This is a genomic window from Arthrobacter sp. APC 3897, from assembly GCF_030407495.1.
Taxonomy (GTDB): domain Bacteria; phylum Actinomycetota; class Actinomycetes; order Actinomycetales; family Micrococcaceae; genus Arthrobacter_B.
On record NZ_JASDDG010000007.1, the window covers coordinates 1 to 54,517 of the forward strand.

Consider the following 54,517-nt stretch of genomic DNA (forward strand, 5'->3'; position numbering starts at 1 on the left):
CGGAAACAACCAGTTCAACCAATTAAAATAATTGGTATCAATAAACTTGGCACACTATTGAGTTCTCAAACAACAGATGCATCCGAAATACTCGGAAAAACAATGAATGTTTTTCTTTTCTCTTCGCTGCAGTGTTTCTTTATTCTATTTCATCCGGACCGTATTTGGCAATTCGGTGTATTTCCGAAGCGTGCTTCATATTGTCCGGCTGACCCCGCGCAAAAGCCCCGGCTTTCCGCTCCCGGGCCGTGAGGCGCAGGGTGGATCACCAGGATGTTTTTGGTGGGGTTTGGCCGCCCTGCTCGGGATGTTTTCCAACTCCCGGCCGCGGCGACTTAGAAGACTTTACACAGGTTTCCACCCACCCGCAAATCGGCTCCAAACCAGCCCGAAACCGCCTCCCAGAGGACCCTATAGAGGGACCATAGATAGAGGACCACTGGAAGGGAGCACCATGCCATCGGCCGGTATGCGGGGACTGGGCAATCCGCTCGAACTCCCTGCCCTCACTACCCCTGCCTCCACTGCCGGCACCCGGGTGACACTGCGCGCCTTCATAGCCGCCGACGTCGGACTCATCCAATCTGCGTCCCGCGATCCGCTGATTCCCCTCATCACCTCTGTACCCGCCACTTCCGGACGCACCGAAGCGCTGGCCTTCATGGAACGCCAGCATCAGCGGCTGAAGAGCGGATCCGGCTGGTCCTTTGCCGTTGCCGATGCCGCTTCGAATGTTGCCGTCGGCCAGATCGGCTTGTGGCCCGGGCAATCCTCACGCCGGACCAGCAACCCGGACACGATCGGATATTGGATTGGCCCGGATCACCGGAGGCAGGGCTATGCAGGTGCAGCACTGGCCCTGCTGACGGAGTGGGCGCTCACGGAGGCGGACATGCGCCGAATCCACCTGTATATAGAGCCGTGGAATGAAGGGTCGTGGCGAACAGCGGAACGGGCCGGCTACAGAAGGGATGCACTGCTGCCCTCCTGGCAGAAGGTGGGATCCCAGTGGAAGGACATGTACCGCTACATCCGGACGCCGCTCTGACCTCTGGGGCTGTCTCCTGTGCGGCTCCCTATATACGGCGCGCCCCACTACGGCTTCCTTCTATAGGAGAGCCGTATATGCACAGACCGTCTACAGAGACCGTGAGCGGCGCAAAAGGCACACTGAATGCCCTGAAACCAGCCGCCGCATAAGCACTCAAAAAATCGGGTAGACTGGTTCGCGGCCCCTCATGTGGTGTCATCCTGTGAACTCCCCCAGGACCGGAAGGTAGCAAGGGTAAGCGGGCTCTGGCAGGTGCATGAGGGGTCTTTAATTTTTTAGGATCAACAGGTTTTCCCCGCCCCAGGTGCCGGGATGCAAACCGTCAGTGCCAACCGATAGGGTTCTATCTGTGAGTACAGCCCTTTACCGCCGCTACCGTCCCGAGAGCTTCGCGGATGTGATCGGGCAGGAGCACGTCACTGAACCGCTGATGGCGGCGCTCTCCAAAAACCGCGTGAATCACGCCTACCTTTTCTCCGGCCCCCGCGGCTGCGGCAAGACAACTTCCGCGCGCATCCTCGCGCGCTGCCTGAACTGCGCCGAAGGCCCGACGCCGGTTCCCTGCGGCAAGTGCGACAGCTGCGTTGAGCTGGCACGCAACGGCTCCGGCAGCCTCGATGTCATCGAGATTGACGCCGCCAGCCACGGCGGCGTCGACGACGCCCGGGACCTGCGCGAACGCGCCACCTTCGCCCCGGTCCGCGACCGCTACAAGATTTTCATCATTGACGAAGCCCACATGGTGACCTCGGCCGGCTTCAATGCACTGCTCAAGATCGTGGAAGAGCCCCCGGAGCACATCAAGTTCATCTTCGCCACCACGGAGCCGGACAAGGTCATCGGCACCATCCGCTCGCGCACCCACCACTACCCGTTCCGCCTGGTTCCCCCGGAGCCGCTGCTGGCGTACCTGGACCGGCTCTGCCAGCAGGAAAACGTGCCCGTGGCCCCCGGCGTCCTGTCCCTGGTCATCCGGGCCGGCGGCGGATCCGTCCGTGACTCGCTTTCAGTGCTGGACCAGCTGATGGCCGGCGCCGGAGAATCAGGGCTGGACTACGAACTGGCCGTGAACCTCCTGGGCTACACGCCCATCTCACTGCTCGACGACGTCGTGGACGCCTTTGCGGCCGGCGACGCCGCCACCGTCTTCCGCGCGGTGGACCGGGTCATCCAAACCGGACAGGATCCACGGCGGTTTGTCGAGGACCTGCTGGAACGCTTCCGCGACCTCATCATTGTCCATGCCATGCCGGACAGCGCCGCCGCGGTACTGCGCGGCATGCCGGAGGACCAGATCAGCCGGATGAGCACGCAGGCCACCCAGCTCGGCGGCGCCGAACTGTCCCGCGCCGCAGACATCACCAACACCGCGCTGACGGAAATGACCGGCGCCACGTCCCCGCGGCTGCACCTGGAACTGCTGTGCGCACGCATCCTGCTGCCCGCCTCAGACCAGACCGAACGCGGCACCGCTGCACGCGTTGACCGGATCGAACGTCGCCTGAGCTACGCCGGGGACAGCGCCGAAGCTGTAGGCCGGGCGGCAGCTGCCTCGTCGCCGGTTGAATCCATTCCGGCGGCACGCCCGACGGCGGCACCGGAGACCCCCGCAGTGGTTGCGGATGCCCCGGCTGAACATCAGCCGGACGCCGTGCCCGCTGCGGTTGCGCCCGGTGCCTCGAACGCTTCGGCTGCTTCGGCTGCTTCGGACAGTTCACCCCTGGACTGGGGCGGAACCTGGGCCACCGCGCCGGAACCGCCGAACACAGCAAATACCGGCAACGGATCCGCAGGAACCGCACCGGCCGGATTTGCCGGCAATGGTGCCGCGTCTCCGGCGCCTCCTGCCGGTCCTGCCGCTTCTCCCGCTGCAGAACCGGATCAGCGCCGGGCACCTTCCGCTCCGGAGCCGGCCCAGGCAGCACCGGCCCCGGCAGCACAGCAGCCCGCCGGCGCCGCGCCTCAGGCCGGCGGTGCCGGTGATGCTTCGGGCGGCCAGATTGAAATGATCCGCCGTGCCTGGCCCGAGATCATGGAGGCCCTCACGGGAATCCGCCGTGCCACCTGGTTGAACGTCAGCAAGAACGCCAGCCCCAAGTCCTTCGACGGACGCATCCTGCAGTTGGCGTTCAGCAACCAGGGAGCCGCCACAAACTTCAACCGCCCGGACCATCTGGAGAACCTCCGGAAGGCGGTCAGCCAGGTCCTTGGAGTGGATTGCCAGGTCAATGTGGTGCATGACAGTTCGGCGGGTGAGTCGGGCCCAAAAGCAGGTAGCCGGTTAACCCCGGCGCCGGCTTCCGCTCAGGTCCAGGCTCCGTCCCAGCAACCCGCCGTCCGTTCGGCACCGGCCCCGGCTGTGCCGTCGGCATCGGCTGTGTCATCACCTGCGGCAGCTGTGCCGTCCGCGCCTGCCGTTTCCACAGCCCCCGCGGCTGGGCCCGCCGCTCCGGCTGCCCGGGTTTCTTCCGACCGTCCGGCACCGTCTGACATCTCGGCACCGTCCGACAGTCCGGCATCGTCAGGACCAGCGGCTCACCCGCAGCGTGCCCATGGCTCCTCGGCTGTTACCTCCGGTCCCGCGGCTGCCGCTGCACTGAACCGCCGCCGCGGACAAAACCCCCAACAGGGTTCAGCGCAGCAGGGTTCAGCGCAGCAGGGTTCGGGCCATCCGGGTTCCGGACAGCAGCGTTCCAGCCAGCAGCACTCGTCCTCTTCACGGTTCCCCGCCCGGGGCGGGCGAGGTACTGCTGCGGCCGAACCCGGTCCGCTTCCGGACGACTGGCAGCAGGAGCCGCCGGAGGATCCGTATGCCGGCGGTCCGGAAAGTAACGCCTGGGAGCAGGCCGAACCGCCCGCTGACGTGTATTCGTCCGGCAATCTGTCCGACAGCGAATGGGCTGCCACAAACTGGGCCGGAACAGGGTCATCGCCGGCACAAACAAGACAGGCCCAAACAACACCGGCCCCAACAGCGTCGGTTCAGACAGCACCGGCTCCGGCCTCGTCGTCGGCCGCGCCCGCAACGGCGCAGCCGCAGGTACAGCGCCCTGCCCCATCTCCCGCCGCCGGTCCCGGACCGGGCAACGACGGGCGGCCGCTGAGCCGGTACCAAAAACTGCTCAACGAAGCCGCCGCGCGCAGCGGTTCGGCGCACCCCTCCCCCGGGCGCAGCGCAGTAAACTCGGTGGAGGACATCCCCAGCGCGGATGACATCCGGCTCGAAGATTCCGGGCTGGTGGGCAGGAAAGCCATCGAGCGGATCCTGGGCGGCCGGCTGATCGAAGAACGCAGCCTCGACGGCCGGTAACCCCCGAGTTCCGCAACCAGCCTGAACCCCGCCGGTTTGCCGGCGGGACCATCCGGTACCGGCAGCACCAACGCAGCCTCAGCGGCGGCGCACCAATCCAGCAGAGAAGGTCACGTGTACGAAGGCGCAGTTCAGGAACTGATTGATGAGCTGGGACGGCTTCCGGGGATTGGCCCCAAATCCGCCCAGCGCATTGCCTTCCACATTCTGGAAGCTGATCCGGAGGATATGCGGAAACTGGCGTCCTCCATCGTCACGGTCAAGGACAAGGTGAAGTTCTGCAGCATCTGCGGCAACGTCACCGAGCATGAAACGTGCGCCATCTGCCGGGACAGCCGCCGGGATCCGACCATGATCTGTGTGGTTGAAGAGTCCAAGGACGTCATTGCCGTGGAACGCACGCGATCCTTCCGCGGCCGGTACCACGTACTGGGCGGCGCCATTAATCCCATTGCGGGGATTGGACCGGACCAGCTGCGCATCCGTGAGCTCCTGAGCCGGCTCTCGGACGAGCAGATCTCCGAAATCATCATTGCCACGGACCCCAACCTTGAGGGCGAGGCCACCGCCACCTACCTGTCGCGGATGCTCAAGACCCTGGGCATCAACGTGACCCGGCTGGCATCCGGCCTGCCGGTGGGCGGAGACCTGGAATATGCCGACGAAATTACGCTGGGCCGCGCTTTTGAGGGCCGGCGCAGCATGTCCTAGCCGCTTCTTCCCGTTCCGGGTGTTTTCCGGCAGTTCCGGGCAACCCCGTGAATCTGCCGAAGCGTGACATTAAGTGCATATGTCCCTTATATTTCGGCGCGTTCAGGCTCCAACGCTAGACTTTTGATGATTGGCCACACAGTATCCGTGGCCCGGCTTCCCTGGACTGCCGGGGATGACATCAGATGCACCGCGCCGAGGACGTCGCCGGGCAGCAAACCGGAAGTGATTCAGAGAGCGTGTACGCATGAGCCTGATTGTTCAGAAATTCGGCGGTTCCTCCGTGTCGGACGCCGAAGGCATCAAGCGCGTTGCCCAGCGGGTGGTGGACACACATGCCGCAGGCAACGAGGTAGTGGTGGTGGTTTCCGCCATGGGTGACAGCACTGACGAGCTGCTGGACCTGGCCGGACAGATCACCAGCGGAGGCAACGCCCGCGAAATGGACATGCTGCTGAGCGCCGGGGAACGCATTTCCATGGCACTGCTGGCCATGGCCATCAACGAACGCGGCGGATCGGCCCAGTCCTTCACCGGCAGCCAGGCCGGCATGATTACCGATGCCATCCACGGCAAGGCCCGCATCATCGACGTTTCCCCGCACCGGATCAAGACGGCCATTGAGAAGGGCGACGTCGCCATTGTTGCGGGCTTCCAGGGCATGAGCCGGGACAGCCACGACATCACCACGCTGGGCCGCGGCGGATCAGACACCACCGCCGTCGCACTGGCTGCCGCGCTGGGCGCCGACGTTTGCGAGATCTACACGGACGTGGACGGCATTTACACGGCGGATCCGCGCGTGGCACCCACCGCCCAGAAGATTGACACCATCTCCAGCGAGGAAATGCTGGAAATGGCGGCTTCCGGCGCCAAGATCCTGCACCTGCGCTGCGTGGAGTACGCCCGCCGCTTCGGCGTTCCGCTGCATGTACGCTCCTCCTTCAGCCAGCACGAGGGAACCTGGGTTCTGCCCAGCCCCGATGACAAGATCAAGATTCAAGAGGGAGAACCCTTGGAACAGCCCATCATTTCCGGCGTTGCGCATGACCGCTCCGAAGCCAAGCTCACCGTAGTGGGCGTCCCGGATATCCCCGGCAAGGCGGCGGAGATTTTCGGCATCGTGGCCGGAGCCAACACGAACATCGACATGATCGTGCAGAACGTCTCGACCCAGGGCTCAGGAAAGACGGACATCTCCTTCACCCTGCCGATCGTTGACGGCCAGGCCGCCATGGCAGCCCTGAATGAGGCCAAAGCGGAGGTGGGCTTCGACAGCATCGACTACAACGAGCAGATCGGCAAGCTCTCGCTGATCGGCGCCGGCATGCGCTCCAACCCGGGCGTCTCGCACCGTTTCTTCCAGGCGCTGCATGAGGCCGGGGTGAACATCGACATGATTTCCACCTCGGAGATCCGCATTTCAGTGGTTACCGACGCCGCACTTCTGGACACGGCTGTCCGCGCCGTCCACGCGGCGTTCGGGCTCGACGGCGAGGACGAGGCTACCGTATACGGCGGCACCGGCCGCTAGCAGCGGCACAACCGATTCCGCCCGGCTGCTGCCTCCTGCCCCGGGCCGGTCCCAAAGCCGGCTCAGGCGTCCGGGGACAGGGGCGGGCGGAGCGAGTAGTTTCGGTAGGACAGCTCGGGCCACGGCGGCTCAGGGTCCTTCGGGGCGGTGATTTGGACCCCGTAATGCCTGCCGGACGCATCCGTTTCAACCCGGATTGTCCGCAGCTGTTCATCGATCTCATTTTCCAGATCATCGTGCAGGTGCCGGACCGGCTCCGTGAACCGGTTACGTTCGGCGTCGCCGTAAAACACCGAGACCAGGCGGGCAACGCGGCCGGCCAGCGAGGTGCCGTGGACCAGGGGGTCCGGCCGGGCAGGGATTTCAGCGCTCATGGAGAGTTCCTTGTGCGGTTGAGACCGGAAGTCCGTCCAGGTGCAGGGCGCCTGAATTCCGGGTCAGTCAACCGTACGCGCTCATTGGCATGCTGCGGGTGTATTCCGCAAACCTTTAGTGCCGGGATTTTTCCGCGGCTGGATTGCTAGGGCTTGCGCGAAACGATGTAGCTGCTTCCGTCCGGCCGGGTGACGGTTTCCCACAGGGCCTTCTCCTGCGCCTGCTGATCCTTGAGCAGCTGCTGGTTTTCATCGGTCATGGGGTGGTCCAGGGAACTGGTCTGGGCAGGGCCAAAGATCAACCGCACCTTGCCTGTGGTCCGCATGAATTTCGATGTGAAGCTCTCTTTGTCAGCCATGTCCTGCACCTTTCCGCAACATTTTCGCCTGCAGCCCATAGTACGCTAATCATTAGTGCACTAATGGTTTTAAGAAGGGATGAGGACATGGGCCGGGTTGATGAGGACCTTTTGCTGGAACATCAGCTGTGCTTTGCCCTGTCGGTGGCTTCCCGGAGCGTTGTTGGCGCCTACAAGCCCGTGCTGGAAAAACTGGGCCTCACCCACCCGCAGTATCTGGTCATGCTTGCCCTGTGGGAAGAGAGCCCGCGAAGCGTCCGCAGCCTCGGCGCCGCCCTGGCCATGGAGCCGGCCACGCTTTCGCCGATGCTCAAGCGGCTGGAGACGGCCGGGCTCCTCACCCGCAACCGCGCACCGGGAGATGACCGGTCCCTGGCCGTGGAGCTGACAGCAGCCGGACACTCCCTGCGGGGACAGGCCGCTGAAGTTCCGGGCACCATGATGGAACGCTTGAACCTGACCCGGGACCAGGTGCAGGAGCTCAATGAAGCCATGCGGCGGTTGATCGAGGCCGCACAGCCTGCAGCGGCAGCAAATGAGAACTCATTCGTGCCTTAAGGGGCCCGGCAACGCTCCCGCTCCCCACACCCGGGAGCGGGAGCGGGATAATGGGTGCGTGACTTCCTCCGCTTTTTCCGCCGTCCTCCGAGAGGATCAGTGGCTGCCCCTGGTTCAGCAGCACCATGAACGCGCGCAGCCTTTCGTGGAGGGATTTTTGTCCCGCAGGTCGGCGGGACAAAAACATCCTGTGGAAGATTTCCTCTTCACCTACTACTCACAGAAGCCCGGACAGCTGCTGCGCTGGCATCCGGGAGCCGGCGTCGTCCTGGCCGGAGAGGCGGCAGGCGAGCGCAGGGACTGGAAGTTCTACCGCCCCCTCAGCGAACCGGAACTTGCGGCGGCGGGCCTCGACGCCGGCACGACGGCGGTGACCGTGGACCTGCCCGCCTTTGCGGCGGCGCGGGGAGACGCCACGGCTTTCACTGCAAGGCTGCTTGCCCGCACTGCCGCACGGAAAGCAACCCTGGGCTGTTTCGGCATGCATGAGTGGGCAATGGCCTATAAGTCGGACACCAACGGTGTCCGGCATGAATACCTGCAGCTCCGCCTGGGTGCGCAGGGAACCGACGAGCTCGTGGAGCGGAGCAAGATCCGGTGCACCCACTTCGACGCATTCCGTTTCTATGCACCGCAGGCCGCGCCCCTGAACGAACTCCGCCCTACCCGCGAAAACCAGATTGACCTTGAGCAGCCCGGCTGCCTGCACGCCAACATGGACCTCTACAAGTGGGCCTACAAGCTGGTGCCGCTGCTGCCGAGCGAACTCGTCATGGACTGCTTCGAACTGTCCTGGCGCATCCGGACCATGGACATGCAGGCCTCCCCCTATGACCTTCAGGATTGGGGCTACTCCCCCATCCGCGTGGAAACCCCGGGCGGCCGGAGCGAATACGCTGCCGCCCAGCGACAGTTCAGTGAAGAGTCACAACTGCTGCGGGCCCGCATCCTTGGCCTGCTGGAACCCCTTCAGGAGCAGCTATGGATCCACAACCCACCGGCAGAATCACCTGTACCGGACCGGAATCGTACAACCTGACCTTTTCCCGGCTGTTTTCCGAACCGCCGGATGCCGTCTGGTCCAGTTTCACTGATCCCGCCCAAACAGCTTCCTGGTTTGGACGCTGGCAGGGCTCCCCGGCCCGGGGAGCCCGGCTGGATCTTCAGATGCTCTACGAGGACGGCCTGCCGTGGAGCCGGGTGCAGGTTTCCGAGTGCGCAGCCGCGGAACTGCTTCGCCTGCTGGTGGAGGACGAATACGGCAGCTGGGACCTGGAGATCCGCTTACAGGACCGCTCCGGCGGAACCCGGCTGGATTTCATTCACCACCTCGACAATCCGCTGATTGCGGAGAGCGTGGGACCGGGCTGGGAATACTATCTGGACCGGCTGGCGGCGGTCCGCGGGGGCGGCACCCTCCCGGAATTCGGTGACTACTATCCCGGGCAGGGCCCGTACTTCCTGGCTCAGGCGCGGGCGGCGGCCGACGAGAACCAAACCGGCTGAGAATTGACTAGGCTGGGGCCACCCTATCCGGAGGTCTCGCTCATGTTCCGTCCACTCAAAGGACTGTCGATCCTGGCGCTTGCCGCCCTGGCCCTGTCAGCGTGCGGCGACTCCGCCGGCGCACCTTCGGCAGACTCTGCCTCCCCGTCCGTATCCGTTTCCGCTTCCCCGACAGCTACCGGAACCACAGCACCGGACGCTTCCTCCAGCGCCACCTCGCTCACCGTGGAGTACCGGGAAGACGGCGAGACCGCCAGCGCCGGCTGGACCCTGAACTGTGACGGCGCATCCCTCACCGGGAGTTCGGACGCACCGGATCCGGCCGCAGCCTGCGCCGTGCTGGCGGAGAAAGGAACCGCCCTCTTCGCAGCTCCCGATGCCAACCTGATGTGCACCCAGATGATCAAGGGGCAGCAGCGCGCACGGGTCACCGGCACCGTGAACGGCGAAGCCGTGGACCAAACCTTCTCGCTGCGGGACGGCTGCCAGATTGGCCGCTGGGAAAGCCTCGCCGCACTGCTGGGCCCGGCGGAGGGAAAGCTCCGGTAGTCCGCCGGCGCCAGGACAAGCGGGCCTGACACAGCTCTTCTCCGGAACCGCTGCCTGGGGAGACTTGTTGCCTGTCCCCTCACTGCGTAAAATCATTAAGCATGCTTAGTATGCGATCCGGCCGGAAATCTTCCGCCCGGGCTATATCTGGAGGCACGAATGTCAACGCAGGCAAGATCCGAAGGCGAAGCAGACCCTGCGCCGGAACCCTACGTTCCGTGGTGCACACACTGCGGAACGGATGACTATCTCATTATTGAATCCGTGGAACCGGCCGTTGGCGATGATGCAACGGAGTTCCTGGAAATTAGCTACACCTGTTCGGAATGCCACCGTTTCTACGGCCATCCGGTGCGGCATTCCTCCGTACGGGCACGGGAGCTGCAGCCGGACAGCACCACGGCACAGTACCTGCACTGCGGGGAGCCGATGCAGCCCAGGGACAGCACCGTGTCGTCCATTTTTGAACCGGTCTTCACCGATCCGGACGGCCCGCCGGCTCCTGAAGTCCAACTGGACACCACACTGCTGCGGTGCCGCTGCGGGTTCCAGATCAGCGTTCCGGCCTGACCCGGCAACCGGCGGATCTACACGCGGCGTAACAGGACGCGTGCGGATCCGCCGGCCAGTGCGTAATGTGGCTGCGACACCCTGAGGAGATCCATGCGCATCCACAAGACTTTCGCAGCACTGACTCTGGCCGCCGGCACCCTGATGGTGGCTGCGTGCGGATCAGGCGCGGCCGACGACGCTGCCACCGCTCCCACCGGACTTGAGGCCATTCAGGAAGCCGGCACCATTGTGGTGGGCACCGAGGGCACCTACCGTCCGTTCAGCTTCCACGCTGACGGATCCGGTGACCTGACCGGGTATGACGTCGAAATCACTGAGGCCGTGGCGGATAAACTCGGCCTGGACGTGCAGTTCGAAGAGACGCAGTGGGACGCCATTTTCGCCGGGCTGGAAGCCAACCGTTTTGCCATGATCGCCAATCAGGTGTCCATTGATCCCGGGCGCGAGGAGTCCTACGAGTTCTCGGAGCCGTACACCGTAAGCCCGGGCGTCATTGTGGTGCCTGCCGGCGAAAAGTCGATCAGCTCCTTCGCGGACCTGAAGGACAAGACCACCGCGCAGTCCCTGACCAGCAACTGGTACACGCTGGCCAAGGACAATGGAGCAAACGTCGAGGCGGTGGAGGGATGGGCCCAGGCAGTGGCCCTGCTGGAACAGGGACGCGTTGACGCGACGGTCAATGACAAGCTCACCTACCTGGATTACATGCAGCAGGTCCCTGATGCCCCGCTGGAGGTGGCCGCGGAAACCGATGATCCGGCCCTTTCCGCCTTCGCCTTCGCGAAGGGCAACACCGAACTGCGCGACGCCGTCAACGAGGCCCTGGCCGAACTGCGCGCGGACGGCACGCTCGCCGAGATTTCGGAGAAGTACTTCGGCGAAAACGTCTCCGGGTAGCTCAGCCCATGGATGAGTCGACGCGGGATCTGGTCCTCCGCTCATTCCTGCCCCTGGTTGAGGGAGCGGTCAAGGGCACCATTCCGCTCGCGCTGTTCTCCTTCGCCCTGGGGCTTGTCATTGCCCTGGGCATAGCGCTCCTGCGCCTGTCCAAGGTTCGGATCCTCTCCGGGATTGCCCGCGTCTACGTGTCGATTATCCGTGGAACCCCACTGCTGGTGCAGCTCTTCGTCATCTTTTACGGGCTGCCCTCCATCGGCATTGTTGTTCCATCGTGGCCCAGCGCGGCCATTGCCTTCTCCCTCAACGTGGGCGGCTACGCGGCGGAAATCATCAGAGCCGCCATCCTCTCCGTCCCGCGCGGACAGTGGGAAGCTGCCTACACCATCCGGATGTCCCGGGCGCAGACCATGATCCGCGTCATCCTCCCCCAGGCGGCACGGGTATCGGTTCCGCCGCTTTCGAACACCTTCATCAGCCTGGTCAAGGACACATCCCTGGCCTCACTCATCCTTGTCACCGAACTGTTCCGGCAGGCACAGGAGATAGCAGCCTTCAGCCGCGAGTTCATGACCATCTACATTGAGGCCGCCTTCATTTACTGGCTGATCTGCCTTGTCCTGTCGACAGGACAATCTGCACTTGAAAGGAGGCTGGACCGCCATGTCGCCAAATGAGAACCCGGCCCGCGCAGACGTCCTGGCTGTCCGCGGGTTGCACAAGCGCTTCGGCCCGGTGGAAGTGCTCAAGGGAATTGACCTGGACATCCGCCGCGGCCAAGTGGTTGCACTGATTGGGCCCAGCGGATCAGGCAAAACCACCGTCCTGCGCTGCCTCAACGGGCTGGAGGTGCCTGACTCGGGGACGGTCCAGTTTGCCGAAGGGGCCGCAGTGGACTTCGGCAGCAAACCTCCGCGCCGCACGGTGTCCGGACTGCGGGAGCACAGCGCCATGGTTTTCCAGCACTACAACCTGTTTCCGCACCGCACGGTGCTGGAGAACGTAACGGAGGGCCCCGTTCGGGTGCAGCGGCGCCCCCGGGACGAAGCCGCAGCTGATGCGCTGGCCCTGCTGGAACGCGTGGGGCTTGCAGACAAGAGCGGCTCTTATCCCTATCAGCTCTCCGGCGGGCAGCAGCAGCGGGTGGGCATAGCCCGGGCACTCGCCCTCAAGCCGCGGCTGCTGCTTTTTGACGAGCCCACCTCCGCGCTGGATCCGGAACTCGTGGGTGAAGTCCTGGAGGCCATTCGTGAACTCGCAGCGGAGGGTTGGACCATGCTGCTAGTGACCCACGAGCTCCGCTTCGCCAGGGATGTGGCGGACCGCGTCATCTTCATGGACGGCGGCGTTGTGGTGGAGGAGGGCCCGCCGTCGGAGGTTCTTGCGGCCCCCAAACAGGAGCGCACCCGACAGTTTGTGCAGCGGTTGCTGGACCACTAGCGGGCATGCCGCCCGGCAGCCTTTCCGGACCCCGAATGACACGAAAGGACGGGCGCGGAAAACGCCGCTAGACTGGACAGTGCAAGCTCGCGGAGCGCTGAATCAGCGTGAGACGGCAGGGTCCGCGGCCACCCATTTTTTCTCTCACAGGAGTTGCCCGGATGCCCCGGATCGTTGTTGACGTTATGCCCAAACCCGAAATCCTCGATCCCCAGGGCAAGGCTATCGCCGGCGCCCTGCCGCGGCTTGGCCTGACCGGATTTACCGGTGTCCGGCAGGGCAAGCGCTTCGAGCTGACCGTAGACGGCGACGTGACTGAAGAAGTCCTCGAGCAGGCCCGCACGGCAGCCGCAACGCTGCTGTCCAACCCCGTCATCGAAGATGTCACCCGCGTTGAAGTAATCCCGGAGGCCTGATTTTGAGCACTCCCCTGATCGGCGACTTCTCGGTCGCCCCCGACAACGATGCCCTGCGAGCAATCCGGATCGGCATCATCACGTTCCCCGGCACCCTGGATGACCGCGACGCCGCCCGTGCCGTCACGCTCGCCGGCGGCACCGCCGTCGGCCTCTGGCACAACGAAGCGAATCTGCAAAGCGTTGACGCCGTCATTGTTCCCGGCGGTTTCTCCTACGGTGACTACCTCCGTGCCGGCGCCATTGCCCGCTTTGCGCCGCTCATGGACAAGGTGGTGGATGCTTCCAAGGGCGGTATGCCCGTGCTGGGCATCTGCAACGGCTTCCAGATCCTCACCGAGGCGCACCTGCTGCCCGGCTCCATGATCAAGAACAACCACCTGAAGTTCTCCTGCGCGGACCAGCTGCTGCGCGTGGAAAACAACACCACTGCCTGGACCGGTTCCTACGCCAAGGACTCCGGCATGGTCATCCCGCTGAAAAACCAGGACGGCCAGTACGTCGCTGATGAAAAGACGCTGGATGAACTCGAGGGGGAAGGCCGCGTGGTGTTCCGCTACGACGGCGCCAACCCCAACGGCTCGCGCCGCAACATTGCCGGCATCTCCAACGCCGCCGGCAACGTCGTCGGCCTCATGCCGCACCCTGAACACGCAGTGGAACCGGGTTTCGGCCCGGATTCCTCCGCCTACGGCGAGGTTGGGCTGGGTTACGGCACCGACGGCCTGGGCATCTTCACCTCAGTTCTCACCTCGCTTGTTGCCGGAGGCAAATCATGACAGTTTCCGCAGACTCCACGGCCGGCGCGAAGAAGTTCCGCATCGACACCGTTGAACACGCCGCCGCCACTCCGGAGACGGACCTGCCCTGGGCCGAACTCGGCCTGAAGGAAGACGAATTCAACCGCGTCGTCGAGATCCTCGGCCGCCGCCCCACCGCCGCGGAACTGGCCATGTACTCGGTCATGTGGTCCGAGCACTGCTCCTACAAGTCCTCCAAGGTGCACCTCTCCCAGTTCGGTGAAAAGGTCACCGAGAAGATGAAGGAACACCTGCTGGTGGGCATCGGCGAGAACGCCGGCGTCGTGGACATCGGTGAAGGCTGGGCCGTGACCTTCAAGGTCGAGTCCCACAACCACCCCTCCTTCGTGGAGCCCTATCAGGGTGCGGCAACCGGCGTCGGCGGCATTGTCCGCGACATCATCTCCATGGGCGCCCGCCCCGTTGCCGTGATGGATCCGCTGCGCTTCGGCGCCATCGACCACCCCGACACCGCCCGCCTGGTGCACGGCATCGTCTCCGGCATCGGCGGCTACGGCAACTCGCTGGGCCTGCCGAACATTGGCGGCGAGCTGGTCTTCGACTCCGTGTACCAGGGCAATCCGCTGGTTAACGCCCTGGCTGTGGGCGTCATGCGGCACGAGGACATCCGGCTGGCCAACGCCTCCGGCGCCGGCAACAAGGTGGTGCTCTTCGGCGCCCGGACCGGCGGCGACGGCATTGGCGGCGCCTCGGTGCTGGCCTCCGAGTCCTTCGACGCGGACAAGCCCTCCAAGCGGCCCGCCGTGCAGGTGGGCGACCCGTTCGCCGAAAAGGTGCTCATCGAGTGCTGCCTGGAACTGTTCAAGTCCTCCGTGGTGGAGGGCATCCAGGATCTGGGCGCGGCGGGCATCTCCTGCGCGACGTCGGAGCTGGCGTCCAACGGCGACGGCGGCATGCACGTGGAACTGACCAAGGTGCTGCTGCGCGATCCCACCCTGACGCCGGGCGAAATCCTCATGTCCGAGTCCCAGGAACGCATGATGGCCGTGGTCACGCCGGAGAACGTTGAGGCGTTCGAAGCGATCATGGACAAGTGGAACGTGGAGTACTCCTGGCTCGGCGAGGTCACCGGCACCGGCCGGCTGATCATCGACTGGGACGGCGAGACGATCGTTGACGTCGATCCGAAAACCGTGGCGCACGAGGGCCCGGTCTACCACCGCCCGTTCCACCGCCCCGAGTGGCAGGACCAGCTGCAGTCGGATTCCTTCGCGGCGGAGCGCCCGTTTGGTGCCGAAGCCATCAAGAAATCCATCCTGGAACTGATGGCCTCCCCCAACATGTGCGACAAGTCCTGGGTCACCAACCAGTTTGACCGCTATGTGCAGGGCAACACCGCCCTGGCAATGCCCGACGACGCCGGCGTCATCCGCGTGGATGAGGCCAGCGGGCTGGGCGTGGCCATCTCCACCGACGCCAACGGCCGGTACACCTACCTCAACCCGTACGAGGGTGCCCGCCTGGCACTGGCGGAGTCCTACCGCAACGTGGCCACGTCCGGCGCCACCCCGCTGGCGGTCACCGACTGCCTGAACTTCGGCTCTCCCGAGGATCCGGAGGTCATGTGGCAGTTCGCCGAGGCCGTCCGCGGCCTGGCGGACGGCTGCCAGGAACTGGGCATTCCGGTTACCGGCGGCAACGTCTCCCTCTACAACCAGACCGGCGGCGTTGCCATCCACCCCACCCCCGTGGTGGGCGTGCTGGGCGTGTTCGACGACGTCGCCCGCCGCACGCCGTCGGGGTGGCGCGAGGACGGCCAGGCTATCTACCTGATGGGCGTCACGAGGGACGAGCTGGACGGCTCGGAATTCGCCAACCTGCACGGCCACCTGGGCGGACAGCCTCCCGCTCTGGACCTGAAGACGGAGAAGCTGCTCGGCGAACTGCTGGTCAACGCCTCCCGCGACGGCATGATCGATGCCGCGCACGATCTCTCCGAGGGCGGCCTCGCCGCGGCCCTGTCCGAGATGGCGCTGCGCTTCGGCGTGGGTGCCCGGATTGGCCTGGACGAGGTCTGCGAGCGCGACGGCGTGGACCTGTTCACCCTGCTGTTCTCCGAGTCCCAGTCCCGCGCCCTGGTGTCCGTGGCCCGCAGCGAAGAGGTCCGGTTCAAGGACATGTGCGGTGCCCGCGGCTACGCACATATGCGCATTGGCGTAGTGGACACCGAGATTGAGGCACTGGACTTCCAGGGCCACTTCTCCCTGCCGCTGTCCGAGCTGAAGGACGCCTACGAGGGAACCCTGCCGAAGCACTTCGGCTAGCCTCCTTCGAGTCTTGCAGCCGCTGAGGGCGGCAGGTGCCCGTCCCGTTCCGGGCGGGTGCCTGCCGCCCTCAGCCGCAATGTGTGCAAGACCTCTTTCTCCGAGTGGGAGCATGGGCCGCCCGACGTGCACAATTATGCTGTGACTCTTACCCCGGAACGTTCGGCACCGTCCACCAGTGTCCTCACAGAACGCCTGCGCCTGGACATTCTGGCTCCCGCGGAGACGGACGCCCTCATTGGCCTTTCCCGCCTGCCCGGCTGGGCAGAGGACTTTCCCCAGCCCACCGACCTGGACGCTGCCCGGCAGTATTTTGAACAGGGCCTCCACAGCGTCCCCCCAGCCCTGGCAACGCGGCTGATCCGTGAGCGGGCAACCGGCGAGGTGGTGGGAACCATCGGTTTCCTGATACTGCCTGAGGCTGGTGACACGGAAGTGAGCTACAGCGTGGTCCCTTCCCGCCGGAACCGGGGCTATGCGACTGAATCGCTGGCAGCACTTGCCCGGATGGCTCTGGACGAGCCGGCAGTCTCCAGGGTCCTTGCCCACACGGAGGAAGAGAACACCGCCTCCCAGGAACTCCTGCTGACCGCCGGTTTTATGCCGGTGGAAATCCAGGGCCCGGGACTGGCATTTGTCCTTCAGGCTCCTCAGGTGCCCGACGCCAGCTTGTAGGCCGCCGCAAGGTACCGCCGGGTAATGAACTGCTGTACGGCCCGGTTGGCAAAATCCCCGGCGGCAATCAGCCGGTTGGCGGGACGGCTGTAGGCCGCCAGACGAAAAATCAGCCTGCCGTCCCCGTCCAGTTCCGCATAGAACCCCTCTTCACCCTGCTCCGGGTGTCCGCGAAGCGTTCCGTAGCCAAACCCGGCCCGCTGCCCCGGCACCGGGACGCCGCCGTCGTCCAGTGCGGGTTCCTCGGCCCACAGCACGCGGCACGGAGCGTAGTAGCGCAGCGGTCCCACGCCGACTCCCGACGCCATCTCCACTCCCGGAGCAGCTCGCGGCGTGCCCGCGGCCACGCGAAGTCCGCTTCGGCGGTGCAGATCCCAGTTCAGAATCCCGTTGGCCAGCCGCAGGTATCCGGCCGCCGGGTCCGGAACTTCGAGACGTTCCCGGCGCAGCACCAGCCGGTAACCCTCCGGCCAGCGGTGAGTCAGCGGCTGCGGATAAGGCCGGCGGGTGTATCCGCTTTCCGAATAGCTCAGCTGCCGCGTCATCCGCCTGCCAAACCTTTCCACATCAATGCTTCACGGTCCCGCCGCGGCAGAGACGCCACCACCAGGTCATAGGAGTCCTCAACGAGGTCCCTGAACAGGTCTGCCGCCAGTACCCCGTCCAGCAGGACGGAATTCCAGTGTTTCTTGTTCATGTGCCATGCCCCGTTGATCTGGGGATGGGCGGCCCGCAGCTGCACCGCCAGTTCGGGTTCGCACTTGAGGCTGACGGTCAGCGGCGGCTCGCCCAGCCAGCACAGGGCGAACATTTTCGCCTTTCCCCCGGCGGCCTGGACCTTGAACACGGCTGCATCCGGTCCGAACGGAAAGTCCTCATACGTCCCCGGGAACTGCAGGCACACCCGCTTTACCTCTGCCGCGTCCATTCTCCGAGCCTAGTCCGCCGCCCCGCGGACACGCCACAAGTGACAGGATGGAGGGCGGAGAACTCATCAACCCGGCACACACCCGCTGTGTGCCCGCCCGACGGAGGACAGCTTTGGCTCGAACAGGACATGGGGACCGGCTCGCTTCGGCAGCGGAGAAAGCGGCTGACTCAAAGGGCTTTGAACGGGCCGCCCGCGTTGGATACGTCGCCAGCGGGGTACTGCACCTGCTCATTGGCGTGATTGCCCTGCAGATTGCCTCCGGCAGCGGCGGCGGCAGCGCGGATTCCTCCGGTGCGGTTGCTGCCCTGGCTGCCCAGCCAGGCGGGCTGGTCCTGCTGTGGATCTGTTTCCTGGGCTGCCTGGCGCTGGCACTGTTCCAGGCGTCCCGGGTCTGGCTGGACGGCCGCGGGCTGCAGGGGAAGGATGCCTGGAAGGCACGCGGTTCGGCGGCCGCCCAGGCTGTCACGTACGGTGCCATCGGCGTGTCCTTCGGCACGTTTGCCCTGGGCGGCGCCAAGGACAGCGGCGAGAGTACGGCCGGCTGGAGCGCCACGCTGATGGCACAGCCTGCCGGCGCCGTCCTGCTCGGGCTTGTGGGACTTGGCATCGTCGTCGTTGGCGGTTACTTCATCTTCAAGGGCGCAACCGGCCGGTTCCGCAAGGACCTCAAGCCGGTTCCGGCGGGCGCCTGGGACCGTGCCGTCACCGTTACCGGAACGCTGGGCTTTGTCGCCAAGGGGGTGTCGCTGGCCATCCTGGGCATCCTGGTGATGACTGCCGCCTTCACAGCCGACCCGGAGAAATCCACCGGGCTCGACGGCGCACTCCACGCCCTGCGCGGGCAGCCCTTCGGCTGGCTGGCGCTGGGGGCCGTGGGGGCCGGGCTGATCTGTTACGGGCTGTACACCGGGATCCTGCGCGCCCGGTTCGCCAAGCTGTAGGCTCCGGGCAACCGGCGGGACCGGTCAGAGGACGAAGCGGGGTGCCTCAATGACCGGGCAGGTATCCATGACAACGTCCAGCCCGGCGTCGGCAGCCCGCTGTGCAGCCGCCTCGTCGATCACGCCCAGCTGCAGCCAGACGGCCTTGGCACCCACCTCAATGGCCTGGTCCACGATGTCCCCGACGCGGGACGAATTCACGAAGCAGTCGACGACGTCGATCCGCCCGGGAACGTCGCTGAGCCGCCGGTAGCCCTTGTTTCCGTGGACGTCGTCTCCCTTGAGACTCACCGGAATGATCTCCATGCCCAGGTGGTCCTGGACGTAGCGGGAAACGCCGACGGCGGTGCGGCGCGGATTGCTGGACAGGCCCACCACCGCCCAGCGGGCACCCTTGTTGGTCAGGAGCGCTTCGACAACTGCGGGGTCATTGACGTGTGGCATCTGCCGTCCTTCAGTGGGGGTCTGGATCGGGCACCAGCTTACGCCCCTGCGTTCCTCAGCTGAGGAAGGATTCAATGGCCTCGGCCAGGGCGGCCTCCGGAACACTGGCCGTGTTGCCTTCCAGCAGCTGGAACTCCCCCTCTTCCAGGGCATCGGCGGCACGGCGGGCCAGATCCTGCGTGTCCTCGCCGCTGGAGCTGCCCGCCAGCACCAGCACGGGCACCTGCACGCCGCCGAGTCCCTCCAGTTCCGTCTGCAGCACCAGCATCTCGTCTTCGCCCTCGTCCAGGGCCAGAGCTGGTTCCAGCGCAACCACCCGCGTGATGACAGCGGATTCCTCGGCAGCGCGCAGCGCCAGGAAGGCGCCCGACGCGAAGCCGTAGAGGTCAGCCCGTCCGCCGGCCACCTGCACCACCGCCAGCAGGTCATCAACGTCGGACTCCGCCGTGTACTCTTCCCCCACGTCGCTCTCGCCCAGCCCCCGGCGGTCATATGTGTAGACGGTGTGGTTTCCGGAGAGCAGCTGCGCCAGCGCCCGGGTACTGGAACTGTTGCGGTCAGCTGTCAGCGGATCAACGATCACCAGGGGCGGGCCGTCTCCCTGCCGGGACCAGGCGATGCGGGTGCCGTCGGCGGAAAGGGCCTTGCCGCTGGCGCTGGGTGAGGGTTCCATGGCGGGCTCCTGCTCGCTGAAAGGGGTTCCTGCGCGGACCCTTCAAACGTAAGGAGGCGGGCTGTTCCCGGTCAATGGCTCCGCCCGGAACCTGCCGGCTGCAGGCGGAAGGATGCACCGCGGTGGCTTTCCGGCAGCTTGTCCCCCGCTCCGAAGAGTTTGTTCCGCAGCGTCCCGGGAGTGTACTCCGTGGGATATGCCCCGCGCTTCTGCAGCTCCGGCACCACAAATTCCACCACGTCCTCGAACGTACCCGGGGTCACGGCGTAGGCCAGGTTGAAGCCGTCCACATCGGTCTCCTCCACCCACCTGATCAGCTCTTCGGCGACGTCGGAACCCGAGCCCACCAGCCGGGGACCCAGCCCGCCGATCCCCGCGGATTCGGCGATGTCGCGCACCGTCCAGGGTTCGCCGTCGTCCTTTGCTTTCTGGAAGTTGGCGGCCGCTGACTGGATGGCGTTGGATTTCACCGAACCCAGCGGCTCATCCAGGTTGTAGGAGGACAGATCAACGCCCATCCAGCCGGACATCAGGGCAAGGGCACCCTCGTCGCTGATGTAGCTCTGATAGTCCAGATGCTTGGCATCGGCTTCCTCGGTTGTGGCAGCGGTAATGATGGTCAGCAGGGTGTAGATCCGGATGGAGTGCCGGTCCCGGCCGGCGGCCTCGGCGGCATCGCGGATTTTCGTGACGGTGGATTTGAGCTTCTCCACCGTGGACGCGCCGACAAATACCGCCTCGGCGTTCCCGGCAGCGAATTCAATGCCCCTCGGTGAAGCACCGGCCTGGAAGATCACCGGTGTCCGCTGCGGCGAAGGTTCGGAAATGTGGATGCCGGGGACCTTGAAGTACTTACCTTCGTGGTTGATGTCATGGACCTTGGCCGGATCCGTGAACACGCCGGTTTCCCGGTCCCGGACCACGGCGTCATCCTCCCAGGAACCTTCGAGGAGCTTGTAGACCACCTCAAGGTACTCATCGGCGTGGTTGTAGCGCTCGTCGTGTTCCAGCTGGTCCTCGGCGCCCATGTTCCGCGCGGCGGAAGGCAGGTAACCGGTCACCACATTCCAGCCGACCCTGCCGTTGGTGAGGTGGTCAAGCGTCGAAAGCCTGCGGGCGAACGGGTACGGATGCTCATACGCGGTGCCGGCCGTGACACCGAAGCCGAGGTGTTCGGTGACCAGGGCCATGGCGGAGACCAGCAGCAGCGGGTCATTGACCGGAACCTGGGTGCCCTGGCGCAGGGTCGCTTCGTTGGAGGCCCCGTAGACGTCGTAGGTGCCCAGGACATCGGCGATAAAAATGCCGTCGAACAGGCCTCGTTCGCAGGTTTTCGCCAGATGGGTCCAGTAGGAGAGCTTGGTGTAGTCGGCGGAGCGGTCTGCGGGGTGGCGCCAGAGCCCGGGCGACTGGTGGCCCACGCAGTTCATGTCAAAGGCGTTGAACCGGATCTGCCGGCGCGTGTTCCGGGCTGTTGAAGAAGATGAATCGGACACGGGAACCCTTCGGGAACGGGACGCACCCGCCAGGGAGCGCCGTACTTGCCGTTCGCGGACGCGACACGGCCGGATCCTCATCTGGGGCACCCCGCTACGGAAAGAGGGTTGCCGCCCAACCAGCCAGAGCTTCGCGTTGGGACTCATGATCCTTCGGAACCAGTATTTGCACACCCGGACGGGCAGGGGAAATACATGACCCTGTGTGAACCGCGGCCGTTAACTTTCGGTCATGAACCGGCCCGGCTGTCTGCCGCACTTATCCACAACCGTCGCTTTCTCTTACCCAAACCCGCAGACAGCGCTACGGTCACACCATGAAGAATCATCTCGGCTGGATAATGCCGCTGGCAGGAATAGCGGCGGTTTGGCACTTTGGCCCCCTTGTCCTGAATGCCGTGGCCGTTTCCTCCCTGGGTGTCATTCCCAAGGGGCTGTTAGTGCTGGTGCTCTTCGCCGGATGCATATTCCTGGGTATTTATCTGCTGATAAAGGTCATCAGCAATTGGTACCGAACATTCCGTGCCCACCGCCGCTCCGGAGGTCATCTCAACAAAGCTGAGAGGGCCCAGGCAGATTTACAGCGGACGCATGAGGATGCATGGTCGGCGGCACGGGCGCTGACGGCCGGGCTCCGCCGGGGGCAGTCCCCGCCGGCTCAGGAGGTGTGGGGAGTTGTACCGGAACCGGGGGAATCGGTTCACCTTTTCATCAACGCCGACTATGCGCGTTTTTACGGTCTTAACGGAACGTACGTCCACACGTCCGGCTTTTTCTGGGGCCGGCCTTCCTTTGTCCTCGCAGGTGCTGGGCTGACCGCCCTCGCCAACCGTTCCCGGCGGCGCGCAGCCCAGGCCGCATCGCTTCAACAATGGCGGGAAAAGCAACGCACGCAAATGTTCCTGACCAACCGCAAAATTATCGCCCAGGTGAACGGGCAATGGCTCAGCTTTCCCTATTCGCAGATTTCCGCCTGCTACCCGGAACCTGAAAACTGCAGTCTGGTCCTGGAATTCTATTCTTGTGAGCCCCTCCTGATCGGCGGCCCCGAAGCACCCCTGGCCGTCGCGTATCTGGTCTGGGCCCTGTACGGCGAGCACGGGCTGGCCGCACACCCAGCCCTGCAGAGCCTGCGCTCCTGACCGGCACGTCGAAATATTACGGCGGGGACTTGCCGGTTTCCGCAATCACGCGTTTAGTAGCAGGTGACCATCCCGAGCGGCTGAGAGACCTGGATCAGTGAAGCCGCAGCAACCCTGGTTGCCGTACCTCCTCCTTGAGGAACGGCAATAGCGAGGACAACACCGCAGGAGGCCTTTGTGGCCCAAGGTGTTATCCGTAGGGTGCTACTGCCAGGACCGATGGAGAGTTAACATGACCGCTCTGGCTTCACAGTCCCCTGCCGCCGCGCCGCCCGCTGCACCGAACCCTGCCGCGCCGGCCGGCTCCGCCCTTCCCGTCACGTTTTCCGCGCTGGGCCGCAGCTTCGGCTCCGGCGGAGAAACACACCAGGTGCTGCGGGACATCACCTTTGACGTACATGCCGGGGAAGTCCTGGCGATCCTGGGCTCCAGCGGCTGCGGAAAGTCCACCCTCCTGCGCGCCGCAGCCGGCTTGGACGCCCCGACCGCCGGGGAGGTCCTGATCAACGGGACACCCGTCCGCGGCATTGATGACCGCTGCGCCGTAGCGTTCCAGGAACCGCGGCTGCTGCCCTGGCAAACACTGCAGGCCAACATCGCCATGGGGTTGCCCAAGGGCATCAGCGCCAGGAACGGCAAAGCCAAGGTGGCCGAGCTGCTGGAGCTGGTGGAGCTGACAGCCTTTGCCAAACACCGTCCCCGGGCGGTTTCCGGCGGCATGGCGCAGCGGGCTTCCCTGGCGCGGGCGCTGGCCCGCACACCCGGTGTGCTCCTGCTGGATGAGCCCTTCGGCGCGCTGGATGCGCTGACCCGGCTGAAGATGCAGGACCTGCTGCTTTCGGTTCACCGGGCAACCCCCACCACGGTGCTGCTGGTCACCCACGACGTGGACGAAGCCCTGCAGCTGGCAGACCGCATTATCATCCTGGGGAAAGAGCCCGGAAAGCACGGAGCCACCATCACGGACGCCGTTACCGTCCCCGGCACCCGGCCGCGCGACCGCTCTTCGGCTGAGCTGGCCCGAATGCGCGGCGAGCTCCTGGCCCGCCTCGGCGTCGACCGCCACTAAGACTCCCCCTCGGCGGCACTTTTCCCGGACCGCTTCGCCGGCTGTTCTGTGCCCTTTTGCGCACGAACCGCGGCTTTTACAGACACCCTCATCAGAAAGATTTCCCATGAACAGCCGTTCCCTCAACTCCCGTCCCGCCTCCCGCGCCGCGCTGAAGGCCCTGGCCGCAGCCGCTGCCGCAGCTTCCCTGCTGCTGACCGGCTGCGTGGCCGGTGAGGATTCCGATGCCGCCGCCAACGGCGGAACGGCCGACGGCGGAACCCTCACCCTGGACTTCGCCACCTACAACCCCCTCAGCCTGATCATCAAAGACCAGGGGTGGCTGGAATCCACCCTCGCCGAGGAGGGCGTCACGGTGGAGTGGGTGCAGTCGGCCGGTTCCAACAAGGCCAATGAAAACCTGCGCTCCGGGGCGATCGATGTCGGCTCCACGGCCGGGTCCGCAGCCCTGCTCCACCGCGCCAACGGATCCCCGATCAGGGCCATTGATGTTTTCTCGCAGCCGGAGTGGTCCGCCCTGGTGGTGGGCGCCGAGTCCGGCATCAGCTCGGTGGCGGACCTCAAGGGCAAGTCCGTGGCGGCCACCAAGGGCACCGACCCTTACTTCTTCCTGGTCCAGGCCCTGGACGAGGCAGGGCTGAGCCTGGATGACGTCACGGTGGAACAGCTGCAGCACGCGGACGGCCGCAGCGCCCTGGAAAACGGATCTGTGGATGCCTGGGCAGGGCTGGACCCCATCATGGCCGGTGCCGAACAAAACGGTGCCCGGCTCATCCACCGCAACCTGGATTTCAACACCTACGGCATCCTCGCCGCCAACGAATCCTTCCTGGAAGAGGATCCGGAACTGGCACAGGCGGTAGTCAACGCGTATGAAAAGGCCCGCGCCTGGGCGGCGGAGAACCCGGAGGAAACCGCGCAGATCCTGGCCGACGTGGCCGGCCTTGACCTGGCGGTGGCGCAGACCGTGGTGCTGGAACGCAGCAACCTTGACGTTGATCCGGCTCCCGGCGAGGCCCAGCGCAGCGTGCTCGAAAAGATTGGCCCCACGCTGGTGGAGACCGGGGACGTTGCCGGCCAGGCCGCCGTGGATGCGGCACTGGAGGGGTTGTTCGATGACTCCTTCGTGAAGTCAGCTGATCCCGAGTCCGTTTCGGAGACAAAGTGAGCACCGTCCTGAAGACGTCTGCGTCCGCGGGCACCGGCACCGGAAACACGGCGGCGGCCGGCACCATCCTGGCCAGCCGCTGGACCCGTGCCGGCCTGGGCCTGGTGGTGCCCGTCCTGGTACTGGCCGCCTGGCAGATCACCACGGCAGCCGGCATCTTTTCCCCGGTCCAGCTCCCGTCGCCGTCGGCCGTCTACACCGCCGCGGCTGACCTGCTCAGCCGCGGCCAGCTGGGGAACCACGTGGCCATCTCCACCCAGCGGGTCCTCATCGGCTTCGCGGTCGGCGGGGTGCTGGGCCTGGCGCTGGGTGCCCTGCTGGGGCTGTCCCGGCTGGCCGACATCCTGCTCGGTCCGATGATCGGCGCACTGCGGGCCGTACCGTCGCTGGCCTGGGTTCCCCTGCTCATCCTGTGGCTGAAGATCGGTGAGGACTCCAAAATCACGCTGATCGCAATCGGCGCCTTCTTCCCGGTGTTCACCACCGTGTCACTGGCCCTGCGCCACGTGGACCGGAACCTGGTGGAAGCCGCCCGCGCCTTCGGACTCAACGGTCTGAAGCTCCTGACCACGGTGCAGCTGCCCGCCGTCGTACCGGCGGTGTTCTCCGGGCTGCGCCTGGCACTGGCTCAGTCCTGGCTGTTCCTCGTGGCTGCGGAGCTCATCGCCTCCTCCATGGGGCTCGGCTTCCTGCTGACCGATTCGCAAAACAACGGGCGCACCGACAGGCTGCTGCTGGCCATCATCCTGCTGGCAGTTATCGGCAAGGCAACCGATGCCCTGCTGGGACTGGCAGAAAAGAAGGCGGTGGCCAAATGGGCCTGAGGACAGCAGCGCAGGAAACGTTCGAAGCAGCCCTGCAGGACGGGCACGGCACGGCCTCGGACCCGCAGACCGGCGCCGAACGAATCGCCTTCTGGGAAGACGCCGCCCGGCGGCTGCAGTGGGAGCAGCCCTGGCACACGGCGCACACGTTTATTCCGCCGCAGCGGCTGAGCGGCCCGGAAGTTCCGGAAGCCGACGCCGACTATTCAGTGCCGCAGATCGAATGGTTCGCCGGCGGCAGGCTCAACGTCGCAGTGAACTGCGTGGACCGGCATGTGGCCGCCGGACGCGGCAACAAAATCGCCCTGCACTGTGAGGGTGAGCCCGGAGACCGGCGCAGCATCACCTACGGACAGCTGCAGCAGGAAGTCTCCAAGGCTGCCAACGCCCTTCTGGCACTCGGCATCGGAAAGGGAGACCGGGTGGTGATTTACCTGCCCGTCATCGCCGAAACCATTATTATCACGCTGGCCTGCGCCCGGATCGGCGCCGTCCATTCGCTGGTTTTTGGCGGTTTCTCCGCCGAGGCGCTGAAGTTCCGGGTGGAGGACACCGGCGCCAAGCTGCTGGTCACCACGGACGGCCAGTTCCGCCGCGGCACCGCCGTGCCGGTGAAGGAGAATGCCGACGCAGCCGTGTCCGGCACCAACGCCGTCGAGCATGTTCTGGTGGTCCGCCGCACGGGCTGCGACATTGCCTGGACCGAAGGCCGCGACCTCTGGTGGCATGAGACCGTGGACACCGCCTCCGACGTTCACGAGCCGGAGGCCTTCGACGCCGAAACACCGCTGTTCATCATGTATACCTCGGGGACCACCGGACGCCCCAAGGGCCTGGTGCACACCATGGGCGGCTACCTGACCCAGGCGTCCTGGAGCTATGAGTACCTTTTCGCGAATCCCGATCCGGAGGCCCGCGGGCACGATGTCCATTGGTGCACCGCAGACTTGGCCTGGGTCACCGCGCATACCTATGAGATCTATGGTCCGCTCTCTAACGGTGTCACCCAGGTGATCTTCGAGGGCACCCCAAACACCCCGCATCCGGGACGGCACTTCGAGATCATTGAACGTTACAAGGTGACCAGCTACTACACCGCGCCCACCCTGGTCCGGTCGCTGATGGGCTGGTTCCCGGACGGTGTGCCGGACACCTGGGATCTGTCCTCCATCCGCCTGCTGGGCACCGTGGGCGAAGCCGTAAACCCGGAGGCGTGGCGCTGGATGCGGGAGAATATCGGCCGCGGTGAAGTTCCGGTGATTGACACCTGGTGGCAGTCGGAAACCGGCGCCACCATCCTGTCGCCGCGTCCCGCAGACACCGCTTTCAAGCCCGGCTGTGCCTCCCGGGCCCTGCCCGGGGTGTCCACCCGGATTGTGGATGAAGCCGGCAACGCGGTTCCCCCGCACACCCAGGGCTTTATCGTGGTGGACAGCATCGGCCCGGCCATGGCCCGCACGGTCTGGGGTGATCCGCAGCGCTACCTGGCGTCCTACTGGCGGCAGTACGCACGGCAGGGCTGGTTCCTGGCCGGGGACGGCGCCAAATACGACGACGACGGCGACACCTGGATCCTGGGCCGCACCGATGACGTCCTCAACGTCTCCGGGCACCGGCTGTCCACGATTGAAATTGAGTCCGCGCTGGTGTCCCATCCCTGGGTGACCGAAGCCGGCGTCTGTCCCGTCGCGGACCCCAAGACCGGGCACGCGATTGCCGCGTTTGTTGTGCTCTCGACAGCCGCGCCGGCCGCCGGTACCGATCTCAGCCGGCAGGTCACGGCTGAACTCAGGGCACACGTTGCCCGGCAGATCGGGCCGATCGCCAAGCCGGCCGCCGTCGTCGTGGTCCCTGACGTTCCCAAGACGCGTTCCGGGAAAATCATGCGCCGCCTGCTGACGCAGCTGTTCGAGCGCACACCGCTGGGCGATACCACCAGCCTGCAGAATGAACCCTGCATCGCTGACATTGCGGAGGTATGCGAATCCCGCCGCCGCGGGGTTCCTCAGTGAACGCGGGCCAGGGTCACCCGGTCCAGCACCACTACGCCGCCCATCAGGCGGTAGATGCGCACAAATTCCGTCGGCGAGACTTCCAGCATGGTGGTGTCAGCTTTCGGCGGCAGCAGATCGGCGTGCATGCCGTCCAGGAGTTCCACGAACAACCGGCTCGCCTCCACCTGCGGCATCGGGTCGGTGGCGGTCACTTTGTGGGTGGCGGCGGCAACTTTGTAGCCGGTCTCGATGATTACCACGTATTGGTCCATTGGGATCATTTCCTTCGTCGTGCCGTCCGGCTCCCCCGCCGCTGTCCGTCGCAGATCTGCGGTCCTGACCGGCCACGCAGTCCTGTTCCCCATTGTTGGTCCGCCGTACCCCACTTGCAACGATTCTCAGGCCGCTTTGCCGCGGCACACCAGAAAGGAGCACTCATTCCATGAGTGATCGCCAGTTTGGCTTCCGTACCCGTGCCCTGCACGCCGGCGGCACCCCCGATGCCACGCACGGCGCCCGTGCCGTGCCCATCTACCAGAGCACCTCATTTGTCTTCAAGGACACCGACGACGCCGCGAACCTGTTTTCGCTGCAGAAGTACGGCAACATCTACTCACGGATTGGCAACCCCACGGTGGCGGCGTTCGAGGAGCGCATCGCCTCCCTTGAGGGCGGCATCGGTGCGGTGGCAACGGCGTCGGGCATGTCAGCGGAATTTGTCACTTTCGCCGCACTGTGCGGGGCCGGTGACCATATTGTTGCCGCCGCCCAGCTGTACGGCGGCACCGTCACCCAGCTGGACGTGACCCTGCGCCGCTTCGGGATCGACACCACGTTCGTGGCCGGCACCGACCCGGCCGACTATGCCGCGGTCATCCGGGAAAACACCAAGGCGGTGTATGCCGAGGTGGTGGCCAACCCCAGCGGCGAGGTCACCGATATTGCCGGGCTGGCGAAGGTGGCGCACGACGCCGGTGTGCCGCTGATCCTGGATGCCACCCTGAGCACTCCCTACCTGGTGCGGCCGTTTGAACACGGTGCGGACATTGTGATCCACTCCGCCACCAAGTTCCTGGGCGGGCACGGCACCACGCTGGGCGGCGTCGTCGTTGAATCCGGAAAGTTCAACTGGGGCAACGGTAAGTTCCCCGCCATGACCGAGCCCGTGGCCAGCTACGGCAACATTTCCTGGTGGGACAATTTCGGCGAGTACGGGTTCCTGACCAAGCTGCGCTCGGAGCAGCTGCGGGATATCGGCCCCTCCCTCAGCGCACAGTCGGCCTTCCAGCTGCTGCAGGGTGTGGAGACCCTGCCGCAGCGCCTCGACGAACACCTGCGCAACGCCCTGGCTGTGGCGCAGTGGCTGGAGGCAGATCCCCGGGTGTCCTGGGTCAGTTATGCCGGCCTGCCCTCCCACCCGCACTACGAACGGGCCCGGAAATACCTGCCCAAGGGTCCGGGATCAGTCTTCAGCTTTGGCGTGCGCGGCGGCCGGGAGGCTGGCCGGGCGTTCATTGAGGCACTGCAGCTGGCGTCGCATTTGGCGAACGTGGGTGATTCGCGCACCCTGGTGATCCATCCGGGTTCCACCACTCACGGCCAGCTCTCGCCTGAGCAGCTTGCCGCCGCGGGAGTTGCCGAGGACCTGGTGCGGATTTCCGTGGGGTTGGAGGACCTGGAAGACATCCTCTGGGATCTGGACCAGGCCCTTTCAGCTGCGGTTGTACCCGATGCTGTCCACGAACTTGAGGAGTCCGCCAATGTCCGCTGAAGCTGCCGCACCGCGCATCTGGGAGGGGCCGAGCGCTCCGGAACGGCTGGCGCTGCTGCGCCGGGCCAAGTCGATTGCGATTGTGGGTGCCTCGGACAAACCGTCACGGGCGTCCTATTTCGTGGCGACTTATCTGCTTTCCTCGTCACCGTACACGGTCTATTTCGTGAACCCTGTGGCCAAGGAGATTCTGGGGCGGCCGGTCTACGCGTCCCTGGCTGACCTGCCGGAAGTGCCGGACATCGTGGATGTGTTCCGCCGCCACGATGATTTGCCCACCGTGCTGCAGGAGAGCATTGCCGTAGGCGCGAAGACGCTGTGGCTGCAGCTGGGGTCCTGGCATGAGCAGGTGGCCCGCGACGCGGAAGCTGCCGGCCTGGACGTGGTGATGGACCGCTGCGTGAAAATTGAACACGCCCGCTTCCACGGCGGACTGAACCTGGCCGGCTTCAACACCGGGGTCATTTCCTCCAAGCGGCAGCTGACCGTTTAGGAGTTGCCCGGGGCCAGGCTGCCTTCGGAGAACTTCTGGCCCGGGTTATGGGGCTGCTTGCCGGGATTCCCACGGTATCCGTGCCCGGCGCCGCCGCCGGAATCACGGCCGGGCACTCCCGGGCGGCTAATTTCACCGGCTCCACGGTCCCGTCCGTGGGTTCCCGGCTGGTCGGGTTTCCCGGAGCCCCCCGGTTGGTCGGGTTTCCCGCGGTGTCCGGGATCGCCCGGTCCCCCGTGGTCATGCCCGCAGCCGGTTTCCGCCGAGGCGGGTGTCCGGGCGGCTGGGGCGGCGGCCGCGGCGGGATCCGGGACGCTGCCGGCAGAAGCTGAAGGACCCGGCAGGTTGGCGGGCGGCGCCGGCACTGCAGGCGGGATTGCGGGGTTGCCGTCCGCGGCGCCGACCGCCGCAGTGCCGGATCCAGCTCCGGATTCCGGGGCTGAATCCGGGCCGGATCCGGGCACGGCGGGTGTGCCCTCGGGGGAAGCCGCCTCCGGGACAACAGGCTCCGCAGCGGAGGGAGAAACCGGAGCTGCAGGGCCGGGCTGGCCGTCCTCGTCCGTTTCCTGTCCGCTGTCTTCCTGCACCGGAGATGCATCGCGAACCTCGGCGGGCGTCACGGATTCACTTGTCAGGCGCAGATCGGTGATGGTGCTGGCAGCCACACCCGATGCTCCCGCAGCCATGGCAGCAGCCAGCGTAAAGCTCAGGATGAGGCCGCGGTGGCGGCGCGGCTGCTTGGAGCGGTCCGGGGCCGGTTCCGACAGCAGCTCGGCCAGTTCGCCGGTTGGCACCGGCGCCGCGGTGCCGGTGAATGAGCGCAGCTTTCGCAGCCCGTCCAGCAGCTCAGGAGTCTCGTCGACGCCTGATTCCTCAAGGAGCCGCCGGATCACGGCGTCGTCACGTTCAGGCAATTCGTTCATGATCGGGAACCTCCCCTCGTTCCATCCGGCCCTTCAGGGCCCGCAGGGCCCTGGCCTGCAGCTGCTTGACGGCACCGGTGCTGCTGCCCATGATGTTGGCTGTTTCTTCGATGGAGAGGTCCCCCACGACGCGCAGCAGCAGCACTTCCTGTTGACGGCGGGGCAGGCCCTCGAGCAGTGCTGTCACACCGGGGCCGGTTCCCAGAAAGGTTTCCTCAGCGGATGAGCTGAACCGGGAATCAGCCTGCGGATCAAACTGTGCCAGCACGGGTTGGCGTTTCCGCTGCCGGACATCGTCGACCATGCGGGCATGGGCAACGGAAAAGGCAAAGGTCCGCAATCCGCTGATGCCGCCGGTGAGTTTCTCCAGCTTGCTGAAGACGGCCAGAAAAACTTCCTGGCACAGTGCTTCCGGATCCTCGCAGCCCTTGCCGGTGAGATAGGCAAGAATTGACGGCGCAAGAGACTCATAGATTTCCCGCAGCGCCTGAGGCTCTCCACCACGCGCAGCGGAAAGAATCTCCTCTGTCAGGGTTATGGCCAAGGCTCGGTCTTTCCCTCGCGGAAGGATGGGCTTTTCACATCCTATCCTGCGGGCGCAGCGAAACGGCCGCACCGGGGCTCGTTGGGGGGATAAGCCTCGGTGCGGCCGTTCCAAGAGAGTAATCGCCAGGGACCGCCAAAAGGTAACGCGGCACCCGATATCTTTTTAATTCTTTCAGTTCAGCGGAACGTCCGGCCGGAATTCGAGCCCGGATTCGGCTTTACCCTGCTGAAGTTATCCGATCATTGGCCGCAAACCGCCGGTTCTTCAATACCGGCAGGAACTCGCGCACATCATCTATCCGTTTCCGGGTAACTTCCGCGGTGACCACGGCCTCGGGCTCGTCCTCGAGGAATGCCTGCGGCACTCCCATGGGGTCGAGGATGGCCGAGTGCCCCACCGTGTGGCGGCTGGAGGTTCCCGCCGCAGCCACCCACACCGTGTTTTCGATGGCACGGGCCTTGAGCAGGGTTTCCCAGTGTTCAATCTTGTGTTCACCCTTGAACCACGCGGCGGGAACAGCCAGCAAATCAGCACCCTGGTCCGTCAGCGCGCGGGCGAGTTCGGGGAAGCGGATGTCATAACAGGTCATGAGGCCCACCCGGATGCCGCCCAGGTCAACAACCTTCACGCCGCCGTCGCCCGGTTTGATTCGGGTGGACTCGGAGTAACTGAAAGCGTCATAAAGATGCAGTTTGCGGTACGTGTCCACGATCCGTCCCGTGGAATCGATCAGCACCAGGGTGTTGTAGGGGCGTTCCTCCCCGCTGGACTCATAACCGCCGGCGACGACGGCGATGCCCAGTTCCGCTGCCAGCAGTGAGAGCTGCTGGACAAAGGTGGTCCAGCCGGCGTCCACCGCAGCGGCCAGGGAGCCTTCCACCTTGCCCACGCTGAACATGGACTCCTCAGGAAAGACGATCAGCTCGGAGCCGTCGGCCTTGGCCTTGGCCGCCAGCGAGCGCATCACCTCAAGGTTCTCTCCGACGTCGCCCGCCGGGCTGAACTGACCTACGCTCACCAACATTTGCGGCACCGCCCTCATCTGATCCGAAGTTTTCTCCCCCAGCCTAGACCAGGACCGCAGGGCCCGGCACGGAAACGACGGGCGCAAATGCCGGCGCTGCGGACTCAGCGGTGCGCCGGCAGATGCGCGGGCGGGCCTAGACTGGGGCCGCATGAATGAACTCACGCTCCCGACGGACCTCACCACCGCCCGCGGAACCCTGAACCCGGAAGCCGTAGGCTACTCCCGCTCACCGCTGCACCGCACTGCGCTCCCCGGCAACACTGCAGCCCGGCTGCGGACCAAGCGCTGGGAGTACTGGGGCGTGCTCACGCCTGACCTGGCACTCGGCATGACGATAGTGAATCTCGGCTACGCCGCCAGCCTGCAGATCTATGTCCTGGACCGGGCCACCGGTAAGGAAATCAGCATTGAGCCGCTGAAGATCCTGCCCTCCCCCGCCGACGTCCAGCTGCCGGACACCCTCCCGCCGCTGACGGCACTGGCCTCGGCAGGCGACGTCTCGCTGCGCTTCCACGATGACGGCGGCGGCACCCGCCTGCGCGCCCGCTCCCCCCGCGTCGAGGTCGATTTGTATGCCCCGGCCGAAGGGGACGTCCTTGGCGTTGTGGTGCCGTGGTCCGAGCGCAGGTTCCAGTACACGCTGAAGGACGTGGCCCGCGCGGTGTCCGGCACTGTGACCGTGGACGGCAAAGTCTTCACCGTGGGGGCTGACGCATTTGCCGTTCTGGACCGCGGGCGTGGCCGCTGGCCGTACCGCACCACCTGGACCTGGGGTGCCGGATCAGGGACCGTGAACGGTACCCGGCTTGGCCTGCAGATCGGCGGGCAGTGGACTGCCGGAACTCCGGCCACGGAAAACGCCCTGATCGTTGACGGCCGGCTGCACCATTACGACGGCGAGCTGGAGTTCACGTACGACCTCTCGGACCCCCACTCCGCCTGGACCGTGCACGGTCCGTGGATCGACGCCGTGCTCACGCCCTTCCACCGCAGGGAGTCCGCCACCAAACTGGGCGTCATTTCCTCAACGATCTGGCAGGCCTTCGGCACCTGGGCGGGAACGGCACGGACTCCGGACGGAACCGCATACTCACTCGACGGGCTGGGCGGCTGGATCGAGGAAGCCCGGCACCGCTGGTAGGCCGGTTCCTGAGGAGCGGGCCTAAGGTCCGGCCGGCAGGCTCACCCGGGGAACAGGCGGAAATGACACCTCAGGCATGGGCGGCAGCGTCACCGCAGGGAAGGGTGTGGGGTTGCCGAACGTGGGGGTCGGGATCCGGGGCGGCTCCTGCACCGGTGACGGCTCCGGCGGCTCCGGAAGACCGCCTGAACGCAGCAGATACGTCCCGTTGGTGCCCAGGACCGCGATGAGGATCAGCGCTGCGGCAACGAACACTGCGGAGCGCAGCGTCACGCCCGTGATGAGCCGCCGCCCCATCATCCCCGCGAGGGCCGCCGCCAGCATCAGGGCCAGGGACAGCAGCGAGGCTCCGGCAAACACCAGGCGGTCCGCATGGACCAGCGTGAGGAGGCTGAGCAGGCACCCCGCCACAATGAGAGTGGCGTTGCTGCGGCGGGTGTCAGGCCGCTGGTACCGGACGCCGGCCGGTTGGCCGTCCCGCTCTTCACCGGCCAGCAGCAGTTGATAGCCCGCAGCTGCCGGCAGCAGCCCGGCCACGGTGAACACCAGGAACCACTGCAGCGGCTCCCCCGTTCCGGCGACGGCCGCGCCCAGCGTTCCGGCACTGACCGCGAGCATGCCCGCCAGGGTCAGCCGGCGGCTGAGCCGGGTGAGCGGTCCGGTACGCTGCAGGTCCTCGAGGTAGTCCCCCGGCAGTTCCTGCCGCAGCACCCGGTAGCGCCGCCGCGAACGCCAGGCGAAAACAAACGCCAGAAACAGGGCAACGGGAACGGCACCGCCCACGGCAGCTGCGGGCACAAACGGAGCCAGGAAACAGAAGAAGACCACCTGCAGCCAGGGCAGGATGGCCAGCCGCCGCAGGCGGGCGTAAGCCTGGGCGCGCAGGAGCAGATGCGCCTGGCTGTCCATGGGATCCTGTGCCAGCAGGGAGCGCAGCACCTCCGCTTCGCCGCCCACCACGTCCTGCCCGCCGGTAAGCCGGGTTCCCAGCATCAGCAGAGCACGGTTGCCGGGGTCCACGGCGAGCCCGCCGGAGAGGTACCTGGCGGCGTCCTCCCGCGCACCCATCCGACCGCTGGCCGAGGCGGCCAGCCAGTAGTAGTCCGCGTTGTCCGGGTTCAGTTCCATGGCCGTGCGGGCTGCGTCCCGGGCGGCTGCCCACTCCGGTTTCCCCCCTGACGGTGTGTTCAGATGCATGACGCCCAGCCAGTAATGGCTCTCCGGATCATCAGGAGCCAGCTCCACGGTGCGCAGCGCGAGGTCAACGGCTTCCTCATGCCTGCCCTGGTACAGCACCGCGAGACTCAGGTTGGTCAGTACGCCGGTGTCCTCCGGACCCATGGCCAGCGCCTGCCGTCCGGCGGATTCGGCTTCCGGGTACCGTTCCAGGATCAGGAAGACGCGGCAGAACAGGTGCCAGATAAACGGTGCGTCCCGGTGCCCGGGCAGCTGCGACTGCAGCAGCTGCAGTGCCTCCCCGGGCCGCCGGGCGGAAAGGAGCGCCTCAAACCGCAGGTTCACCATGGCCGGCTCCAGCACGCCGGTGGCGCTCACAGGATGCTGCGGGAGCGCAGGTATTCAGCCAGGTCGTTGTACCGGCCGTGGTCGTTGCTGAATTTCACCACGTTCCGGGAGGACTCCAGCCAGGGCAGGGTGGACGGCCCAATTTCCTCCAGCGCCGCATCAATGTGCGTCATGCTGATGGGGCAGATCCGGTTGGCACTGATGGATTCCGTCATGGCTTTCTCAGCGGCTGTCACGCAGATGTGGGCCAGGTCCGCCCCCGAGAACAGCTCTGTCCGGGTGGCAATGGCGGTAAGGTCTATTCCGGCCAGCGGACGGTCCCGGAGGTGGTATTCGAGGATGGTCCTGCGCGCCTCAAAGTCCGGCGGGGTCACCAGCAGGGTGCGGTCCAGCCGTCCGGGGCGAAGCAGGGCCTCATCGAGGTCCCAGGGGTGGTTGGTGGCGGCCAGCAGGTACAGGCCGTCATTGTTGCCCGCCATCGAATCCATCTCGATCAGCAGCTGATTGACCATCTGCCGGATCATGGCGTGGTGGCCCAGCCCGCTGCGCTTCATGCCGATGGCGTCCACTTCGTCCAGGAACAGCACTGTCGGCGAGTGTGCGCGGGCCGAGTCGAAAACAGCCTTCATGTTCTTCTCGGTCACCCCGTGGTAGGGGTCGAGGATGTCCGTCATGGTGACGGACATGAAAACGGCCCCCAGTTCGCCAGCCACGGCACGCGCGAGGAACGTCTTGCCGCAGCCGGGCGGCCCGTAGAGCAACAGACCGCCGCGCAGGGATTTACCGAAAGCCTTGGCCAGCTCTGCATTCTTCATGGGCTGCATGAAGGATTCGTCCAACCGTTTCTTGACAGCGTCCAGTCCACCCACGTCCGCCAGGGTGATCGGCGGGGTTTCCGGTTCCAGGGGAGCGACGCCGTCGCGGCTTTCCCCTGCGGCCAGCTGCGGTTCCGCGACGAAGGGCGGGGGAATATCCGAGCCCACCTCGCTTTCCGCGCGGGTCCAGTCGAAGGCTGCGTCCGCGGGGTCAATGTCGGCATGCGGGGAGGGGTCCGGCTGTGCTGCGGCTTTTTCTGCTTCCGCGGCCCGGGCGGCGGGTTCTTCAGCGGGTGCCGGAGCCGGTCCGGCGGCTTGGCCGGTCATTGCCGCCACGGTGCGGCTGAGGAGAGCAAGCGCCGGCCGGCTGCCCGGGTCCCGCTGCAGGACAGCGTTGACTTCGCCAACGGCGTCGGAATGCCGGCCGGATCCCAGCAGCATCTCGGCCAGGTGCAGCCGCAGCCCTGAATCCTCCGGATTGGCGTCCACGGCCCGTCGAAGGCTGGCCAGTAAATCCTCGTTCATTTCCGCGGTCCCCCCAAGATGTCTACGGCACATCGCACTCTGCTTTGGTCCCATCCTGCCATGCGTCGACGGGATCCCGGCTCATGGCATGCACCGCATCCGGGTACGCGAAAGCCCCGCGGCCGCGGCGGCTGCGGGGCTTTGCACAAGGTTCGGGACTATTCGGAAATCAGGTCCCGCACCACAATGGTCTGATCCCGGTCCGGGCCTACGCCGATGGCGGAGAACCGCGTGCCGGACATCTTTTCCAGGGCCAGCACATAATCCCGGGCGTTCTTGGGCAGGTCGTCCAGGGTCCGGGCGCCGGTGATGTCCTCGGTCCAGCCGTCGAAGTACTCGAAGATCGGCTTGGCGTGGTGGAAATCGGTCTGCGTCATCGGCATCTCGTCGAACCGCACGCCGTCGACGTCGTAGGCCACGCACACCGGAATCTTCTCAATGCCCGTGAGCACGTCCAGCTTGGTCACGAAGTAGTCCGTGAAGCCGTTGACGCGGGAAGCGTGGCGCGCCAGCACGGCGTCGTACCAGCCGCAGCGGCGCGGACGGCCGGTGTTCACGCCAAACTCGCCGCCGGTCTTCTGCAGGTACAGGCCCATGTCGTCGAACAGCTCGGTGGGGAACGGACCGGCACCCACACGGGTGGTGTACGCCTTGATGATGCCCACGGAACGGGTGATGCGGGTGGGGCCGATGCCCGAGCCCACTGACGCGCCGCCGGCCGTCGGGTTGGAGGAGGTCACAAACGGGTAGGTGCCGTGGTCCACGTCCAGGAACGTGGCCTGGCCGCCTTCCATCAGGACAACTTTGCCCTCGTCCAGTGCCCGGTTCAGCTCAAACGTGGAGTCGATGACCATGGGGCGCAGCCGGTCCGCGTAGGACAGGAAGTATTCGACAACCTCTTCGACGTCGACGTCGCGGCGGTTGTAGACCTTGACCAGCAGCTGGTTCTTCTGGCGCAGGGAGCCTTCAACCTTCTGGCGCAGGATGGATTCGTCGAAGATGTCCTGCACGCGGATGCCGAGGCGGGCCACCTTGTCCATGTAGGCCGGGCCGATGCCGCGGCCGGTGGTGCCGATGGCGCGCTTGCCCAGGAAGCGTTCGGTGACCTTGTCCATGACCTGGTGGAACGGGGCCACCAGGTGGGCGTTGGCGGAGATCCGCAGCTTGGAGGTGTCCGCCCCGCGTGCTTCCAGTCCGTCAATTTCGGTGAAGAGCGCCTCGAGGTTCACCACGCAGCCGTTGCCGATCACCGGAATGGCGTTGGGGCTCAGGATGCCGGCCGGCAGAAGCTTGAGTTCGTATTTTTCACCGCCGACGACGACGGTGTGGCCGGCGTTGTTTCCGCCGTTGGGCTTGACGACATAGTCGACACGGCCCCCGAGCAGGTCAGTGGCCTTACCTTTACCTTCGTCGCCCCACTGGGCGCCGACGATGACAATTGCGGGCATGGGATCCTCCCCCATTAGTTACGAAAGGGAGAATGACGCCGACGGCGCGATCCGCTTCCGTGCATGAGAACGCCCCTAAACTCCCAAGCCGGACCGGAAATGGCTGTGGGCCGGGTCTGGCCGGAGTCGCGGGGCTCTTACCTGTCAAGTTTAGCCGATTGTAGGTCCTGTGCCCTTTTGGAAGCGCCGTAGAAGGTATTCCGGCCGGTGTTACCCGGGTAGCGTGGCCGGATGGAGCGTTTTGTGGGCTATATCGCCGGCGTTGGTACATCCTCCGGCACCCGGATGGTGGTGGGCCATTGGCTGGAGTCACCGTTTGGGGCCTTCACGGATGTCATGGTGGAGAACGCCGCCGGATCACGTCTGCTGCTGGCCCCCGGTTCCGAGGTCGCCGACTATGTGTCCGGCACCTATTCCTTTGATGCGGTGGACGTGGCCGACGTCGAGGCCCGGCTCACGGCGGACAGCCTCCTGCTCAGCGCGGGGCCGCTGCGGCTACGGGCTGAGCTGGGGCCGCGCACCGCCCTCGGGCAGCTGCTGGAGCGGATTCCGCCCGCCCTGGCTGTTCATCCGCGCTGGCTGGCTGCCGTCAGTCCCGTGGCCGGGCTGCTGGTACCCGGTGTCCGGACGTCGGGCTCAGCGGGCGGCGGGCGCCGCGAGTACTACGGGGTCCGGTCCATCCGTTCCCTCACAGGAGCGCAGGCCAGCTGGGACGGCCGCGATTTGGGCGGCCTGTCACCCATAGATCCGCCGGTTCGCTTCGGTTTCAGCTCAGTGCCGCCGAAGCCGCAAATAGTGGCCGTGACTACCAGCATTGTTTCCTGACGACCTTTTGGCCCGATTTAATCTGCGTGCCGCGTCGGCATAAACGCCGGCTACCCGGGTGACAAAACTACCGTGTCCATACTCTCTTTCCTGTCACCGTCACTCGGATGACAACCCCACATGGAAAGCAGAGCACAATGAAGAAACGCACTGCAGGACTCGCACTCGCAGCGGTAACCGGACTCTCGGCACTATCTGCGACGCCGGCTGTCGCTATGACCACGCCCTATGCAACCTGTGGCGAGGCCGAGGCTGACGGCGTCTACAACATTCCCGCCGGAGATCCTCGTTACGCTCCCAACCTGGATCGGGATGGAGACGGGATCGCCTGCGAAAACCCGGAGTCAACTCCGAGCGATCCTCCCTCACCGGAACCCACCCAACCACCCACACCAACAGACACCGGCATGCCAACTCCCAAGGGCGGAGTGGATGCCGGTGTGACGACTGAGAAGGGGACGGACTTGGGTTCAGTCGCCCTGGCCGGAGGACTCATGCTGGCAGCAGCCGGGGCCGGAACCTTCGTCGTTCGGCGCCGCAGCGGGAACCATGCCTAGTTCCAGGCGGCCAGGGGAGGCCGGAACAGGGCTCCAATGCTCATGAGCCGGCTAACAGCTAAGACCGGCGGCGGCAGGAGTGCTCGGGCAACTGCCGCCGCCGGCATGCTTCTCACTACCTGTCTGCTGCTCCCGGGATGTGGAACCGGCTCTGGCGCTGAAGCGCTGCCGCCGGAAGCATCAGCGTCGTCCTGGCAGCTGACGCCGGCGCCCGCTCAGACCGCCAGCAGCACCGTCACCTCCGAGCCAACAGCACCCCCCAGTCCTGAGCCGGCGGATGGGACGGCCGGCAAGTCGACGGCACTGCCCAAAACCCTGACGCTGCCGTCCATCGCTGCAGGGTCGGACCTGGTCCAGGTGGGCCTCCGGGAGGACGGCACCCTGGAAGTACCTCCCGGCAACCCAGGAGCACCCGCCGCCTGGTACAAAAGTTCACCCAAACCCGGAGACCCCGGACCGGCTGTGATTCTGGGGCACGTCAACGCCGATGACGGCGGGCCGGGAGTCTTCGCGGATCTGCGGGACCTGCAGCCGCATGAGGAAATCCAGGTTCAGCGTGAAGACGGTTCCACCGCGGTTTTTACAGTGTTGTACGGCGAGCAGTATCCCAAGGACACCTTCCCCTCCGAGAAGGTCTACGGAAACACCGACGGGCCTGAACTCCGCCTGATTACCTGCGACGGATACGATCCCGAGACCGGAACCTTCGGTGACAACTACGTTGTCTATGCGCGGCTTGCTTCCTAGGCCTTCTTCCTGCCGGAAGCACCCATCCCGCACGGCCCCAGCTCCGAATCACGGCATAACCCGGAACCTCCCAGTCCGGGCAGGAGCCACCCAAGGCCGCCAGGCGAAAGGGCTGATCATGGAACAACACCCTCTGCATCCGGAGCAGGAACGTGCCGCAGAATCCGTCTGGGACTATCCCCGGCCGCCGCGGCTAGAGCCGACGTCGGAGCATGTCCAGGTTTTCCTCGGCGGGCAGCTGATTGCCGACACCACCTCTGCCGTCCGCGTGCTGGAGACCAGCCATCCGCCGGTCTACTACCTTCCGTTCGAGGACTTCGCACCCGGTGCGCTGGTCCCTGCCCGCGGATCCACCTGGTGCGAGTACAAGGGAAAGGCTGCGTATTTTGACGTCCTCGGCGGAAACGAACGGGCAGCACGGGCGGCATGGACGTATCCCGATCCGGTGACCGGCTACGCACCCCTGGCCGACCGGGCAGCGGTGTATCCCGGACGGATGGACCGCTGCACCGTGGACGGAGAAGAGGTCCGGGCGCAGGAGGGCGATTTCTACGGAGGCTGGATCACCGGACGCATCACGGGCCCCTTCAAGGGAGCACCGGGCACCGGAGGCTGGTAACAGCCGCCAACCCGGGGACGGCCCGGACAGGCCAAAGGCCGGGCACCCGGCAGAAGCTGGGTACCCGGCCTTTGGCACGGATCAGCGCACGATCAAGACTCGCGTCCTTCAATGGCAATCTTCGCCTGCGGATCCGACTCGTTCAGGAACTTGGTGATCCGGTCCACTTCCTCGGCCTCGCCGATGGCCGCTGCCGCCCGGCCCAGGGCGTACAGCGAACGCAGGAAACCCTGGTTCGGTACGTGCTCCCACGGGATGGGACCGGCACCCCGCCAGCCCGAGCGCCGCAGGGCGTCCAGGCCGCGGTGATAGCCAACCCGGGCGTACGCGTAGGACTCAATGGTCCGTCCCTCGTCGAAGGCCTCGTCGGCCAGAATGGCCCAGACCTGGGAGGAGGTGGGGTGTTTCGCTGCCAGGTCCACGGCTTCGTCACCGGCTTCGAGGCGGTCGACGACGTCGGTCTCCTCCGGCAGGTACGTGGGCTCCGGGCCTAGCAGGTTCTTGCGGAATTCATCTGACATTAGAGGGACTTGCCTGCCGATCCTAGGTTCTGGGCTGCTTCAACCACGCGGGCGGACATGCCGGCTTCCGCCGACGCGCCCCACACGCGGGGGTCATACTGTTTCTTGTTGCCAACTTCGCCGTCGACCTTAAGGACGCCGTCGTAGTTGCGGAACATGTGGTCCACCACCGGGCGGGTGTAGGCGTACTGCGTGTCGGTGTCGATGTTCATCTTCACCACGCCGTACGAAACGGCGTCGGCGATCTCCTGAGCGGAAGAACCCGAGCCGCCGTGGAAGACCAGGTCAAAGGGACGTTCCCGGCCAATGGATTCGCCTACGGCGTCCTGGATGTCCTTGAGGATTTCGGGGCGCAGCTTCACGCCGCCGGGCTTGTACACGCCATGCACGTTGCCGAAGGTGAGAGCCGTGATGTAGCGGCCCTTGTCACCGGTGCCGAGGGCCTCGATGGTCTTCATCCCGTCCGCCACGGTGGTGTAAAGCTTATCGTTGATGGCGTTTTCCACGCCGTCTTCCTCGCCGCCCACGGTGCCGATCTCCACCTCGAGGATCATCTTGGCGGCGTGGGTACGGGCAAGCAGTTCCTGGGCGATCCGCAGGTTGTCTTCGAGGGTTTCCGCGGAGCCGTCCCACATGTGGGAGTTGAAAATGGGGTCTTCGCCGCGCTTGACCGCGGCCTCGGAGGCCGCAAGCAGCGGCAGCACAAAGTCGTCCAGCTTGTCCTTGGGGCAGTGGTCCGTGTGCAGCGCAATGTTGACGTCATAGCTCTTCGCCACTTCGCGGGCATAGGCTGCGAAGGCCAGTGAACCGGTGACCATGTTCTTGATCGTGGCACCGGACCAGTACGCCGCACCGCCGGTGGACACCTGGATGATGCCGTCCGAGCCCGCCTCGGCGAACCCGGCGAGCGCGGCGTTCAGCGTCTGGGACGAGGTGACGTTCACTGCCGGATATGCGAATCCCCCGGCCTTTGCGCGGTCGATCATCTCGGCATAAATCTCAGGGGTTGCAATAGGCATGCTGACTCCTCGTGAAAGGTCGATCTACGGCAGGGCCAGGGCCCTCGTTGGCTTCCTACATCCTAGCCACAAGTATCCTGCGGGCAGTGCCCCGTGTCACGGTATAACGGGCTGCGGCCCCGCGCGGAGCCTGCAAGGGACCGGTTGGGGCGTCCCGGTTCAGTTCACCGTCTGGCCGAAAACATGCCGCCGGATCCAGCCGTGCATGGCGATGGCCGCAGCGGAGCCGGCGTTGATGGACCGGGTGGACCCGAACTGGGCGATGGACAGGGTGGCGTCGGCAGCGGCGTGCACCTCGGCGCTGAGCCCCGGACCTTCCTGCCCGAACACCAAGACGCAGTTCTGCGGCAGTTCGTAGGTTTCCAGGGGCACCGAATCCGGAAAGTTGTCGATTCCGATGATTCGCAGGCCTTCTCCGTGCGCCCACTGAACAAAATCTTCCACCGTGGGGTGGTGGCGCACATGCTGGTAGCGGTCGGTAACCATGGCGCCGCGGCGGTTCCAGCGCCGCCGTCCGATGATGTGCACTTCCTTGGCCATGAACGCGTTGGCGGTGCGGACCACGGTGCCGATATTGAAGTCGTGCTGCCAGTTCTCGATGGCCACGTGGAACGGATGCCGCTTGGTGTCCAGGTCCGCCACGATGGCATCGTGGTTCCAGTAGCGGTACTCGTCCACCACATTGCGGGCGTCGCCGTTGGCCAGCAGTTCCGGATCCCAGTGGTCGCCCTCCGGGAGGGGGCCTTCCCACGGGCCTACGCCCACCTGGTGGGACGGTGCGGTCTCGGATGTTTCATCGGGCAGGTCCGGCAATTGTTCAGCGCTGTCTTTCACCCTTCAAGCCTAAGGTGAAAGACTGGAAGGGATGACTTCGGGCAAACGGCGGCAACCGCCGGGAATACCCGATCCAGACGGCAAGAAAAGGAACAGCGTGGGCGAAAACGAGAACATTGAGTGCTGGCTGACAGACATGGACGGTGTCCTGGTTCACGAGAACAATCCCATTCCGGGTGCAGCCGAGCTCATTGACCGCTGGGTGGCCACGTCCAAGCGGTTCCTCGTCCTGACCAACAACTCGATCTACACGCCCCGGGATCTTGCCGCGCGGCTGCACGCCTCGGGGCTGGAGATCCCCGAGGAGAACCTGTGGACGTCCGCGCTGGCCACGGCCGAGTTCCTGAAGGACCAGGTCAAGAACGCCGGCGTGCCGGGCCGCTGCTTTGTGGTGGGCGAGGCAGGGCTGACGACGGCGCTGCACGAGGCCGGCATGATCCTTACGGACACCAATCCGGACTACGTGGTGCTGGGTGAAACCCGCACCTATTCCTTCGGCACCATCACCAAGGCCATCCGCCTGATCATGGGCGGCGCACGCTTCATTGCCACCAACCCGGACGTCACCGGGCCTTCGCCGGAGGGGCCGCTGCCCGCCACCGGCGCCATCGCGGCCCTGATTACTGCGGCCACCAACATGAAGCCGTACATTGTCGGCAAGCCCAACCCGATGATGTTCCGTTCCGCCATGCGCAAGATCGACGCGCATTCCGAATCAACGGCCATGATCGGCGACCGGATGGACACGGACATCATTGCGGGCATCGAAGCGGGCCTGACCACGGTCCTGGTCCTGAGCGGCATCACGCAGCGCGAGGACGTTAACGGCTATCCATTCCGTCCCACCCAGATCGTCAACTCAGTGTCGGACCTGATCAGCACCGTCTGAGCCGCGGACCGGCAACCGGGCGGCCGGCCTCAGAACACGGATTTCAGGCCGCCGCCCTTTTCCGGCGGAGAATACTGCCGCAGCACCTCGCGCACCACCCGCTGGTAGACCCCGGGATTCCACTGCGGGCTGGCATGCGCCGGGCTGGCTCCTTCGGTCACCAGGTCATTGGAGACCAGGTTGCGCGGGAACACGGAAGCCCAGGCACTCCTGGCGCCGAAGTAGTTGACCGTTTTGTCATCCGGGTTGCCGATGAATGCCAGCGAGGTTCCGCCCAGCGCGCGTGAGTAGCGCCAGGCATCGTAGCGGAAGATATAGGATGCCTCGGACTGGATCAGCGTGGTGGAAGGCGCCAGCGGTGAGAGCTGTTCAAGGGTCTGGTCCACGACGGTGCGCCATGTCCGCTCGTCCTTATGCAGAACCCGCTCGCCCAGTTCGTAGCCGCCGCGGACCACGCTGGGAATCCGGTAGCCGGCGTCATACAGGGCCACCGCCCCCTGGAACATGGCACGGTCCAGGACGTCCTGCCGACCGGCGGGACTGGAGTCCAGGATGATGAGCTCGACGGCGACACCGCGCCCGAGCAGCCGGGCCGCCACCTCGACGGCGAGCATACCGCCGAAACTGTGCCCGTAAAAGTAGATGCGGCGCAGCTGATGGTTGCGGATGTAGCGGTAGACGGCAGCCACAATGTCATCGACGTCCAGCCCCCGGTTGGAGTAGCCCACGCCGGCCAGCTGCCCGCGGGTGGCCAGGACCGGCCGCAGGGAGTTCAAAATCCAGACCGTTTCTTCCCAGCTGGTCTTGTACCCGGGAAACAGGATCCAGGAAGCCGTGGGAAACCGCCGTTCCGCGGTGTCGTCGCGGACCCGGAGGATTTCCAGGTCCTCCCGGTAGCGCTGGATCCGCTGAGTGACCAGCAGATCCGCGGCCAGGGTCAGCCCCAGTGCACTGCCGGTCAAAAAACGCCGCCGGGAGAACCGCTTGAGGTCAGCGGCGGCCCGGAGGAACTCTGCCGGATCACTCACGGAAGCCCGGTTCCCGTGCCCGCCGCAGCGGATCCCGCCGTATTGGCCCCAGCCTTAGTCCAGGCCCAGTTCATCCTTGCCGAAGGCATACAGGTACGGCACACCAGCTTCCGCTTCAATACGTTCCTTTGAACCTGTGTCCCGGTCCACGATGACGGCAACGGCCACCACGTTTCCGCCGGCACGCCGGACGCCCTCCACGGCGGTGAGCGCCGAACCGCCGGTGGTGGACGTGTCTTCCAGGACCACCACGTTGCGTCCGGCAACGTCGGGGCCCTCAACCTGGCGGCCCATGCCGTAGGACTTCTGTGCCTTGCGCACCACGAACGCGTCGATGGGACGGCCGGCCCGGGCACCGGCATTCATCACCGCTGTGGCCACCGGGTCAGCACCCATGGTCAGCCCGCCGGCGCTCTCGAAGGAAATGCCGGCCGCATCTATGAGGTCCAGCATCACGTCACCCACGAGCTGGGAGGCCTCGTGGTGCAGCGTGACGCGGCGCAGATCAATGTAGTAATCAGCTTCGGCGCCTGAGGACAGCGTAACCTTTCCGCGGACCACCGCCAGCTCACCGATCAGTTCCAGGAGGCGGGCACGGGCAGCAGGCAAAACGGGCGCAGTCATGGCCTAATCGTATCCGGCAGGCCCTGCAGGTCTCGATTTAAGCCGTTTTGCGACGCTGCCGGGCGGGCGGCAGGTACCGCCCCGCCCGGCGCAGCCCGCGTGCCGGGACTCTTAGGCTGCGTCGTGGTCGGTTTCGAGGACCTGGACCAGCGCATCCAGGGCTTGGTCGGCGCCGGCACCCTCTGCACGCAACACGAGTTCCTCACCCTGGGCAGCCCCGAGCGCCATCAGGGACAGAATGCTGGCTGCGTCCATGGCGTCTTCCCTCGGGTCACCCGTTCTCGCGACAGTGACCTGCACACCGGTATCCTGTGCCGCCTCGGTAAAGATGGCCGCCGGTCGGGCGTGCAAACCGGAACGGCTGGCAACGATGGCAATACGTTCGGACATGATTCTCCTTGATGGTGATATTTGGTTACAAACCTAGTTCAGACAGAAGCGGAAGCGCGGAACGGACTGCGGACCGGGCAGCCGCAGCGGTGGGCGCTCTCAGTGCGACAGCGGCCAGCTCCCGGGCCTGGGCCACAGTGACGCTGCTGAGAACGGCGGACACCGGACCCAGCGCGCGGGCGCTCATCGACAGGGTGGTGATTCCCAGCCCCACCAGGACAACAGCGAGGGCAGGATCCGCTGCGGCCTCACCACAGACTCCGACACTCTTCGGTTTGCCGTCGGCGGCGCCTGCAGCGGCCGCCCCTTCGACGGTGAGCCGCACAAGCTGCAGCACCGCAGGCTGCCAAGGATCGTTGAGAGCTGCCAGGGACCCGAGCTGCCGGTCCGCTGCCATGGCGTATTGGGTGAGGTCATTCGTACCGATGGAGGCGAAGTCCACCTCCCCTAAGACCGAGGACGCCGTCAAGGCGGCTGAGGGCACTTCCACCATGACGCCCGGCGTGGCCAGTCCCAACCCGAGGCACAGGGACGCGAACTCGGCGGCTTCTTCGGCCGTCGAGATCATGGGCGCCATAACCCACACCTCGGCGGTGTGCGACGCTGCCGCAGTGGCGATTGCTTGCAGTTGGCGCTCGAGGACACCGGGGAAACCGGCATGGGCACGATAGCCCCGGACACCCAGCGCAGGGTTGGGCTCATCCAGGTTCGACAGGAACGGCAGCGGTTTGTCCGCTCCCGCATCCAGAGTCCGCACCACGACTTTCCTTCCGGGGAAAGCCTCGAACACCCCACCGTATGCTTCCACCTGGTCGGCGATTGTGGGTTCCGTGTCTCGATTCAAGAAACAGAATTCGGTGCGGAGCAGGCCAACGCCCTCAGCACATGCCACCGCCGCCAAGGCGGCATCGGCGGCACTACCTACGTTGGCCAGCAGCGGGACACTGAAGCCGTCCGCCGTCCTGCCGGAGCCGCTGAATGCCTTTAACGAGGAAGCCGACGCCGCCCATGACTCAGCAGCACGTTGCTGTTCCTCACCCGGAGAGCTGTTGACGATGCCGACCGCACCGTCAACGTAGACTGGCTGGCCGTCCGGTATTTCCTGGACCCCTGGTGCGGCCACAACGGCTGGAAGCCCGAGCGCGCGAGCCAGGATGGCAGTATGTGACTGGGGTCCGCCACTGGCGGTGACCAGGGCCAGCACTTTTCGCGGATCCAGTGTTGCAGTGTCCGCCGGCGCCAGATCTTCCGCAACGAGGATGAAGGGCTGCTCCGAGTATGGAATGCCCGGAGCAGGCTCGCCGCGCAGTTCGCACACGATCCTCGCTCGCACATCCAGAATGTCGGATACACGTTCGGCCATGTATCCGCCGAGCCCGCTGAGCATTTCCGCCACGCCCGAACCGGCTTCCCAGACGGCTCGCTCCGGGGTGCGGGCTCCGTCGGGACTGCTAAGCAACTTTATGGCCGACGTTACGAGCATCGGGTCCGTGGCCATCAATGCGGTCGCGGAAAGGATATTCTTCGCCTCTCCGCTCGCTGTCGCTGCGCGGGAGCGAAGATCGGCCTGCACTGCCTTGGCCGCGTCTTTGATTCGCTGGCTCTGGGATTCGAGTGTCCCTTGTGCCGGACTTCCGCCCGGGAAGGGGGGCTCCTGTACCGCTGCGGTCATCTGCCGCACAGGTGCCAGGACCCGTCCCGGAACTACTCCGACGCCCATATATGGTGTGCGCCTCGGGGCGTCTGCCGAACCGTTGCTGGGAAAGGTGGAGCTGGCTTCAAGCACTGCGTGTCCTTCTATCGAGTGCCTCTTTTGGAGGCTGCCTAAACGGAGATGGATGTTGCGCCCGACGCAAGGGTTGTCAGGCTGTGTTCCACAGTGGAGGCAATTGCGTCCCGTGAGAGCGTGAGGTACTTGCGCGGATCTACAACGGACGGATTACCGTCGAGGAACAGGCGGGTTGCCGTGGTGTAGGCGATATTCAGCGCGGTGCCGATATTGATCTTGACCATGCCGGACCGGGCAGCCAGCGTCAGTTCTTCGTCCGGCACTCCTGAGGAACCATGGAGAACCAGGGGGACGGGCACTATCGAGCTCAGCGCCCTAATCAGCTCATGGTCCAGAGCCGCCGATTTGGAGGTCATGGCATGGCTGGACCCGACTGCCACCGCCAGGGCCGCCACCCCCGTAGCTTTCACGAATTCCAGCGCTTCACCGGGGTCAGTCCGTACGCCGGGAGCATGCGCGCCATCCTTCCCGCCAACCTCTCCCAGTTCTGCTTCTATCCAGATGCCGTGCTTCCGCCCCCATTCCACGGCTTCGCGGGTGTTACGGACGTTCTCGGCGTAGCCGAAATGGGAGCCGTCATACATCACGGAACTTACGTCCAGCTCCGGAGCCATCTGCATCAGCGACATATCAGTGACGTGGTCCAGGTGCAGGGAGATATCTGACTTGGAATTCCGGGCAACGGCGGCACTCGCTGCCGCCAGGGCGTGCGGAAATCCGTGGAACCTGAGTGCATTTTCGCTGAGCTGCAGAATGACCGGCAGGCCGGCACTTTCCGCGCCCAGAGCGATGCCTTCAGCGTGCTCGAGCGTAATGACGTTGAAGGCGGCGACGGCGCAGCCTGCGGCACGCGCCTGCTCGACGAGGTCTCCGGTGGGGACAAGCGGCATTGCAGGCCTCCTAGGCAAACGGTGATCCGGCTCACCTAAATGTTGACACAAATCCAAGAAAGCGCAAGTATGTCCATGCAATGCCAACATGATCACGCAGCCCACCAACCTTCCCGGCTTACTGCCGGACCGGGTAGGCATGCTGTTCATTTCCGCCGATCCGGACCGATATACCGCAGTCAAGACGCCCCAACACTGCCGGGCACCGGGGGCATCGACCAAGTTGAAAGTGGAGCCAGCGTGATAGTAACGGTTACCCCCAGTCCCTCCATCGACTGGACCGTCAACGTAAATTCCTTTGAGTTTGCCGCGGTCAACATCGTGGCCTCCAAAAGCCGGGAGGCCAGCGGTAAGGGAATCAATGTTTCCGTGGCTCTCCACCGCAACGGAGTGGAGACCCTCGCCGTGTTTCCGGCGGGAAAGGAAACCGGACGGTTCCTGGTGACCGAGCTCCAGGCCCAGGACGTCCGGATAGTGAGCGTGGAGTCCGGGCAGGATGTTCGAACCAACATCACCCTGCTGGTTCCGGGTCACTCCGGAACCAAAATCAACGAAACCGGAACCGCACTCCCCGGACACATTCTTGAGCAGATTCTCTCTACCTGCCGGACCACCCTGAAACAGGGGATCGATGCGGGGCAGCCCGTCATGATGGCCATCTGCGGCAGCCTTCCGCCGGGTACACCCGAGCAATTCCATCGGAAGCTGATCCGCCTGGGCCGGGAACTGAGTGTGCCGACGGTAGTCGACGCTTCCGGTGAAGTCCTGAGCGCGGCCATCACGGAGCAGCCTGACCTGATCAAACCCAACGTGCACGAACTCGCGCATGAAGCCGGACGAAACATTGAGACCCTCGGGGATGTCATGGCCGCGGCGCAGGACCTGCGTGCCCGCGGGGTGGGATCCGTCCTGGCGAGCCTGGGAGCGGACGGCATGATGCTGATTGACGCTGACGGAGCACTCCATGGACAGGCAGACCGAGTCAAAGTGGTTAACACCGTGGGAGCAGGGGATGCCGCGCTGGCCGGGTTCCTGGCCGGGCTGGCAGTCCAAGGCGACCGTGCGGCCTGCCTGCGCAGTGCACTGCTCTATGCTTCCTCCGCCGTCGGACATGAAACAACGCTGTTCGAAGTTGATCCTTCCATTGCTCGAAGAATCACCATCGACGCAGGTTTTGACACCGCTTTCCGGCTCACGGAGCCCTCCGCAGGCCCATCCCGCTCAGCTATCCAGTCAACCAACCGCGCCGTCGCGGCCAACATTTAAGGAAAGACATGGCACCCATCCATATCGTCGCCGCCACCGGTTGCCCCACTGGTATCGCGCATACATTCATGGCCCAGGAGGCCCTTCAGCAGGCCGCTGAACGCCTCGGCGTGAGCATCAAGGTGGAAACCCACGGCCAGGTCGGCATCGAGAATGCCCTGACCGCGGAAGAGATTGCAGCAGCTGACGGCGTAATCATTGCTGCGGACAAAGACGTCAATGCAGCACGTTTCGACGGAAAGCGCGTCGTGGATGTGGGCGTTAAGGCCGGCATCAGCAGGCCCGATGCGCTGATTCAGGAAATCATAGACGGAACGGCACCTGTCCGCGGGAAACGCCCCGCGGCGCCGGTTGATGCCGCCGAGACCGAGGACCACAGCTTTTTCGGTGACACGACCGTGCAGATCGGCGCCGGATTCCAGATCCGTGACCTCTACAAACACCTGATGAACGGTGTCTCGTACATGCTGCCGTTCGTTGTCGGCGGCGGCGTCCTGGTGGCACTTTCCTTCCTATGGGGAATCTACTCGGCGGATCCCGAGCACCCGGAGCAGTACAACGAATTCGCTGCGATGCTTAATACCATCGGCGGAACCGCCATGGGCCTGATGGTGCCGGTTCTTTCCGCCTTCATTGCCGACTCGATCGGCAAGCGTCCGGCCCTGGTAGTCGGCCTGATCACCGGCCTGGTCGCCTCCAACGGGGGCACCGGTTTCCTGGGCGGCATCATCACCGGTTTCCTCTCCGGCTACGGCATGCTGTTGCTGGCAAAACTGCTGGACAGGCTGCCCCGTGCCCTGGGCGGCCTGAAGGCAATCTTCATCTTCCCCGTCCTGGGTACCTTCATCTTCGGGTCCATCACCTACCTGATCGCCTCACCCATGAAGGGAATCAACGCTTCCCTGCAGGACTTCCTGTCCGGCTTCCAAGACTCGAACCCCATCCTCCTTGGCCTGATTATCGGCGCCATGTGCGCTTTCGACATGGGCGGGCCGGTCAATAAGGCCGCCTACGTCACAGGTGTGGCACTTCTCGGAGACGGCAACTTCTTCTTCATGGCCGCCGTATCAGCAGCGTGCATCACCCCACCCCTCGTCACCGGATTTGCTGCTCTCTTTTTCCGCAAAGCGTTTGACCCCAAGACCCGGGATGCCGCCTACGTGAACTTCGCATTGGGAGCGACCCACATCACCGAAGGCGCCATTCCTTTCGCGGCCCGAAACCCGCTGCTCGTCATTCCGATCCTGATGGTTTCCTCGGCCGTCTCCGCCATTCTGACCTTCCTGTTCCAGGTTCAGGTGCCGGCTCCTCACGGCGGGTTCCTGGTCCTTCCCGTGGTCACCAATGGGCTGCAGTGGGTCGGAGCCATCTTGGCCGGATCAATCCTCGGCGGGCTCATCTACGGCTACGCCATGCAACGCCGCACCAACACCGCGCAAGTGAAGCCATCTATCGAATCTGAAAAGGAAGTCCTTGTATGAGCAACATCCTCGCTCCCGAAAACGTCACGCTCAACGCGTCTGCGGCCAGCCGGGCGGAAGTGTTCAGCCTTATAGCCGCAAAGGCCGTGGAGCTGGGAATCACCGCTGACGAAGCCACCGTGGTCGCCGGACTGGAAAGCCGTGAGCAACAGGGCACCACGGGCCTGATGGACGGCATCGCCATCCCGCACGCCAAGTCCGCCGGCATCGATAGCCCCGCGTTGGTCATCGTGCGCCTGCGCGACAGCGTGGAATGGGAAAGCCTGGATGGCCAGCCCATCAAGATGGCAATCTCACTTTTGATTCCGGAAGGTGAAGCGGGGACCACACACCTTTCGCTTTTGTCGCAGGTTGCCCGCACCCTCATGAAACCCGGGGTGCGTGCGGAGCTTCTGGCCGCTGGATCCCCGGAAGCGGTCATCGATCTGCTCAGCGAGCACGTGCTGACCGGCAGCTAAGCCTCAACGAACCGTTATCCCCGGAGTCAACACAGAAGGGGCGCTCCGCTGTCACGGCGGAGCGCCCCTTCCGTGTTTTTGGCTTAGACGCACTCCACGTGCACGCCGGCCGCCCGGAGCGCCTTAAGGTCCTTGTTCGCAATGCCCGTATCCGTGATAAGCACATCCACGTTAGACAGTTTGGCGTGCTGAACCGTACTCACCACATTGATTTTGCTGTGGTCGCATAGGAACACCCGGCGCCGTGCGCTGTTGAGCATGGCCCGCTTGATATGCGCTTCGGCGGCGTCCGGTGTTGTCAGCCCGCGTTCAATACTGATGCCGTTGGTCCCCAGAAACGCAACGTCGGCGTTCAATTCCGCGAGCGAGCGGAGCGCCCATTCATCAACTTCTGCCAGGGTGCGGCTGCGCAGCCTGCCACCGAGCGTGAAAACCGTCAGCAAGGGACGGTTCACAAGCGCCATGGCTATGGGCAGGGCATTGGTGAAAACTGTCAGTTCACGGTCGCCGGGGAACGTGTCAGCCAGCTTTTCCGTTGTAGAACCCGCTTCGATGAGCACGGACCCCTGATGGGGAAGGTACTCCAGGGCAGCCCTGGCGATTCTGGCTTTTTCGCTTGAGTACTCGGTACGGGCCGAAACCGCGGGCTCGAATGACAGCGAGTCTGCGGGAATTGCGCCGCCATGCACCCGTTTGAGCTGTCCGTGGCGCTCCAGATGGATTAGGTCCTTGCGGATACTCTCGCCGCTGACACCCAAGGCCGAGGCAAGCTCTGCTGTATCCACGCGTTGTTCCGCGCGCAGCTTGAGCAGAATCTGCTGCTGCCGCTGGACGGCATAGGCTGCACGTGCCACCGCATCTTCGTCGGAGGCCGTCGCCATATTTCCTGCTCCTTCTTACCGGATCTGCTGCTGGTCGACACGGAAATCCGTCCGTCCGGTTTCGGAAGCAGTTTCCGGATTACCTGCCCCGTCCTGTATAGCACGCCCGGCTCGCCTCAGCAGTGGCATGTAGGCTGAGGTCCATGCGTGAACTACAAAAGGAAATCATCGCGGAAATGGGCGTGCAGCCCACCATTGAACCGACTGCGGAAATCCGGCGTCGTGTGGATTTCCTCAAGGCCTACATGGCTGCCTCCCGCACGGGCGGATTTGTCCTGGGAATCAGCGGCGGCATCGACTCCACCCTTGCCGGCCGGCTGGCCCAGCTGGCCGTGGACGAGCTCAACGCCCAGGGCACCGAGGCGCAGTTCATCGCCCTGCGTCTGCCGTATCAGGTCCAGCATGACGAAGCTGACGCCCAGGCCGCGCTGGAATTCATCCAGCCCACGCTCTCCTGGGTCTACAACGTGGCGCCCGCCGTGGACGGTTATGAAGACGAATACGTCAAAATGACCGGCGAGCGGATCAGCGACTTCAATAAGGGCAACATCAAGGCCCGCGCCCGGATGACGGCGCAGTATGCAGTGGCCGGCCAGCATAACCTGCTGGTGATCGGCACGGACCACGGCGCCGAATCCGTGACCGGTTTCTTCACCAAGTACGGTGACGGCGGCGCTGACGTCCTGCCCCTGTTCGGCTTAAACAAGCGCCAGAACCGGCAGTTGCTGGCCGAACTCGGAGCGCCGGACTCCCTGGTCCACAAGGCTCCCACCGCGGACCTCCTGGATGACGCCCCCGGCCAGACGGATGAAACCGAACTGGGCATTTCCTACGACACCATTGATGACTATCTGGAAGGCAGGGATGTTCCGGCGGAGGATGCGGAGAAGATTGAACGCCGTTTCCTGATGACCCGGCACAAGCGCACTGTGCCCGTCAGCGTCCTGGACACATGGTGGAAGCCCTGAGGCATGCCCTGAACCGGCGCCGCATTCGGTAACGTAGCAAGGGTGAAGATTGCTACCTGGAACGTGAACTCCATCCGTGCCCGTGCAGACCGCGTTGAGGCGTGGCTGCAGCGCTCCGACGTCGACGTCCTGGCGATTCAGGAAACCAAAGCCAAGGACGAGAATTTCCCCTGGGAAGTTTTTGAAAACAACGGTTACGAAGTGGCGCACTTCGGCGTGAACCAGTGGAACGGGGTGGCCGTTGCCTCCCGGGTGGGGCTCGACGACGTCGAGCGCACCTTTCCGGGGCAGCCCGCCTTCGGCAAGACCGAAACCACCACCGCCACCGAGGCACGCGCCATCGGGGCAACCTGCAACGGTGTCCGGGTGTGGAGCCTGTATGTCCCCAACGGCCGGGCCGTGGGAGATCCCCACATGCCGTACAAGCTGCAGTGGCTGGACATCCTTAAGGACCAGGCCGCAGGCTGGGTGAAGGACAACCCGGATCTGCCGCTGGCGCTGATGGGTGACTGGAATATTGCCCCGCAGGATGACGACGTGTGGGACATCGACTGGTTCCGCGCACAAAACGCCACCCACGTCACGGACCCCGAGCGGGCAGCATTTCAGGCGTTCCTGGACGCCGGATTCACCGACGTCGTGCGGCCCTATACCCCGGGACCCGGCGTGTACACGTACTGGGATTACACCCAGCTGCGGTTCCCCAAGAAGGAAGGCATGCGCATCGACTTCGTCCTTGCCTCCCCGGCACTTGCCGCCCGCGTCACCGGCGCGTCCATTGACCGCGAGGAACGCAA

General features: G+C 65.1%; 59 protein-coding genes, 1 other RNA gene and 1 riboswitch (1 of these 61 cut by a window edge). Of the genes, 37 read left to right on the plus strand and 23 right to left on the minus strand.

Going from position 1 to position 54,517, the window contains the following annotated elements; genetic code table 11:
* The 6 genes from QMA10_RS04925 to QMA10_RS04950 all read left to right on the plus strand — a co-directional run.
* On the plus strand, positions 1–252 hold a 252-nt coding region (locus QMA10_RS04925; RefSeq protein WP_290166638.1), incomplete at its 5' end, for a hypothetical protein.
* 202 nt (positions 253–454) lie between these two features.
* Positions 455–1,048 carry a GNAT family protein gene (locus QMA10_RS04930; protein ID WP_290166640.1) on the plus strand — a complete coding sequence of 198 codons (594 nt, stop codon included), beginning with the start codon at positions 455–457 and terminating at the stop codon, positions 1,046–1,048.
* A gap of 179 nt (positions 1,049–1,227) precedes the next feature.
* Positions 1,228–1,323, plus strand: an RNA gene (ffs, locus tag QMA10_RS04935) — signal recognition particle sRNA small type.
* Positions 1,324–1,400: 77 nt separating this feature from the next.
* Positions 1,401–4,361 (plus strand): DNA polymerase III subunit gamma and tau, encoded by a 2,961-nt coding sequence (locus QMA10_RS04940; RefSeq protein ID WP_290166642.1) that lies wholly within the window; start codon positions 1,401–1,403, stop codon positions 4,359–4,361.
* 114 nt (positions 4,362–4,475) lie between these two features.
* Complete coding sequence (gene recR, locus QMA10_RS04945; protein ID WP_290166644.1) at positions 4,476–5,072, plus strand: recombination mediator RecR; 597 nt, start codon at positions 4,476–4,478, stop codon at positions 5,070–5,072.
* 247 nt (positions 5,073–5,319) lie between these two features.
* Positions 5,320–6,606 (plus strand): aspartate kinase, encoded by a 1,287-nt coding sequence (locus QMA10_RS04950; RefSeq protein ID WP_290166646.1) that lies wholly within the window; start codon positions 5,320–5,322, stop codon positions 6,604–6,606.
* Between the two features lie 62 nt (positions 6,607–6,668).
* Here QMA10_RS04950 and QMA10_RS04955 read toward each other — a convergent pair whose 3' ends face one another.
* Positions 6,669–6,980, minus strand: coding sequence for a hypothetical protein (locus QMA10_RS04955; RefSeq protein ID WP_290166648.1), 312 nt, complete (start codon positions 6,978–6,980; stop codon positions 6,669–6,671).
* 146 nt (positions 6,981–7,126) lie between these two features.
* Positions 7,127–7,339 carry a hypothetical protein gene (locus QMA10_RS04960; protein ID WP_290166650.1) on the minus strand — a complete coding sequence of 71 codons (213 nt, stop codon included), beginning with the start codon at positions 7,337–7,339 and terminating at the stop codon, positions 7,127–7,129.
* An 87-nt stretch (positions 7,340–7,426) separates the two neighbouring features.
* On the opposite strand from QMA10_RS04960, the gene QMA10_RS04965 reads away from it, so the two are divergent.
* The 12 genes from QMA10_RS04965 to QMA10_RS05020 all read left to right on the plus strand — a co-directional run bounded on the left by QMA10_RS04965 (position 7,427) and on the right by QMA10_RS05020 (position 17,038).
* Positions 7,427–7,897 (plus strand): MarR family transcriptional regulator, encoded by a 471-nt coding sequence (locus QMA10_RS04965; RefSeq protein WP_290166651.1) that lies wholly within the window; start codon positions 7,427–7,429, stop codon positions 7,895–7,897.
* 103 nt (positions 7,898–8,000) lie between these two features.
* Positions 8,001–8,936 carry a 3-methyladenine DNA glycosylase gene (locus QMA10_RS04970; protein ID WP_290166812.1) on the plus strand — a complete coding sequence of 312 codons (936 nt, stop codon included), beginning with the start codon at positions 8,001–8,003 and terminating at the stop codon, positions 8,934–8,936.
* A complete protein-coding gene (locus tag QMA10_RS04975) occupies positions 8,879–9,403 on the plus strand; it encodes an SRPBCC domain-containing protein (RefSeq protein WP_290166653.1) in 525 nt (174 codons plus the stop codon). The genes QMA10_RS04970 and QMA10_RS04975 overlap by 58 nt, the downstream gene beginning before the upstream one ends.
* Positions 9,404–9,445: 42 nt before the next feature.
* Entirely contained in the window at positions 9,446–9,952 is a 507-nt protein-coding gene (locus QMA10_RS04980) for a hypothetical protein (RefSeq protein WP_290166654.1), read from the plus strand.
* A gap of 159 nt (positions 9,953–10,111) precedes the next feature.
* Positions 10,112–10,522, plus strand: coding sequence for a hypothetical protein (locus tag QMA10_RS04985; RefSeq protein WP_290166656.1), 411 nt, complete (start codon positions 10,112–10,114; stop codon positions 10,520–10,522).
* 93 nt (positions 10,523–10,615) lie between these two features.
* Entirely contained in the window at positions 10,616–11,422 is an 807-nt protein-coding gene (locus QMA10_RS04990; protein WP_290166657.1) for an amino acid ABC transporter substrate-binding protein, read from the plus strand.
* An 8-nt stretch (positions 11,423–11,430) separates the two neighbouring features.
* Positions 11,431–12,099 (plus strand): amino acid ABC transporter permease, encoded by a 669-nt coding sequence (locus QMA10_RS04995; protein WP_290166659.1) that lies wholly within the window; start codon positions 11,431–11,433, stop codon positions 12,097–12,099.
* Complete coding sequence (locus tag QMA10_RS05000; protein ID WP_290166661.1) at positions 12,086–12,862, plus strand: amino acid ABC transporter ATP-binding protein; 777 nt, start codon at positions 12,086–12,088, stop codon at positions 12,860–12,862. The genes QMA10_RS04995 and QMA10_RS05000 overlap by 14 nt, the downstream gene beginning before the upstream one ends.
* 161 nt (positions 12,863–13,023) lie before the next feature.
* A complete protein-coding gene (gene purS / locus QMA10_RS05005) occupies positions 13,024–13,278 on the plus strand; it encodes a phosphoribosylformylglycinamidine synthase subunit PurS (protein ID WP_104053637.1) in 255 nt (84 codons plus the stop codon).
* 14 nt (positions 13,279–13,292) lie between these two features.
* Positions 13,293–14,057, plus strand: a complete 765-nt coding sequence (purQ, locus tag QMA10_RS05010) for a phosphoribosylformylglycinamidine synthase subunit PurQ (protein WP_290166814.1) — start codon at positions 13,293–13,295, stop codon at positions 14,055–14,057.
* Entirely contained in the window at positions 14,054–16,363 is a 2,310-nt protein-coding gene (purL, locus tag QMA10_RS05015; RefSeq protein WP_290166665.1) for a phosphoribosylformylglycinamidine synthase subunit PurL, read from the plus strand. The genes purQ and purL overlap by 4 nt, the downstream gene beginning before the upstream one ends.
* 141 nt (positions 16,364–16,504) lie before the next feature.
* Entirely contained in the window at positions 16,505–17,038 is a 534-nt protein-coding gene (locus QMA10_RS05020) for a GNAT family N-acetyltransferase (RefSeq protein WP_290166666.1), read from the plus strand.
* Here the strand turns inward: QMA10_RS05020 and QMA10_RS05025 are convergent.
* Together QMA10_RS05025 and QMA10_RS05030 are read right to left on the minus strand one after the other, a co-directional pair.
* On the minus strand, positions 17,014–17,583 hold the full coding sequence (locus QMA10_RS05025; RefSeq protein WP_290166668.1) for a DUF1990 domain-containing protein: 570 nt from the start codon (positions 17,581–17,583) through the stop codon (positions 17,014–17,016). The two genes, QMA10_RS05020 and QMA10_RS05025, sit on opposite strands and share 25 nt — an antisense overlap.
* On the minus strand, positions 17,580–17,966 hold the full coding sequence (locus QMA10_RS05030) for an MmcQ/YjbR family DNA-binding protein (protein WP_290166670.1): 387 nt from the start codon (positions 17,964–17,966) through the stop codon (positions 17,580–17,582). The genes QMA10_RS05025 and QMA10_RS05030 overlap by 4 nt, the downstream gene beginning before the upstream one ends.
* 113 nt (positions 17,967–18,079) lie before the next feature.
* Between QMA10_RS05030 and QMA10_RS05035 the strand changes: the two genes are divergently transcribed.
* On the plus strand, positions 18,080–18,910 hold the full coding sequence (locus tag QMA10_RS05035) for a DUF1206 domain-containing protein (protein WP_290166672.1): 831 nt from the start codon (positions 18,080–18,082) through the stop codon (positions 18,908–18,910).
* Between the two features lie 24 nt (positions 18,911–18,934).
* On the opposite strand, the gene QMA10_RS05040 is transcribed toward QMA10_RS05035, so the two are convergent.
* The 3 genes from QMA10_RS05040 to QMA10_RS05050 all read right to left on the minus strand — a co-directional run bounded on the left by QMA10_RS05040 (position 18,935) and on the right by QMA10_RS05050 (position 21,523).
* Positions 18,935–19,354 (minus strand): CoA-binding protein, encoded by a 420-nt coding sequence (locus QMA10_RS05040; protein WP_290166674.1) that lies wholly within the window; start codon positions 19,352–19,354, stop codon positions 18,935–18,937.
* A gap of 55 nt (positions 19,355–19,409) precedes the next feature.
* The gene (locus QMA10_RS05045) at positions 19,410–20,027 is read right to left on the minus strand and encodes an alpha/beta fold hydrolase (protein ID WP_290166676.1); all 618 of its coding nucleotides are present in this window, start codon (positions 20,025–20,027) and stop codon (positions 19,410–19,412) included.
* A 71-nt stretch (positions 20,028–20,098) separates the two neighbouring features.
* Complete coding sequence (locus QMA10_RS05050) at positions 20,099–21,523, minus strand: LLM class flavin-dependent oxidoreductase (protein ID WP_290166678.1); 1,425 nt, start codon at positions 21,521–21,523, stop codon at positions 20,099–20,101.
* Between the two features lie 36 nt (positions 21,524–21,559).
* A riboswitch (SAM riboswitch) is annotated at positions 21,560–21,674 on the minus strand.
* A 166-nt stretch (positions 21,675–21,840) separates the two neighbouring features.
* Between QMA10_RS05050 and QMA10_RS05055 the strand changes: the two genes are divergently transcribed.
* From QMA10_RS05055 to acs, 5 genes are all read left to right on the plus strand, one after another.
* On the plus strand, positions 21,841–22,665 hold the full coding sequence (locus QMA10_RS05055; protein WP_290166679.1) for a hypothetical protein: 825 nt from the start codon (positions 21,841–21,843) through the stop codon (positions 22,663–22,665).
* Between the two features lie 232 nt (positions 22,666–22,897).
* Positions 22,898–23,734 carry an ABC transporter ATP-binding protein gene (locus QMA10_RS05060; protein ID WP_290166680.1) on the plus strand — a complete coding sequence of 279 codons (837 nt, stop codon included), beginning with the start codon at positions 22,898–22,900 and terminating at the stop codon, positions 23,732–23,734.
* A 106-nt stretch (positions 23,735–23,840) separates the two neighbouring features.
* A complete protein-coding gene (locus QMA10_RS05065; protein ID WP_290166681.1) occupies positions 23,841–24,902 on the plus strand; it encodes an aliphatic sulfonate ABC transporter substrate-binding protein in 1,062 nt (353 codons plus the stop codon).
* Between the two features lie 65 nt (positions 24,903–24,967).
* On the plus strand, positions 24,968–25,726 hold the full coding sequence (locus tag QMA10_RS05070) for an ABC transporter permease (RefSeq protein WP_290166815.1): 759 nt from the start codon (positions 24,968–24,970) through the stop codon (positions 25,724–25,726).
* Positions 25,717–27,738, plus strand: a complete 2,022-nt coding sequence (gene acs, locus QMA10_RS05075) for an acetate--CoA ligase (protein ID WP_290166682.1) — start codon at positions 25,717–25,719, stop codon at positions 27,736–27,738. Before QMA10_RS05070 ends, acs begins: the two co-directional genes overlap by 10 nt.
* On the opposite strand, the gene QMA10_RS05080 is transcribed toward acs, so the two are convergent.
* Positions 27,732–27,992 carry a hypothetical protein gene (locus QMA10_RS05080; protein ID WP_290166684.1) on the minus strand — a complete coding sequence of 87 codons (261 nt, stop codon included), beginning with the start codon at positions 27,990–27,992 and terminating at the stop codon, positions 27,732–27,734. The two genes, acs and QMA10_RS05080, sit on opposite strands and share 7 nt — an antisense overlap.
* A 170-nt stretch (positions 27,993–28,162) precedes the next feature.
* Here QMA10_RS05080 and QMA10_RS05085 point away from each other — a divergent pair, with 170 nt between their 5' ends.
* Both QMA10_RS05085 and QMA10_RS05090 read left to right on the plus strand, forming a co-directional pair.
* The gene (locus tag QMA10_RS05085; protein WP_290166685.1) at positions 28,163–29,491 is read left to right on the plus strand and encodes an O-acetylhomoserine aminocarboxypropyltransferase/cysteine synthase family protein; all 1,329 of its coding nucleotides are present in this window, start codon (positions 28,163–28,165) and stop codon (positions 29,489–29,491) included.
* Entirely contained in the window at positions 29,481–29,984 is a 504-nt protein-coding gene (locus QMA10_RS05090) for a CoA-binding protein (RefSeq protein WP_290166687.1), read from the plus strand. Before QMA10_RS05085 ends, QMA10_RS05090 begins: the two co-directional genes overlap by 11 nt.
* Here the strand turns inward: QMA10_RS05090 and QMA10_RS05095 are convergent.
* The 3 genes from QMA10_RS05095 to QMA10_RS05105 form a co-directional block, all read right to left on the minus strand.
* The gene (locus QMA10_RS05095; RefSeq protein WP_290166689.1) at positions 29,981–30,907 is read right to left on the minus strand and encodes a hypothetical protein; all 927 of its coding nucleotides are present in this window, start codon (positions 30,905–30,907) and stop codon (positions 29,981–29,983) included. The two genes, QMA10_RS05090 and QMA10_RS05095, sit on opposite strands and share 4 nt — an antisense overlap.
* On the minus strand, positions 30,891–31,451 hold the full coding sequence (locus QMA10_RS05100; protein WP_290166691.1) for an RNA polymerase sigma factor: 561 nt from the start codon (positions 31,449–31,451) through the stop codon (positions 30,891–30,893). Before QMA10_RS05100 ends, QMA10_RS05095 begins: the two co-directional genes overlap by 17 nt.
* A gap of 220 nt (positions 31,452–31,671) precedes the next feature.
* Positions 31,672–32,478 carry a carbon-nitrogen hydrolase family protein gene (locus QMA10_RS05105; RefSeq protein ID WP_290166692.1) on the minus strand — a complete coding sequence of 269 codons (807 nt, stop codon included), beginning with the start codon at positions 32,476–32,478 and terminating at the stop codon, positions 31,672–31,674.
* A gap of 151 nt (positions 32,479–32,629) precedes the next feature.
* Here QMA10_RS05105 and QMA10_RS05110 point away from each other — a divergent pair, with 151 nt between their 5' ends.
* Entirely contained in the window at positions 32,630–33,622 is a 993-nt protein-coding gene (locus tag QMA10_RS05110; protein ID WP_290166694.1) for a DUF2804 domain-containing protein, read from the plus strand.
* A 21-nt stretch (positions 33,623–33,643) separates the two neighbouring features.
* Here QMA10_RS05110 and QMA10_RS05115 read toward each other — a convergent pair whose 3' ends face one another.
* The 3 genes from QMA10_RS05115 to QMA10_RS05125 all read right to left on the minus strand — a co-directional run bounded on the left by QMA10_RS05115 (position 33,644) and on the right by QMA10_RS05125 (position 37,934).
* Entirely contained in the window at positions 33,644–35,176 is a 1,533-nt protein-coding gene (locus QMA10_RS05115) for a hypothetical protein (protein WP_290166696.1), read from the minus strand.
* Positions 35,173–36,486: an AAA family ATPase gene (locus QMA10_RS05120; protein WP_290166697.1), complete on the minus strand. Its 1,314-nt coding sequence runs from the start codon at positions 36,484–36,486 to the stop codon at positions 35,173–35,175. The genes QMA10_RS05115 and QMA10_RS05120 overlap by 4 nt, the downstream gene beginning before the upstream one ends.
* A 158-nt stretch (positions 36,487–36,644) precedes the next feature.
* Positions 36,645–37,934, minus strand: coding sequence for an adenylosuccinate synthase (locus QMA10_RS05125; protein ID WP_290166698.1), 1,290 nt, complete (start codon positions 37,932–37,934; stop codon positions 36,645–36,647).
* A 231-nt stretch (positions 37,935–38,165) separates the two neighbouring features.
* Here QMA10_RS05125 and QMA10_RS05130 point away from each other — a divergent pair, with 231 nt between their 5' ends.
* From QMA10_RS05130 to QMA10_RS05145, 4 genes are all read left to right on the plus strand, one after another.
* Complete coding sequence (locus tag QMA10_RS05130) at positions 38,166–38,759, plus strand: hypothetical protein (protein ID WP_290166700.1); 594 nt, start codon at positions 38,166–38,168, stop codon at positions 38,757–38,759.
* Positions 38,760–38,896: 137 nt separating this feature from the next.
* Positions 38,897–39,316 (plus strand): excalibur calcium-binding domain-containing protein, encoded by a 420-nt coding sequence (locus QMA10_RS05135; RefSeq protein ID WP_290166702.1) that lies wholly within the window; start codon positions 38,897–38,899, stop codon positions 39,314–39,316.
* 105 nt (positions 39,317–39,421) lie between these two features.
* Entirely contained in the window at positions 39,422–40,063 is a 642-nt protein-coding gene (locus QMA10_RS05140) for a sortase (RefSeq protein WP_290166704.1), read from the plus strand.
* 118 nt (positions 40,064–40,181) lie between these two features.
* Complete coding sequence (locus QMA10_RS05145) at positions 40,182–40,682, plus strand: DUF427 domain-containing protein (RefSeq protein WP_290166706.1); 501 nt, start codon at positions 40,182–40,184, stop codon at positions 40,680–40,682.
* 92 nt (positions 40,683–40,774) lie between these two features.
* Here QMA10_RS05145 and QMA10_RS05150 read toward each other — a convergent pair whose 3' ends face one another.
* The 3 genes from QMA10_RS05150 to QMA10_RS05160 all read right to left on the minus strand — a co-directional run bounded on the left by QMA10_RS05150 (position 40,775) and on the right by QMA10_RS05160 (position 43,035).
* The gene (locus QMA10_RS05150; protein ID WP_290166708.1) at positions 40,775–41,203 is read right to left on the minus strand and encodes a DUF3151 domain-containing protein; all 429 of its coding nucleotides are present in this window, start codon (positions 41,201–41,203) and stop codon (positions 40,775–40,777) included.
* Positions 41,203–42,222, minus strand: coding sequence for a class II fructose-bisphosphate aldolase (fbaA, locus tag QMA10_RS05155; RefSeq protein WP_290166710.1), 1,020 nt, complete (start codon positions 42,220–42,222; stop codon positions 41,203–41,205). The genes QMA10_RS05150 and fbaA overlap by 1 nt, the downstream gene beginning before the upstream one ends.
* Before the next feature lie 159 nt (positions 42,223–42,381).
* The gene (locus QMA10_RS05160) at positions 42,382–43,035 is read right to left on the minus strand and encodes an RNA methyltransferase (protein WP_290166817.1); all 654 of its coding nucleotides are present in this window, start codon (positions 43,033–43,035) and stop codon (positions 42,382–42,384) included.
* A gap of 157 nt (positions 43,036–43,192) precedes the next feature.
* Here QMA10_RS05160 and QMA10_RS05165 point away from each other — a divergent pair, with 157 nt between their 5' ends.
* Positions 43,193–43,945, plus strand: a complete 753-nt coding sequence (locus QMA10_RS05165) for an HAD-IIA family hydrolase (protein WP_290166819.1) — start codon at positions 43,193–43,195, stop codon at positions 43,943–43,945.
* A 29-nt stretch (positions 43,946–43,974) separates the two neighbouring features.
* Here the strand turns inward: QMA10_RS05165 and QMA10_RS05170 are convergent, their stop codons facing one another.
* From QMA10_RS05170 to QMA10_RS05190, 5 genes are all read right to left on the minus strand, one after another.
* Complete coding sequence (locus tag QMA10_RS05170) at positions 43,975–44,973, minus strand: alpha/beta hydrolase (RefSeq protein ID WP_290166711.1); 999 nt, start codon at positions 44,971–44,973, stop codon at positions 43,975–43,977.
* Positions 44,974–45,027: 54 nt separating this feature from the next.
* Positions 45,028–45,597 (minus strand): orotate phosphoribosyltransferase, encoded by a 570-nt coding sequence (gene pyrE / locus QMA10_RS05175; RefSeq protein ID WP_290166713.1) that lies wholly within the window; start codon positions 45,595–45,597, stop codon positions 45,028–45,030.
* A gap of 111 nt (positions 45,598–45,708) precedes the next feature.
* Positions 45,709–45,987 carry an HPr family phosphocarrier protein gene (locus tag QMA10_RS05180; RefSeq protein ID WP_290166714.1) on the minus strand — a complete coding sequence of 93 codons (279 nt, stop codon included), beginning with the start codon at positions 45,985–45,987 and terminating at the stop codon, positions 45,709–45,711.
* 25 nt (positions 45,988–46,012) lie between these two features.
* Positions 46,013–47,707: a phosphoenolpyruvate--protein phosphotransferase gene (ptsP, locus tag QMA10_RS05185; RefSeq protein WP_290166821.1), complete on the minus strand. Its 1,695-nt coding sequence runs from the start codon at positions 47,705–47,707 to the stop codon at positions 46,013–46,015.
* A 104-nt stretch (positions 47,708–47,811) separates the two neighbouring features.
* Entirely contained in the window at positions 47,812–48,666 is an 855-nt protein-coding gene (locus QMA10_RS05190; RefSeq protein WP_290166716.1) for a class II fructose-bisphosphate aldolase, read from the minus strand.
* A gap of 240 nt (positions 48,667–48,906) precedes the next feature.
* On the opposite strand from QMA10_RS05190, the gene QMA10_RS05195 reads away from it, so the two are divergent.
* From QMA10_RS05195 to QMA10_RS05205, 3 genes are read left to right on the plus strand one after another with little or no spacing between them, the layout of a single operon-like run.
* Positions 48,907–49,932, plus strand: coding sequence for a 1-phosphofructokinase family hexose kinase (locus tag QMA10_RS05195; protein ID WP_290166718.1), 1,026 nt, complete (start codon positions 48,907–48,909; stop codon positions 49,930–49,932).
* 8 nt (positions 49,933–49,940) lie between these two features.
* Positions 49,941–51,413 (plus strand): fructose-specific PTS transporter subunit EIIC, encoded by a 1,473-nt coding sequence (locus QMA10_RS05200; RefSeq protein WP_290166720.1) that lies wholly within the window; start codon positions 49,941–49,943, stop codon positions 51,411–51,413.
* The gene (locus tag QMA10_RS05205; protein WP_290166722.1) at positions 51,410–51,871 is read left to right on the plus strand and encodes a PTS sugar transporter subunit IIA; all 462 of its coding nucleotides are present in this window, start codon (positions 51,410–51,412) and stop codon (positions 51,869–51,871) included. The genes QMA10_RS05200 and QMA10_RS05205 overlap by 4 nt, the downstream gene beginning before the upstream one ends.
* 83 nt (positions 51,872–51,954) lie before the next feature.
* Here the strand turns inward: QMA10_RS05205 and QMA10_RS05210 are convergent, their stop codons facing one another.
* On the minus strand, positions 51,955–52,752 hold the full coding sequence (locus tag QMA10_RS05210; RefSeq protein WP_290166724.1) for a DeoR/GlpR family DNA-binding transcription regulator: 798 nt from the start codon (positions 52,750–52,752) through the stop codon (positions 51,955–51,957).
* Positions 52,753–52,895: 143 nt separating this feature from the next.
* On the opposite strand from QMA10_RS05210, the gene nadE reads away from it, so the two are divergent.
* On the plus strand, positions 52,896–53,720 hold the full coding sequence (nadE, locus tag QMA10_RS05215) for an ammonia-dependent NAD(+) synthetase (protein ID WP_290166726.1): 825 nt from the start codon (positions 52,896–52,898) through the stop codon (positions 53,718–53,720).
* A 42-nt stretch (positions 53,721–53,762) separates the two neighbouring features.
* On the plus strand, positions 53,763–54,517 hold the 5' portion of the coding sequence (locus QMA10_RS05220) for an exodeoxyribonuclease III (RefSeq protein WP_290166727.1). It continues 49 nt past the right edge of the window; the window shows 755 of its 804 coding nt (coding positions 1–755); it begins with the start codon at positions 53,763–53,765; the stop codon falls past the right edge of the window.

What these genes read in the sequence shown, in the direction of transcription:
- QMA10_RS04930 (WP_290166640.1), top strand. Translation starts at nt 455, where the DNA reads ATGCCATCGGCCGGTATGCGGGGACTGGGCAATCCGCTCGAACTCCCT.
- QMA10_RS04950 (WP_290166646.1), top strand. Translation starts at nt 5,320, where the DNA reads ATGAGCCTGATTGTTCAGAAATTCGGCGGTTCCTCCGTGTCGGACGCC.
- QMA10_RS04955 (WP_290166648.1), bottom strand. Translation starts at nt 6,980, where the DNA reads ATGAGCGCTGAAATCCCTGCCCGGCCGGACCCCCTGGTCCACGGCACC.
- QMA10_RS04960 (WP_290166650.1), bottom strand. Translation starts at nt 7,339, where the DNA reads ATGGCTGACAAAGAGAGCTTCACATCGAAATTCATGCGGACCACAGGC.
- QMA10_RS04965 (WP_290166651.1), top strand. Translation starts at nt 7,427, where the DNA reads ATGGGCCGGGTTGATGAGGACCTTTTGCTGGAACATCAGCTGTGCTTT.
- QMA10_RS04975 (WP_290166653.1), top strand. Translation starts at nt 8,879, where the DNA reads ATGGATCCACAACCCACCGGCAGAATCACCTGTACCGGACCGGAATCG.
- QMA10_RS04980 (WP_290166654.1), top strand. Translation starts at nt 9,446, where the DNA reads ATGTTCCGTCCACTCAAAGGACTGTCGATCCTGGCGCTTGCCGCCCTG.
- QMA10_RS04985 (WP_290166656.1), top strand. Translation starts at nt 10,112, where the DNA reads ATGTCAACGCAGGCAAGATCCGAAGGCGAAGCAGACCCTGCGCCGGAA.
- QMA10_RS04990 (WP_290166657.1), top strand. Translation starts at nt 10,616, where the DNA reads ATGCGCATCCACAAGACTTTCGCAGCACTGACTCTGGCCGCCGGCACC.
- QMA10_RS04995 (WP_290166659.1), top strand. Translation starts at nt 11,431, where the DNA reads ATGGATGAGTCGACGCGGGATCTGGTCCTCCGCTCATTCCTGCCCCTG.
- QMA10_RS05000 (WP_290166661.1), top strand. Translation starts at nt 12,086, where the DNA reads ATGTCGCCAAATGAGAACCCGGCCCGCGCAGACGTCCTGGCTGTCCGC.
- purS (WP_104053637.1), top strand. Translation starts at nt 13,024, where the DNA reads ATGCCCCGGATCGTTGTTGACGTTATGCCCAAACCCGAAATCCTCGAT.
- purL (WP_290166665.1), top strand. Translation starts at nt 14,054, where the DNA reads ATGACAGTTTCCGCAGACTCCACGGCCGGCGCGAAGAAGTTCCGCATC.
- QMA10_RS05025 (WP_290166668.1), bottom strand. Translation starts at nt 17,583, where the DNA reads ATGACGCGGCAGCTGAGCTATTCGGAAAGCGGATACACCCGCCGGCCT.
- QMA10_RS05030 (WP_290166670.1), bottom strand. Translation starts at nt 17,966, where the DNA reads ATGGACGCGGCAGAGGTAAAGCGGGTGTGCCTGCAGTTCCCGGGGACG.
- QMA10_RS05040 (WP_290166674.1), bottom strand. Translation starts at nt 19,354, where the DNA reads ATGCCACACGTCAATGACCCCGCAGTTGTCGAAGCGCTCCTGACCAAC.
- QMA10_RS05045 (WP_290166676.1), bottom strand. Translation starts at nt 20,027, where the DNA reads ATGGAACCCTCACCCAGCGCCAGCGGCAAGGCCCTTTCCGCCGACGGC.
- QMA10_RS05055 (WP_290166679.1), top strand. Translation starts at nt 21,841, where the DNA reads ATGAAGAATCATCTCGGCTGGATAATGCCGCTGGCAGGAATAGCGGCG.
- QMA10_RS05060 (WP_290166680.1), top strand. Translation starts at nt 22,898, where the DNA reads ATGACCGCTCTGGCTTCACAGTCCCCTGCCGCCGCGCCGCCCGCTGCA.
- QMA10_RS05065 (WP_290166681.1), top strand. Translation starts at nt 23,841, where the DNA reads ATGAACAGCCGTTCCCTCAACTCCCGTCCCGCCTCCCGCGCCGCGCTG.
- acs (WP_290166682.1), top strand. Translation starts at nt 25,717, where the DNA reads ATGGGCCTGAGGACAGCAGCGCAGGAAACGTTCGAAGCAGCCCTGCAG.
- QMA10_RS05080 (WP_290166684.1), bottom strand. Translation starts at nt 27,992, where the DNA reads ATGGACCAATACGTGGTAATCATCGAGACCGGCTACAAAGTTGCCGCC.
- QMA10_RS05085 (WP_290166685.1), top strand. Translation starts at nt 28,163, where the DNA reads ATGAGTGATCGCCAGTTTGGCTTCCGTACCCGTGCCCTGCACGCCGGC.
- QMA10_RS05090 (WP_290166687.1), top strand. Translation starts at nt 29,481, where the DNA reads ATGTCCGCTGAAGCTGCCGCACCGCGCATCTGGGAGGGGCCGAGCGCT.
- QMA10_RS05095 (WP_290166689.1), bottom strand. Translation starts at nt 30,907, where the DNA reads ATGAACGAATTGCCTGAACGTGACGACGCCGTGATCCGGCGGCTCCTT.
- QMA10_RS05105 (WP_290166692.1), bottom strand. Translation starts at nt 32,478, where the DNA reads ATGTTGGTGAGCGTAGGTCAGTTCAGCCCGGCGGGCGACGTCGGAGAG.
- QMA10_RS05110 (WP_290166694.1), top strand. Translation starts at nt 32,630, where the DNA reads ATGAATGAACTCACGCTCCCGACGGACCTCACCACCGCCCGCGGAACC.
- QMA10_RS05120 (WP_290166697.1), bottom strand. Translation starts at nt 36,486, where the DNA reads ATGAACGAGGATTTACTGGCCAGCCTTCGACGGGCCGTGGACGCCAAT.
- QMA10_RS05125 (WP_290166698.1), bottom strand. Translation starts at nt 37,934, where the DNA reads ATGCCCGCAATTGTCATCGTCGGCGCCCAGTGGGGCGACGAAGGTAAA.
- QMA10_RS05130 (WP_290166700.1), top strand. Translation starts at nt 38,166, where the DNA reads ATGGAGCGTTTTGTGGGCTATATCGCCGGCGTTGGTACATCCTCCGGC.
- QMA10_RS05135 (WP_290166702.1), top strand. Translation starts at nt 38,897, where the DNA reads ATGAAGAAACGCACTGCAGGACTCGCACTCGCAGCGGTAACCGGACTC.
- QMA10_RS05140 (WP_290166704.1), top strand. Translation starts at nt 39,422, where the DNA reads ATGCTTCTCACTACCTGTCTGCTGCTCCCGGGATGTGGAACCGGCTCT.
- QMA10_RS05145 (WP_290166706.1), top strand. Translation starts at nt 40,182, where the DNA reads ATGGAACAACACCCTCTGCATCCGGAGCAGGAACGTGCCGCAGAATCC.
- QMA10_RS05150 (WP_290166708.1), bottom strand. Translation starts at nt 41,203, where the DNA reads ATGTCAGATGAATTCCGCAAGAACCTGCTAGGCCCGGAGCCCACGTAC.
- fbaA (WP_290166710.1), bottom strand. Translation starts at nt 42,222, where the DNA reads ATGCCTATTGCAACCCCTGAGATTTATGCCGAGATGATCGACCGCGCA.
- QMA10_RS05165 (WP_290166819.1), top strand. Translation starts at nt 43,193, where the DNA reads ATGGACGGTGTCCTGGTTCACGAGAACAATCCCATTCCGGGTGCAGCC.
- pyrE (WP_290166713.1), bottom strand. Translation starts at nt 45,597, where the DNA reads ATGACTGCGCCCGTTTTGCCTGCTGCCCGTGCCCGCCTCCTGGAACTG.
- QMA10_RS05180 (WP_290166714.1), bottom strand. Translation starts at nt 45,987, where the DNA reads ATGTCCGAACGTATTGCCATCGTTGCCAGCCGTTCCGGTTTGCACGCC.
- ptsP (WP_290166821.1), bottom strand. Translation starts at nt 47,707, where the DNA reads ATGGGCGTCGGAGTAGTTCCGGGACGGGTCCTGGCACCTGTGCGGCAG.
- QMA10_RS05190 (WP_290166716.1), bottom strand. Translation starts at nt 48,666, where the DNA reads ATGCCGCTTGTCCCCACCGGAGACCTCGTCGAGCAGGCGCGTGCCGCA.
- QMA10_RS05200 (WP_290166720.1), top strand. Translation starts at nt 49,941, where the DNA reads ATGGCACCCATCCATATCGTCGCCGCCACCGGTTGCCCCACTGGTATC.
- QMA10_RS05205 (WP_290166722.1), top strand. Translation starts at nt 51,410, where the DNA reads ATGAGCAACATCCTCGCTCCCGAAAACGTCACGCTCAACGCGTCTGCG.
- QMA10_RS05210 (WP_290166724.1), bottom strand. Translation starts at nt 52,752, where the DNA reads ATGGCGACGGCCTCCGACGAAGATGCGGTGGCACGTGCAGCCTATGCC.
- nadE (WP_290166726.1), top strand. Translation starts at nt 52,896, where the DNA reads ATGCGTGAACTACAAAAGGAAATCATCGCGGAAATGGGCGTGCAGCCC.